Here is a 57671-nt window from a genome sequence, read left to right as displayed (position 1 = left end):
CTAAAGCAACACACCGAAAATAGTTTAGGTCAAATCGATTTGGTAGTTGGCGCCAAAGGGAGTCCGTTACAATTGGTCCTATCGGCCGTTTTACACATGGACAACCCCACAGGAAATATTTCCTATACAGAGGCACTCCGTATGGCTAAAAACCCGATGATAAAAACCGCGGTACCCATATCGTATGGCGATAATTATAAAGGCTATAAAATTGTTGGTACCCAACAAGAGTTTACCGCATTTTACAAGGCTAAAATCCATAATGGGATATGGCCAAAAAACCCCATGGAGGTGGTTTTAGGGGCTACAGTTGCTAAACGTTTAAAACTTCGAATTGGCGATAGCTTTTTAAGTTCCCATGGTTTAATTGATAACGCCATTGATGTGCACAATACCCCATTAATTGTAGTAGGTACCTTAGCCCCTACGAACAAAGTTATTGACCGTTTAATACTCACGAATTTAGAGAGTGTATGGGAGGTTCACGACCATGAGAGTGGACATCATCACGAAGTTGAAGAAAACCATGAAAAAGAAGAAGATAAATCTCGAGAACACGATCATGAAGATGAAGAAAAAGGAGACCATGACCATAACGAGGCCGTTCACGAAAAGCACCATGACCAGCATCAAAACCACAAAGAAATCACGGCATTATTAATTAATTTTAGAAATCCAGTGGCACTTTTAAATCTTCCGCGTAGCATTAACAAAAACACGAACATGCAAGCCGCCCTTCCAAATTATGAAATTGAACGTTTACAGCAGTTTACTGGACTCGGACTTAAAACTTTATCTTGGATAGCCTACGGTATTTTAACGATATCCAGCCTGATTATTTTTATCAACCTCTATAAAATGGTTAAAGAACGTGCATTCGATTTAGCTTTATTACGAACCTATGGAGCCCAGCCCTTAGAACTTATAAAAATTGTAAGCTATGAAGCATTTTTTGTGGGAATTATAGCCTCGATATTCGGTTTGGCCTTATCACAAATAGGACTTTATGTTATGGTTGAAATGCTATCGACCAATTACCAACAGGCCTTACAAACACCTTTACCTATAAATAACTATTTACAAACGCTATTATTAGTTTTCCTAGCCATTATTGTTGCTATTATGTTGGCAATTTATCCCATAATAAAAATGAATATTTCCAACATTTTAAGTCGAAGTACCCCTTAATTAAAACTTAAATTTTTATGAGGTCATTCTAACTAAATTCTACAACCCATGATTCTAAAATTAAAAATGTCAAAATATAAGTTATTTCTAATTCCCTTAATACTTTTTAGTATAATGGCTAGCGGTCAACATAACATCACTTGGGACACTTTAGCTCAAGTTAACTTTAGTGAAAAATTTTTTCCTGCATATGGTGAAAAATTTTTATACCCTGAGTTTTTAGCACCCATAAAATCTTTAGAAGGAAAACAAGTAACTATAACAGGCTATTTTTTAAACATCAATCCCGATGAAAACCAATACATTTTATCTAAAGGCCCCATGTCTTCCTGCTTTTTTTGTGGCGTGGGTGGTCCAGAAACTGCTGTAGAACTTCAATTTTCTGAAAAACCAAATTTTAAAACTGATGATATTGTTCAGGTTACAGGCAGGCTAAAACTTAACGCCGACGATGTAGAACACTTTAATTATATTCTAACCCAATGCAAAGCACAACGTGTTAATTGACTAAAATTTTGAATGCGATGAACAGAAGACATTTCTTTAAAAAAGGAACACTTGCTACTTTAGGAGCAACTTTAGCTTATCCTTTTGGAGCTACAGCAACAGCAGTCAAAAACCAGACCATTGGTTTAAACAAAAAGGCAAAAAACATCATTATTGTGGTTAGTGATGGTATGAGTATTGGTACCTTAAATATGGCCGATTTATATTTATCGAGAAAAACGGGAATAGGGTCGCATTGGTTACAGCTTTACAAAGACAATAAAGTAACACGAGGCTTAATGGATATGGCATCGGCGAGCTCTATAGTAACCGACTCTGCCGCTGCAAGTTCGTCATGGGGAGGCGGTGTTCGCATACACAATGGCGCTTTAAATATGAGTAAAAACGGAGAAGCTCACCTCCCTATTTGGCAAAAATTTAAAAAAAGTGGTAAAAAAGCGGGTTGCGTTACTACAGTTCCTATAACACATGCCACGCCCGCAGGTTTTTGTGTCAATTCGACATCTAGAAACGCTCAGGAAGACATTGCAGAAAAATATTTAGAACATCAATTTGACGTGATGATGGGTGGTGGCAACAACTACTTTTCAGCAGATAAACGAAAGGATAAAACAGACCTTTATAAGCGTTATGCCTCAAAAGGTTATACCGTGGTTAAAAACCGAGAAGATATGCTTTCGGCTTCAAACCAAAAATCTATTTTAGGGGTTTTTGATGATAACGGACTGCCCTACGCTCTCGACAGACGTAACAATAATGATTTAAAAAAAAATATTCCTAGTCTTGCTGAGATGACACAAAAAGCTATTGATGTTATGAAAATACATCCTCAGGGTTTTGTCTTACAAGTGGAAGCTGGTAAAGTGGATTGGGCTGCCCATGCCAACGACATTTCAGGCTTAATTTACGATCAAGTGGCACATGATGAAGCCATTAAAACTGCTATTGATTTTGCCGAAAAGGACGGCGAAACACTTGTTATCATTACCACAGACCATGGTAACGCGAATCCTGGGATCATTTATGGAAATGAAGCTAATTCCAATTTTGATTCTATACAAAACTACAAACATACAAACGAATGGATTTTAAATGGCATTGGTAAAGAATCGTCTCTAAAACAAATTAAAGACCGCATACATTACGCCAATAATATTACCCTAAGCAATTCCGAATGCCAGCAACTATTAAATTATTACAATGATTTAGACATTGAAAATGGCCTTTATAACCCAAGACATTTACCTTATAAAATTTTAGCCGACATGCAACAAAAACACAATTCGGTAGGCTGGATAAGCATGCAGCATTCAGCCGATTATGTAGAAATAGCCATGTATGGCCCTGGAAGTGATTTATTAAAACCCTTTATTAAAAACACCGATTTACATTATATGATGCTTGAAGCTGCCGAGGTGGAAAACAAATTTTAATTAACCTCACTTAAAACACATTAATTATGAAAAACTATGAAGTCATTATCATTGGCGGTAGTTATGCTGGACTTTCAGCGGCACTCGCTTTGGGGAGGTCTTTGCGCGAAGTTTTGATTATCGATGCAAGACAACCTTGCAACCAACAAACCCCGCATTCGCAAAACTTTTTAACGCAAGATGGAGAAACCCCACAAGCGATTTCAGAAAAAGCCAAAGCCCAAGTTTCACTATATAAAACCATTACATTTCTAGATGATTTTGCACTATCTGGAACAAAAACAGCTACAGAATTTGAGATAAGCACCAAAAGCAAAGGCATTTTTTCTGCTAAAAAAATAATCTTAGCCACGGGTGTTAAGGACATTATGCCTAACATAAAAGGCTTTTCAGAATGCTGGGGTATATCGGTAATTCATTGTCCGTATTGCCACGGCTACGAACATAAAGGAGTAAAAACAGCCATTTTAACTAACCAAGCACATGCTTTGCATTTAGCGCCTCTAGTAAAAAATTTAAATCCAGATTTAATAATTCTAACCCAAGGGGCTTATCAATTCAATAATGAAGAAATAACCAAACTAGAGGCCAACAATATTTCTATCATCAACAAGGAAATTACAGAGATTATTCACGAAAACGGTTATTTAAATGCAGTGCTATTTAATGATGGCACAAAAGAAAATTTTGAAGCCATTTATGCTTCTGTTCCATTTGAACAACATGGCGACATCTCCAAACAATTGGGCTGTGCGTTTACAGAACAAGGTCATATAGAAACCAATATGTTTCAGCAAACTGCCATTGAAGGTATTTATGCTTGTGGCGACAATTCGAGTCCTATGCGCTCGGTAGCCTATGCTGTGTCTACAGGAAATATTGCTGGTGCCATGATAAACAAAGAACTGTGCGACCAGGATTTTTAATACGTTTATTTACACTTCGGACAAACACCAACAGTTAAAAACTGCATTTCATGCACCTCATAGTTTTCTAGTACAGGAACTTCTAGTTTTACTGGCAAACATTCCACCTGATTGCAAACTTTACATTGAAAGTGTAAATGGTTATGAAGGGTATGGTTTTGCTTGCAACCGGAACTACATAAAGCATAGTGTGCCTTTCCATCGGTGTCGGTAACAAAATGTACTTTCCCGGCCGCAACAAAACGCTCCAACATGCGATATACTGTGGTTTTGTTTACAGATACATCAATTTGTTGAAGAATTTCATCGGCAGATAATGCCGTACTTGCTGCTTCTAATAATGATAATACGGCTTCCTGGGCTTGTGTTTTTCTAATAACTGTCATCTTTTTCAATAAAACATGACAAAAATACTAAAAACTAACCCCAATTTTAAGGACTTTTAAATTAATCCTAAAAACAATATTTTTATTAAAGCAACTTTACTGCATTAACAAGAATAATTATATATTTACCCAAATTTAAATCGAATCGATCGCTACAAAAAATTGAGACTCACATTTAAAGATTATATAGCCACACTCATATTTATCTCTATTATAAGTATAAAAGCTTTTGGGTTTCATGCTTTATCTCACATTGAAGGACACGATTTCAATCATGAAGATCATCATACAGACTGTATAACTTGTCACTTAATCATAACTCATCAGTTAACCCTTATTCATACCTCTAGCGGATTAGAATTAAGCAAATTACTAGATGATTCTATTTTTGTAGAACAAGTAATTTCAAAACCATACTCCAATAGTTTTGTAAACAAGTCTATTAGCAATCAACCATTTTGCCGACCTCCCCCTTCACTCCCTTTATAAATACTTGCAATTCAATATTTTACCAATAAGAATTAAATCAGTTGAACAACTGTTTAATTTGTGTTATTTAGGTTTTAACTGTTTTTAAAACAGAACCTAAACCCGACATAACGCATCTCAAAATCTTAATAATTCACCTTACATAAATCACTCTACTCTAGACTATAACTCATAAATCAATATTCCTTCTTTTGAAGGAAAACTATGCAATACTTAAATTTTAATACTATGAAAAAAACAAAGAAAAATCATTACAAATTTTTGGCTATTATCACCTTTTTAGGACTCTTTTTAGCTTCTTGTAGTTCTGATGATGATGGCGGAAATACCTCAGGTCCAGAAATATTAGAATTTGAATACGGAGAAGGCAGCAGCCATAGCGATGATCCCGTGGCTTACAAAGGCAGTGATATTCATATTGAAACTGAAATTTTTGCTGAAGACGTTGTTGAAAGCATCACTGTTTTAATCCACTCGCACGAAGTAACGCCTGCAGATGGTGAAGTAGAATGGGACTTTGAACAAGTTTACACAGGCAGTAATTATCAAGCTAAAAATGTACATTTTCACGAACACATTGATGTGCCAGACAACATTCTTGCTGGCGAATACCACATCGAATTTATTGTTGTTGACCAAGAAGGAAACAGCACTGAAGCAGAAGGTCACTTAGAAATTTTAGATCCGATCACAATTAGTGATGTTTCTATTGACAACACCGTATTAAGATGAAACGAAATCCATGCTGAATTTATGATTGAAGCCGTCTTTAGGATTCACAATGTTACTGTCGATATTCATGCTCACGGATTAACATCAGGGGCTGGTGAAGTAGAATGGGATTATGAAATGGCTTTTGAAGATGGCTTACACGAAGAAACAGAAGCTGAATTTCACGGACATATAGACGTGCCTACTACGGCTCCTGCTGGAGAGTACCATGCTACATTTACTGTAGAAGATGAAAAAGGAAACACTTTTGAGTATGAAACTCATATAGATGTAACTGTTTCATAAAACACTTTCTCATTCTTCAAGTTAAACAAGGCGGTCAAAACATCTCATTATATGTCTTGATAAACTCAATATTTCAAAATCCGTGATAAACATCATTTTAAGTTCGTCTCGTTTTTTTTTTTTCACAATTAGCTCTCTTAGATTCTAAACTTTCAACTGAACATAAGCAAAAATCTTTTTTAAATGCAACAAAGTTGCATTTGTTAGGTTTTTATTTATATTTGCGGCTAACAAAAATTAATCTAACACATGAAAAACATTAAATTTCTACTCTTTTTAACTGCTATTCTATTATTAACTGCCTGTTCAAGTGATGACGAAGGCATGGATCATGACGACCATGATCATGAACACGAAAACATCAATCTTTTAATTTCTGATGCTCATTCTACAACCCTAAACTTTATTAATCCGTATAGTGAAGCCTTAGAAATATTCGAAGCCGCTTATCCAAAAGGAAGTATTTACGTTACTGAAACTGGACGTTACAGCGTCATTACCCACAGAGATAACAACTTTACAGAAACCTTTAACATTGGAGGTAAAATAGATCACGGCGACCACGACCACGATTTAGGTGAACCAGGGTTAGCCGCCATTAGTTTTGAAAGCGAAAAACCAACACATTTTAAATCGGAACAAGGCTACGTTGGCATTTATAATGACGGTGATGCCACATTGAGTATTTTTAACGAGAAAAGCATTTACAATGCTTCAACGGTAAATACAATTTCAACAGGTACTACTGCACACCACGGAGCCATGGTATTTTTCAAAAGTGGTAACATTGCCGTTACAAACCTTGGAGCTGGCACTGGTTTACCTGAGAAGGTTCACATTATAAATCAAGAAGGTGAAGTGATTTCAGATGCTTCACAAAGTTTAAGCACTTCAGGAATTCATGGAAGTGCTGGCAGCAACGAGACTGCTGTTTTTGGCTCTAACACGGGTATTCTTGTTGTTAAAGACAACGGTGACCAAAAAATTATTGATTATCCTTCAGATTTTGATACTAATGTGTGGTTTGGTAGTTTATTAGCAACAAGTGAATCTAATATTTTTGTTGGTTATACTTCTAGTAAAGGGGTTTACTTAATAGACATCACCAGTGAAGAAATAACCCCTGTACATGAAACCTCCGAATTATTTAAATGCATCGTTTCTAGAGACGGCGAGCAAGTAATTAGTTTAACTAAAGGCGGTGACTATAAAATTACAGAAGTTGCAACACAAGATGCTGCACATGAGGGGGTATTGGACTTCACAATGGATACAGAATCTACAGATCATGGTTCTGTGACAAGTAACATCGACTTTTATGAAGACTTTTTATATGTATCTATTCCGAGCACTAAAAATTTAGTTCAGTATCATGTAGAAGATAAGGAAGTTGAGAATGAATTTCAATTAGATATTACGCCATATCAATTTAAAGTTTTAGCCTACGAAATGGATCATTAAAACTCCTAATATTTTAATATAATAAGGCTGTCTGAATGCATAAATGTTCAGACAGCCTTATACTTTTTAACAGTTTAATAGTGTCATTAAACCCAAGTGTATTTAAAAGTATTTCTTCAAAAATGTCATAAAAAAACTTTAAAATATTTAACCTCAACTAGAACTAATATGACAACGAATATTTGACAAAAACCTAAAGCAAACTCCCTAATTAAATGAAGAGTTATAAAAATTCATTATTTTTATCTAATCAGAACTTTATAAAATTTTTTGAGCTCTTTTTCTTTCTAAAACACTAAAAAGTTAGCTTTATAAATCGAACATTATAAGTTCTACTAAATCGATTTCACATGACTAAAACATCATATTTATTTTTTACGGGAAAAGGAGGCGTTGGTAAAACATCACTAGCTTGTGCCACCGCTGTTGGTTTAGCCGATTCCGGCAAAAAGGTACTACTTGTAAGTACCGATCCTGCCTCCAATTTAAAAGATGTTTTAGAAAGCTCCGTAGAAGAACACATTAAGCCCATAAACGGAATCAACAACCTTTTTGCCATCAATATTAATCCCGAATTTGCAGCCGAAGCTTATAGAGACCGGGTTGCTAAACCTTTAGAAGGCAACGCAACACACTATGAAATAAACAAAATAAGAGAAGACTTATCTGGAGCTTGTACTACAGAAATTGCTTCTTTTGATGAATTTTCTCGTTTTGTATCTAATGAATCTGAAGGCGATTCTTTTGATGTTATTATTTTTGATACGGCGCCTACTGGCCACACATTAAGACTTCTTGAGTTACCAGCAGCATGGTCGAGTTTTACTGATGAAAATCCCGAAGGTGCTTCATGTTTGGGTCCAACATCGGCACTTCAAAGTGGTAAAGAAAGGTACCATTTGGTAGTCGATCGCCTTAGAAACCCAGAACTCACCACATTTTATATCGTTTCAAGAGCTGAAAAAGTTTCACTGAAAGAAGCTGCTAGAGCCAGTCAAGAACTAAAAGACCTTGGTATGAACAATCAGCAGTTATTTATTAATGGTATATACAAAGCCCTTGATCAACAAGATCCTCTTGCTATAAAAATGGAAACCATGGCAAACGAACAGCTTGCCAATATTCCAAATAACTTAAATACATTACCCACTAAGTCTTTTCCATTGCTTCCCTACAATGTATTAGGGATCCCCAAGTTACGTTCGTTGTTTAATACGGAATTGCAAAAGTCTATTTCAGAAAAAACAATTTCAAAAACAGATACGCCTGCTCAAATTTTAAAAGGCATGGATCAACTAGTAAACGACCTGTGTTTAAATGATAAAAATGGGCTTATCATGACCATGGGTAAAGGTGGTGTAGGAAAAACAATAGCGGCCTCGGCCATTGCTATTTTACTTGCTAAAAAAGGTTTTGAGGTTTTATTAACAACCACAGACCCGGCAGCACACATTCAAGATTTTATTGAACAACTGGGTGATATCCCCCCAACATTAAATATAGAACGCATAGACCCCAAAATAGAAACCAAACGCTATACAGAAAAGATATTAGCTCATAAAGGTGAAGGACAGTCTGAAGAAGCTAAAAAACTAATTTTAGAAGACTTAAAATCTCCTTGCACCGAAGAAGTTGCTGTTTTCCATGCTTTTTCTAAAGCAATAAGTATGTCGAGACGAAAGTTTGTAGTTATGGATACAGCACCTACTGGTCATACGCTGTTACTATTAGATACAGCAGGCAGCTATCATCGAGACATCATGAGAAATAACCTAAATGCTTCACGAATGCGAACCCCTTATATGGCCATACAAGATCCTAAATTGGCTAAAATAATTCTCACTTCCTTACCTGAAACCACTCCCATGCGAGAGGCGGTATCATTACAAAATGATCTAAAAAGAGCCGGAAACACGCCTTATGCTTGGCTTATAAATCAAAGTATTTCTATGCTTTCAGGTATTTCCGACCCTTTATTAAGAAGTAGAGCCACAATGAAATTGAAGTTATTCAAACTATAAAGAATGCATACGCTGAAAGAACTTATGGTATTCCTTACATAGCTGAAAAAAAGTTGTTACCAACGCTTCTAACTGATTATTACGAAACCTTAAAAACCTGATAATCAAAAACAAAAAACACACCTTTAATACTAACACTTTTCAACCGCCATATAGGTTGAAAAGTGCTTCAAAAACAAAAAAAACTGTTGTTTAATTTTGGTAGCTATCTTTTTGTTTTTTGCCTTTATATGGATTTCAAAAAAGACTGTTTCTTCTACCTTAGCACGGCTTTTAATCTCTAAAAATCCCGTGGGGAAATAAATGACAATATCCGAACCAGGATTATACGTTCTTAAATACAATTCATATTCGCCATCAAGCCAATTCAATAATTTCGAATATTGAGAAACCATTGGCAGGCTTTCGGTTTTCAAAAAATCAAATGGTATACTTTGCATGGCTATCATTTCTTTTCCCTCTACTAAAACTACTGACATATCACCTTATTAGAATATTTCAAAATAATATTTTCGATAGGACTTTTAACAATCACCCCTACTTCTACCCCTCTTGCTTTCAGAGCCTCTTTAATGTAATCCTGCCCATAGAAAGCAATAGAACCTACAAAGTGAATGGGAGCCTGTTTTAGCGTTTCTCGGTATCGTAACACATGATTTTCTACAAATGCATCCATTCCTTTTTTAAGTATATTTTGAATAAAAGGATGGTTTTCATGTTTGAACAAAAAAGGTGCGAAAGCTGCTAAATATTTATTAGGACGCGCCGATTTATACAAGCCTTTTATCACATTTTTTTCTTTCAATTTATAATCTGCCGAAAACGCCTGTCTCAAATCACTTGGCATAGTCTCGTAATAGTAAGCACGAAGTAATGCCTTACCAAAATAGTTTCCACTTCCTTCATCCATAAGTAAATACCCCATAGAAGGTGCTTTCATATGAATATTTTCACCATCAAAATAACAACAGTTCGAACCTGTTCCTAAAATACAAACTACCGCCGGCTCTTTTGTTGTGGCCATAATGGCTGCCATGGTATCTTCATTAGAATACGCGATGGCATTAGGAAAAAAATCGGATAAAATAGCATTCACTTTTTTCTGATTTCTTTTTGTACCACAACCAGCTCCAAAAAACTTAACATCGGTTACCACATGCTTAATATGATCGAGCTCTGCACTATTGGAAATGATTTTTTGGAATTGTTTTTTCGTCAAAATCGCCGGGTTTAACCCTTTGGTTTTAATGCGAACAGGTTTTGTATGATCATCGGAACATAAAATCCAATCGCATTTTGTAGAACCGCTATCTGCAATTAACACCATAACTTATAGATTTAAAAAGTTTGTCTCACAATAGTTTACAAGCTCATTTAATGACGGTGTTATAACAAGCTCCACATCTACAACAGGTTCTCTTAGTAAAATCAATGTGTTTTTAATGATTTGGATATTTTCTTTAGATATTTTTTTATTTCGGATAGCATCCTGCAACAATTGAGACACCAAGGATAGATTTTTGGATAAAGGTTCTAATGAACTTATTTTCGGGTTTTGCTGAAGCTGACTAAAAGCTTTATGATTTTCTGACCACTTTTTTAAATAGTTTAGCACCTCTTCAGACGTTCCTGAAGCTATAAAGTTTGCAGTGGCTGTTTTGAAATACCACGCGTCCATAGCATCAGCCAGACAGGCATCGGCAAATAAGTTAAAAGGTGAAAAGGTTTTATACTCAATACCATCCTTATTTCTAGCATAAATTTCTAATGGCTCGCAAATATTAGATAAGACTAACAAAGAAGAAATCTCCTGATTATTGGTCATGCCCCTCAAAATCACCGAACGGTTTCTTATGTGGCTTATTCCCAATTCCTCTAATTGATGGGATACGACTGCTAAACGTTTTCTCATATTATCAAGGTTATTTATGTTTTTATCAGACCAAAAGCGCTCAGCAATAGCAGCTGTTCTTGGCCAAATTCTAGAGTCTATAGTTAAAGGTGTTACCAGCTCACTCCACATGGTGGCTTCTCCTCCCAAAATGCGGTCGCATTCTTCGTCTGTTAAAACCACATCACCAATAGGTTCAATGCTGTAATGATATTCTACAGACTGCATTCTATCGATGTAAAATCCGTTAGACAAAACCGTTTGATATCCTTTTTTGGCTGCTTCAATCAAGGTACCTCCTTTAGGTAAGCCTTCATTTTCCCCACGCCATGAGTGAATCACTGCAGTGGTAGGCATATCGGGAGTCATAATTTCATCCCAACCCATAAGTTTTTTACCTTGTTTTTTTAATATTTTTTCAAGTTTCACATTGAAATAGGTTTGTAAATCGTGATTGGTTTTTAAGCCGTGTTTCTTTTTAAACTTTGCAATGTCTTTATTTTCATCCCAGTGTTTCCCTTCATTTTCATCGCCTCCAATATGGAAATATTCATCAGGAAATAATGGTGTTATTTCAGCAAATAAATTTTCTAAAAAGGTATATGTGATATCTTTTGTTGGATTTAGCGTCGGGTCGAAAACTCCTGAAAAACGTTCAATGCTATATTCGTAATCATCTTTACTCCCTAGTTCCGGATAAGCTGTTAAAAAAGCGGTAGCATGTCCAGGCACATCAATTTCTGGAATTACACGAATACCTAATTTATCTGCGTAAGCAACAACATCTTTAATTTGTTCGTGACTATAGTACAAACCATCGGAAGCCAATGTTGTTAATTTCGGATAGGTTTTAGATTCAATACGAATCCCCTGATCGTCGGTTAAATGCCAATGGAAAACGTTCATTTTCATAGAGGCCATAGCATCTAAATGACGTTTTAACACATCTACAGTTTCAAAATGTCGTGAAACATCAATCATTAATCCGCGCCAAACAAACCGAGGCGCATCTGTAATTTCTACGCCTGGAATAAAATATTCCGTGCTATTACAGTCTATTAATTGTAACAACGTTGCTAGTCCACGTATAGCTCCAACATCTGTTTTTGCTGAAATTTTAATGTTTGAATTCTGAACACTAAGTGTGTAGGATTCGTTATTTTTGATATCGAGTTTAGAAATTTCATCAAAGTGAATTTGAATCATTCCTTTATTGTTTTCTAATGGAAAGCCCTCCTCTAAGAAGGTACCTGTTCTAAGCGTTAAACGTCTTAAAAACTGAGTAGCAGCGTAGTATACACGCTCGGATTTGTTATTACTCACCGAAATAGTTAAACTACTGTCTATTAAAAACTTAGACTGAAGCTCTTTAATCGCCTTTGGCCAAGGCATTATATTGTATTTTTCAGCTAAAGGGTTTTGTGCAAAGCCCATAGTATTGGTTAATACAATAGCTAGTATAATTAGTAGATATTTTTTCATTCTTGATTGCTTTAAGCCTCAAAACAAAAATTATTAGGAAGTTTTTAGTTTGATTTAACCTTGATATACTTCTCTGTAATAATCCTATTTATTCCTGCTTCTTTAATGTGTTCTAGCCCTGTTTGAATTAGGGTATCTCCTTTAAAATGAACTTTAAAAGAAAATTTGTGGTCTTTAAAATGTTTAGCCGATGTATAGCTTAACACTTCCTGGTAGTCTTCGTCATTTAACAAATAAGTGCCTCCACCTCCATAGAAATTCTCGTCATTATTGAGGTCTTGATTTAAAAAAGCAAAATGCGAATCGTTAATTATTTTTATAAACTCGGTGTGACTTAAATCTTTCACCGTAGTTGAATCATTCTCAATAATTTCAGCATAAACCATTTTCCATGTTCCTGAAATATCGTTAGCAGACCGGTTCTTTTTACAATTGAAAAAAGTGAATGCCAAAATTATTAAGACTGATACCTTCATTTTTCTAGAAATGATATCGTTTAAAAGCTTCAATAGCCGCGTACTCCGACAAGCCTAAATCATTATATTTTTTAGCGGTTAGGCGGTTTCTATCTTCAGCCCTAACCCAAAATTCTCTAGAGTCGCCACCTTGAAACATTACCCCATCTTTTTGTGATTGGTGATAAAATATCGCATGACGTTTTCTTAACACTTGGTCTGGACTCATGGGTACAGCCATTTCAATTTGATAGGATTCCCACTCATGCCATGCGCCACGGTATAACCATACCCAGCAATCATCCATATAAGATTCCGTTTTTAATACTTTTAGTGATTCAAACAAAGCATCTAAACACACCTTATGCGTACCATGAGGATCGGCTAAATCGCCTGCTGCATAGATTTGATGTGGTTTTATGGTCGAAATGATATCACACATGATATCAATATCGTCCTGAGATATGTTGTTTTTCTTTATGGTCCCTGTTTCGTAAAAAGGTAAATCAAGAAAATGTACATTGGCATCATCTAAACCAAAATAGCGGGTAGCTCCTAAAGATTCGCTACGTCTAATTAAACCTTTTAATTTTCGCACTTCTACAGAATCGATATCGTGATCGGTTTTATTTTTTAGAAAGCTTATAATAGCTGCAGTTTCCTCACATTCTGGACAAAGTGATTGGGTAATTTCGGCAAATTTTAGAGCTTCTTCATCCGAAACCGCAATATTACCAGAGGTTTGATAAGCGACGTGAACCTCATGCCCCTGCTCTACGAGCCTATCAAAAGTACCACCCATGGATATCACATCATCATCGGGATGCGGACTAAAAATAATTACACGCTTTTTGGGAATGGTAGCACGCTCTGGTCTATTGGTATCGTCGGCATTGGGTTTTCCTCCTGGCCAACCTGTAATAGTATGCTGTAGTTTATTAAACATTTTTATGTTTAAATCGTAGGCGGTACCTTCTTCGGTAAGTAAACCAGACATACCATTATTGTTATAATCCTTATCGGTTAACTTTAAAAAAGGCTTTTCGGTTAACTCACTAAGCCAAACTACGGCCTTAAGTTTTAAATCGTCATTCCAAACACAGTTCGTTACTAACCAAGGGGTTTTAACCCTGGTTAATTCTGAGGCTGCCGCTTCATCAATAATAAAGCTTGTATTATCATGATTTTGCAAATAAGTTGCCGGCACTTCTGGTGTAATTTCACCCTCAATAGTTTCTTTAAGAATTTCTGCCTTATTACCTCCCCAGCCTAATAAAACAATACGTTTGGCACTTAAAACGGTACCAATACCCATGGTTATGGCTTTTCTTGGTACATTTTCAATACCCAGGAAAGCAGGTGCAGCATCCACACGTGTGATATGATCTAAAGTAATACTACGGGTGCTAGAGTTATAATGCGATCCTGGCTCATTAAAACCAATATGGCCTGTTCTACCAATACCTAACAACTGAAAATCTAATCCGCCAGCCGCTTTTATCTTCATCTCATAATCGATGCAATACTGGTATAAATCTTCCGAACTCACAGAGCCATCTGGAATGTTTATGTGTTCTTCTAAAATATCAATATGATTAAACAGATGCTCATGCATGAAATAAAAGTAACTCTGGATGTTACCTTTATCCATTGGTAAATATTCATCGAGATTGAAGGTGATTACATTTGCAAAGCTTAAACCTTCCTCTCTGTGCATGCGAACAAGTTCTTCATAAACCTTTATTGGTGAAGACCCTGTCGCTAAACCTAACACACATGGCTTGTTCTGTTTTTCCTTCTCTTTAATTAAAGCCGCGATCTCTTGAGCTACTAATATTGAAGCTTCGGTAGAGTCCTGGAAAATAACGTTGTGTATTTTCTCAAAGCGTGTTTCTTCAAACATACCTGCTTTAGTGTGGGCTATACTTTTTTGATTTGCAATTTTCACGATATACTTGTATTTCTTTTAAATAACTTTTATTAAAGCAAACGGAAAACCGAGATTCTCCGCTTGCTTACCATCAACAAACTAAACTAACTGTTTAATCAACCTAAACTTAAAAATTTGGTGCTCCGGTATCCCACCAAAGTCTTGTTCCTCCATTATCTGGACCTTTTAAATATCCTACAGCGATATCTACATTTGCTCCATTTACATCTTTTTCGGTTTGCACGAAATTAATACGACGTATTTGTATGTCTGTATCAATTGTACCACCGCTATTGTTTATGACTACAGGGAAAATTCTTGGATACCCTGTACGTCTAAATTCACTCCAAGCCTCTTGTCCGTCAGGGAACATAGCAATCCATTTTTGAGTGATAATTTGCTCTAATTGTTCTTCATTGGTTCCTGCTGCGTTATATGCAATTTTAACATCACTAGGATATGCATAATTATTTGCTGGGTTTTTAGCGTCTACATAATCGGCTGGCGTGCTCGTTGTATCGGCTAAGTAAGTATCTACATTTTTAGCATTAGCAAGATCAAACGCTGCTTTTACTCCTGCCTCATAGTTCGCTTTAGCATCGCCTGCTCCAGCCCATCCTCTTAAAGCGGCTTCGGCTTTTAAGAAATGAACCTCAGCTTGAGTCATCCATATTTTTGTTGGCTCTGCAATAAAAGAACCTAACATTGAATGCGCACCATATTCAGATTTCGCTTCAATTTTAATACCCTGACGAATGCCTTTATAGTTTCCTAAAGAAGCGTCTGCTGGAGGAGCAAAATAAGTTGAGATTCTAGGGTCGTTAAAACCTTTTAAGATAGATTCCATCTCTGCACTCATAGCAATATCTCCCCAACCGTTGCTAATTTCCATTAGTGGATGAGAAAAACCATTCATACCAACACGCATATCGCCGTTTTCTAAAAATCCTGCATTGCTTGCTAAGGATTTCTCGCCTTCTGTTTTTGCTAAAACGGGATCTACTTTAGACACTCTTATAGCTAAACGTAAACGTAATGCATTAGCAAAACCACGCCAGTTACGAATATTATCTCCTGCTGGTGATGCAAACTCTGACTTATCAAAAGGTACAAACTGTTCGTTTCCGTAAAAAACTTCTAAACCATCAATAGCTTCACCTAACTCATTAAAAAATGTTTTATAAGCAATTTCTTGAGAATCGTATTGTCCTGTAGTTTCATAATCTCCATATTTAGAGTAACGCAATGGGCCAAATATATCCGAAACTCTGTGCATACCCATTACTTTAACAATATTGGATAAGTATTTAAACATTACAGTATTCTTGTTATCCGATTCTGCGACATATATGTCTATTTTGTTCGCAAAAGGAATAATTCCATTTCCATCATTTCCATCGTAAGCATCGCTCCAAATAAAACCGTTCCAACCATCAACTAAACTATACGTTTGATTGTTAATATTACCTGCGAAAGGTGTTGGCGACGCCATATATCCTGAAAAGATATCGGCATTAAGGTTTTGTTGTAATTGGTAGTTCCAACCTGGATTTGTTCTAATAATATTATCGAACATTGTTGAAAACCCAGATCCTATATGATTGTATTGTTGTGTTAATTCTTCATCAGAATACCCATACCTATTGGTATTGATTTCTTCAAAATCTCCAGTACAGTTTGATAAACTTATGGCTGCTACAGCTGCCAAAGTGTATTTTAATATATTTTTCATGTTTCTTAGAAATTTATGTTAATGTTTAACCCGATACTTCTTGTAGACGGCTGGTTATAAATATCCACCCCTTGTAATCCCATACCTGTACTAGATGTAATATTTGGGTCGAATGGCGCCTTTTTGTAGAAAAAGAAAAGGTTATTTGCTATTAATGAGAAGTTAACATTTTCAATGGCACTATCTTGCATTTGTAATTTGTAACCTACTGATAATTCACGTAAACTTACGTTTGTGGCATCGTAAACATATTCACCTAACATACCTGCTCTTCCCCCAATGGCAGTGTAGTAATCTTGCGCTGTAATTTGTACATTCGCTCCATTTTGGTCGACAACATTTACCATTCCATTATTTGAATTTCTAGCATTTGCAGAATTCTGAGACACACCATATTGGTCGTTAATTGCCTCGGTTACACTCATAACCTGTCCTCCAAACTTACCATCTACAAGAAAGTTTAAATGGAAGTTTCCAAATTCGAAATCGTTATTCCATCCTAAAGTAAAATCTGGTTGTGCGTGAGCTACAGTTTCAAAATCGGTAGATTGTAAAGCGTAAGTTGAGCTGCCATCTGCCTCTACAGTTGTAGTTACCATAGGCACACCATTTTCATCTCTAACTAAAGAACGCGCTTTAATACTTCCAAAATCTTCACCTTCAATTAAAGAATACCCGTAACCGTTTACTCCTGGTGCTGTAATTATAGCTTCACCACCGTCTAAAGATTCGTGAACAGATACTACTTTGTTATCGTTTTGCGCATAGTTAAATGCGGTACTCCATGAGAATTTACCTGTAACTACAGGTTTCGCATTTAAAACAATCTCGTAACCTGCATTAGAAATCTCGCCTGCATTTACGATATTTTGAGAATATCCGTTTGCGTTAGATTCTGCAGTGATAAAGAAGATTTGATCGTATGTTTTAGAGTTATAATACGTAAAATCTAATCCTAAACGGCTTTGGAAGAAACGCCATTCTGTACCAATTTCAAATCCTTTTTGTCTTTCTGGCTTTAAGGTTTCACCTTCAATAGGCGCAAACGGTACTATAGAAATATTGGTATTAGTTTGATTAATATAGTTTAAAGGTGTTGTTGCTCCCACAGGAATATCTTTACCTACTTCAGCATAAGAACCTCTTACTTTTGCAAAAGAAACACCGTCTCCCATATTAAACATTTCAGTTAAAACAGCTGTTAAACCTACCGAAGGATAAAAGAATGAGTAACTATCGGTATTTGCTAAAGTTGAAGACCAGTCGGTACGACCTGTAACATCTAAAAATAACATGTCTTTAAATCCGAAGTTTGCAGAACCGAATACAGATTGTACTTCTCTATCTGAAACGCTTTGGCGAATGTTATTTGTGTTTTCAAAATTTTGAATAGCAAAAAGGTTAGGATAATTAAGTCCTTTTCCATCACGACCAGAATCTAAAAACGTTTGATCTCCAATTTTATACTTCGTTAAGCTGGTTCCTAAAAGCCCTGAGAATGTAAAATCTTCCGAGAAATCGGTATTATACGAAGCAATTAAATCGATATATTGTTGGGTGTTTTCTGTTTTCTCAAGAATATAACGTCCGTTTGATCCTGAGTTTGCAATATCAGTTCCTGCGTATTGCTTCTTTTCATATGTAAAGAATGATTTATCAAAACTCGCTCTAGATTGTAAAGCGAATGCATCGGTAATATTATATTTTAAAGATACGTTTGCTAACACACGTTGCGCTATATCTTTACTCGGGCTACGGTTAATTAGCCAATACGGATTTTGTTGAATATTTTCAGCAAAAGAAGTTGCGTATTGGTCCATTTGGTTCAATTCAGCATTAAAATACTCGTAGTTGTTTTTATAAGTATCTCTACTAATTCCCACTGGATTTAAATACACAGCCGTTAACGGGTTAGCATATAAACCATTTGTTGGACGGTTTCCAATACGTTGATCTGATAAGTTAACACTTGCAGAAACATCAATTTTATCTTGTAAAAACTTAGCCGTTTCTCTTAATGTAATATTGTTTTTTACAAGGGTATTCCCTGGAATAACACCATCGCCAACCGTATTGGCATAAGAGAAATAGGTTTGTGCTTTAGCATTACCTGCAGTTAAAGACAAGGCGTTAATTGAGGTATATCCCATTTGAAAAAAATCTCCAGCCTCATTATTTAAACCACTGGTTTTAGCCCCCCACGACATTGGATCGGTAACATTTCCGTTTTGAGCAACAGGTTGTCCTACAGATTTACTTTGGTATTCAGATTGTAATTTTGGTAATGAAACTACGTTATCCATCGTAAAACTAGAGTTGAAATTTACGGCCAATGCACCGTCTTTTCCTTTTTTAGTGGTGATTAAAATCACCCCGTTTGCACCTTGACTTCCGTAAAGCGCCGAAGCCGATGCTCCTTTTAAAACAGTCATACTCTCTACATCGTCTGGGTTAATTAACGACATCGCATCACCACCATCACGGTTACCCGTTTGGCTACCAAAAATATCGGTTCCTGGCTCGTTACCATTAGATCCGTTACCACTATTTAACATAGGAATCCCGTCAATAACATATAAAGGATCATTATTTGTTGTCGACGAGTTACCTCTTAATACCACTTTAGTCGCCCCTCCTAAACCAGAAGAACTCCTTGTAATAGTTAGACCAGCCGACTTACCTGATAAACTGTTAATAGGGTTGGTTTGTTTAACGCGGGTTAATTCGTCTCCTCCAACCTCTTGCGCAGAATACGTAAGGGCTTTTTTCTCCTTTTTAATACCTAAAGCAGTTACTACGACTTCGTTAAGTTGCTCGGCATCCTCTACGAGTTGTGCATTAATAACATCTTGCTGTGCCACTGTAATTTTAATTGTGGTCATTCCTAAATAAGAGAAATTTAACACGTCGCCTACGTTTGCCGTAATTGAATAGTGTCCATCAAAATCTGTCTGTGTACCATTAGTGGTTCCTTGAACTGTTACATTAACTCCTGGTAATGGAATCCCATCAGCTTTAGAAGTTACAGTTCCCTTAATTTCTTTCTCTTGTCCAAACGAGAATTGGACAATAAATACTAAGAAAGAAAACAAGAAAAGTTTTTGTAAGTTTTGTTTCATAATTTGATTGTTTTGTTTTTTAAAGTGAAGCCAAACTATCCAATATTAAATTTGTTTTAAAAAAATTTATATAAACGACATCATTTAACATACAGACAACATTGTGTAAACGATAAGTGAATATTGGCTTTCAAACTATCAGTCTTTTTATTGCTAATTAATAAATATATCACTAAAATTGTTGAATCTTAATAAGATTTTAATAACAAAATCGACATAAACATAATATTATTTCAACGCAAGCCAACAAACCATCTGTTAACATTCCAATCAAATACCATATTGTATTCTGGTTGAGCTACTTCCTTTTCAACTTTGTACGTTGGGGAAGTTATTTTAATGATTATTGGTATTCGCTAAAATCTAATTTGGTTGAGTTTCCTATTCATATTATTATAGTATATATCAACATCTATTATTTAATTCCTCGATTTATTCTTCGAAAAAAGTACTGGACTTACATCTTATATTTAGTAATATCACTTTTTATGGTGTATCTAGTTAGAACCGGTTTAAACTATGTATTAGTCACTAAAGACATTTGGCCAGAAGCAGAAACACCAGGAGAGTTTATGTCTTTAAACCATATTATTGCGGTTATCTTAGGAGAACTATATGTGATAGGATTTACAACCGCTATTAAAATCGTTATAGATTGGTCTATTGAAAAGCGTTTGAATGAAGATTTGGCCAAACTACAAATGAGTACCGAGCTGAAATACTTACGTACACAAATTCAGCCACATTTCTTTTTTAACACCTTAAACAATCTGTATGCCTTAACACTAAGTAAATCGGATAATGCACCAAACCTAGTTTTAAAGCTATCCGACATGATGCAATACATTCTTTATGAAGTAAATAGCTCAAAAGCTAGTTTATTAAAAGAGATTAATCATATAAACAATTTCATTGAAATAGAACGTATCCGTTTTAACGATCGTGTACATGCAGAAATGGATATTACGGGCGACATAGAAGACATTTGTGTACCACCTTTATTACTGCTTTCCTTTGTTGAAAATTGTTTTAAACATGGGATGAAACAAAACGATCAACTTAAAATTCATATGAGTTTTGAAGTATTAAACTCAGGCTATTTAGAAATCAATATCACTAATAATTTTAATCCGAATGCACTAAACAACGAAACCAGCGGCATTGGTAACCAAAATGCTAAACGACGACTCAACCTTCTTTTTTCTAATAATTATATACTAGATTCGACGGTAGAAGATAACATGTATAAACTGTATTTAAAAATACCTACCTAATGAAAATTAAATGCATTATTATTGATGACGAACCACTTGCTATTACAGTAATTGAAAGTCATTTAAAAAACTTTGATCATATAGAAGTTGTTGAAACTTTTAATAATCCCCTAAAGGCTTATCGTGTTTTAGAACAACAAAAAATTGATGTCATTTTTCTAGACATTAATATGCCACAAATGACAGGTTTCAGCTTTATAGAAAACCTAAGTTCTAAACCCCTAATCGTTATTACCACGGCGTATCGCGAGTATGCCATAAAAAGCTTTGAACTCAACATTCTAGACTACTTGGTAAAGCCTATTCCTTTTAATCGTTTTTTAAAAACCGTTAATAAAATTTACCAACAAGTTTACGTGAATAATATGGCCATAGATGCTAGTTTACAGCAAGAGCCACACATCTTCCTTAAGGTTAATAAAAAGCTTTTAAAAATAAACTTAAATGACATTTTATATATCGAAAGTCTTAAAGATTATATAAAAGTCATTACCAAACTAGGCGATTATGTGGTTCATAAATCATTATCGGCTATTACTGAAGAACTGCCTCACTCTAACTTCATGCGTATTCACAGATCGTATACGGTTTCTATCAATAAAATAAGTGCTTTGGAAGGAAACACGATAGAAATTTCAAACCGCAAAATCCCTATTGGACGCAATTATACCAAACAAGCTAAAGAGCGGATTTTCAACATAAACGACGATAAAGAAAACTAACATTAATAAGAATTTTAAAATTTAAACATGACTAATAACCAAACAACGACTTTACCTGCGTCAAGAAACACTTTTGTGCCTATTTTAATCATTGCAGGACTCTTTTTTATATTCGGATTTGTAACGTGGATCAATGGAGCGCTCATTCCATTTATGAAAACCATTAATGAGCTTACCGACGCTCAATCTTATTTAGTAGCCTCTGCATCTTATATTTCATTCGTGGTCATGGCCTTGCCTGCATCCTATATTATTAATAAAATTGGCTATAAAAAAGGCATGTCTTTAGGCCTTATCATTATGGCTGTTGGTGCTTTGGTTTTTATTCCAGCCGCCGAAGCAAGAACCTATTGGATGTTTTTAAGTGCTATTTTTATTCAAGGAGCTGGGATGACCTTACTGCAAACGGCTTCAAACCCATACATTACCATTTTAGGACCTATTGAAAGTGCCGCCAAACGTATCGCTATAATGGGGATTGCCAACAAAGTAGCTGGCGCTCTTGGTTCTGTAATTTTTGGTGCTATTTTACTTTCTGGAATTGATGAGATTAAAGAAAAGCTTACCGTTGTAAGCGATTCTGAAAAGGCCAACCTTCTAAACACTATGGCCGATAGCGTGGTTGCACCTTATATTGTCATGGCTATTGTATTAGTCGTGTTGGGGGGACTTATATTAAAAGCGCCGCTTCCTAACGTTGAGGCAGAACCTATAAAACCTTCAAATACCGAAGAAGTTGCTAAAACGAGTGTTTTTCAGTTTCCACATTTATGGTTAGGGGTTTTAGCCTTATTTCTTTATGTTGGTGTAGAAGTGATTGCGGGCGACACCATCATTTCTTATGGTATTTCACTAAATATTCCTGTAGAACAAGCTAAATTCTTTACATTGTTTACCCTTTTTGCTATGGTTGGGACGTATGCTGTTGGTGTCTTTTTAATCCCTAAATATATCAGTCAAGTTACCGCCTTAAAAGCCAGTGCCGTTTTAGGACTCCTGTTTTCACTTTGTATCATTTTCACCACAGGCATCACATCAGTACGTTTTGTTGCAGCACTAGGTATAGCGAATGCCTTAGTTTGGCCAGCCATTTGGCCTTTAGCGCTTAATGGTTTAGGGAAATTTACAGAAACAGCATCTGCCCTTTTAATTATGGCCATTTCGGGAGGTGCGATCATTCCACCACTATATGGGGCTTTGGTAGACTCTAAAAAGGAAACTTTAATATCTCTTGGAAATGATACAGTAGCGGCTACTGCCGAAGCGGCTTCTTATGGCTATTGGATTTTACTACCATGTTATGCTTTCATACTATATTACGCTTTCATAGGTCACAAATCTGGTCTAAAAAAATCTTAAAATCAAAAGATGGCAACTAGCAAACGTATAGCCTCTGTTGATATTTTAAGAGGTTTAACTATTGTGGCTATGATTCTGGTAAATACTCCTGGCGATTGGGGGCATGTTTATGCCCCTTTGCTTCATGCAGCGTGGCACGGACTTACCCCTACCGATCTCATTTTCCCATTTTTTTTATACATCGTTGGTGTTTCAATCTACTACGCCTATAAAAACAAAGCCAACTCAGTAACTACCTATAAAAAAATAGGTATAAGAAGTTTAAAACTTATTGGATTAGGCCTATTTTTAAATATATTCTCTCCTTTATTTCCTTTTGTTGAAGACATGGAAACCTTTAGAATACCAGGGGTGCTTCAACGTATTGGCATCGTATTTTTCATTGTATCGATTATTTATCTTAACTGCCATTGGAAACAAATTTTAGCCATTTGCTTAAGCATATTATTAGGGTATTATTTATTTCTAGGTTTTGTTCCTTTACCAAACGGCGCCTTACCGACTTTTGATCGCGCTGAAAACAACTGGGCAAACTACATCGACTTACAGCTTTTAGGAAACCATATGTGGCAACCCGACTACGACCCAGAAGGTATTTTAAGTACCATTCCAAGTATTGCATCCTGCCTTATTGGTATTTTAGTTGCCAAAGTTTTAGATGGTCTTTCTCCACTAAAACCATTGTTTGTAACAGCCTTTGCCTTACTGATTTCTGGTTATGGTTTTAGCTTGATATTCCCAATTAATAAAGCCATTTGGAGCAGCAGCTTTGTATTGGTTACTAGCGGATGGGGCACGCTAATTCTTGCGGTCATATACTATTTTAGAGACATAAAAGAATATCAGTTTGGTAGTATTTTCAAATATGTTGGCACCAATGCCATTACCATATATTTTCTATCAAGTTTCATTTCAAAATGCATGTACAGCATTGAAGTGAGCCAAAACCATAACATCCATTCATGGCTTTACCAAACCTTATTTTTCCCTGAGCTTATTAGTGCAAAACTCGCTTCGTTACTTTACGCCCTTGTTGTCGTTGCTTTTTATGAGCTTCTAGGGTATATTATGTTTCAGAAAAAGATATTTATAAAGGTTTAATTAGGGAACGTAAACCAGAACATAGAGTAATGACTTACAGACACTTCTCGACTGCGCTAGAAGACCATTTTCTTTTGAATTTCGAACAGGAAATTGAAATTAACGCTTCATCATTAGGGTGTTCGAGCGCAGTCGAGAACTTATATCCTCACTTTAAAAAACATGCTTCTCGACTCCGCTCGAAGGCCGTTACCATCTAAATTTAGGAGAAAAGTTGATATATTTATTATTTCGGTATTCGAGCAGAGACGAGAACATTTTCCACTATTTAAAAATAATGCTTTTAAATCGTAACGCTTTGTTTGAATGCTTGCTTCAATATTTTATCTTTGCAGCCTTTAATTTAGGATAGATATTTATGAAGATTTCATATAACTGGTTAAAACAATTTATAAAAACAGATTGGGCACCAGAACAAACTAGCGAATTACTTACAGATTTAGGACTTGAAGTGGAAGGTTTAGAGGCTTTTCAATCGGTTAAAGGCGGACTAGAAGGCGTTGTTGTTGGTGAGGTACTAACTTGCGAAAAACACCCTAACGCCGATAAGCTAAAAGTGACTTCGGTAAATGTTGGTGAAGATTCTCCCCTACAAATTGTTTGTGGCGCTCCTAATGTTGCGGCTGGACAAAAAGTTCCTGTAGCAACTATTGGAACCACGCTTTATACTGAAGAAGGTGAAGCTTGGACCATTAAAAAAGGAAAAATTAGAGGCGAAGCAAGTTTCGGGATGATTTGTGCTGAAGATGAACTTGGACTAGGAAAATCGCACGACGGTATTTTGGTTTTAGATGAATCGATTGCTGTTGGAACCCCTGTTGCTGAACTTTATGATGTTGAAAATGATCAGGTTTTTGAAATCGGATTAACACCTAACCGTGCTGATGCCATGAGCCACTACGGAACAGCGAGAGATTTAAAAGCTGGACTGGCTCAAAAAGACATCAATGTCGAATTAATTACGCCTTCGGTTAGTGCCTTTCGTGTTGACAATCGCATCCTAAAAATTGATGTTGATGTAAAAAACAAAGAGTTAGCGCCTCGCTATTGCGGATTAACCATTTCTGGACTTAAAGTAAAAGAGTCTCCAGCTTGGTTACAAAACCGTTTAAAAGCCATCGGACTTAGTCCTATAAATAACATTGTTGATGCTACAAATTATGTATTGCATGATTTAGGTCAGCCACTACACGCTTTTGATGCCAACAAAATTGCAGGTAATAAAATTGAGGTTAAAACTTTAGAAGCTGGAACAAAATTCGTTACTCTAGATGGTGTTGAACGTGAATTGCATGAAGACGATTTAATGATTTGTGATGCCGAAAAACCAATGTGTATCGCAGGTGTATTTGGTGGCGCGCATTCTGGAGTAACCGAAAACACAACAAGCATCTTTTTAGAAAGTGCCTACTTCAACCCAGTAAGTGTTCGTAAAACAGCGAAGCGTCATGCTTTAAATACTGATGCGTCCTTCAGATTTGAACGCGGTATCGATCCTAACATTACAGAATATGCCCTTAAAAGAGCGGCATTGTTAATCCAAGAAATTGCTGGAGGTGAAATTACTAGCGATATTGTGGATTTATATCCGAATAAAATCAACGATTTTGAAGTGCGTTTAAGTTTTGAAAACGCTAAAAAATTAATTGGTGAAGAAATTCCGAAGGAAGTCATTAAACGTATTCTTTCATCTTTAGAGATAAAAGTAAACAACGTTACCGAAACTGGCTTAGGTTTAACCGTTCCTGCTTACAGAAATGATGTGCAACGCGAAGCTGATATCATTGAGGAAATCCTTAGAGTTTACGGTTATAACAACGTAAAAACAACTACAAAGTTAAACGCTTCTATTGCCACTACCTCTCGTTTTGAAGATTACAAAATGCAAAATATTATTGGGAGTCAGTTAGCCTCTCAAGGATTTTATGAAATACTTTCAAACTCCTTAACTACACCTAATTACGTGAAGTTTAGCGAGCAGTTAAAGGATGAACATAACATTACTATGTTAAACCCTTTAAGTGGTGATTTATCAGTTTTAAGACAATCCCTATTATTTTCTGGATTAGAAGCTATTTCTTTTAATATCAACAGAAAACGCGCCGATTTAAAACTTTTTGAATTCGGAAAAACGTACCATGGTTACGGCGATGATAAACGTGAAGAATTTAAGCATTTATCACTTTTCATTACAGGAAATCAATCTGCTGAAAAATGGCACGATCAAAACAAAAAGAGTGACTTCTTTTTAATGAAAGGACTCGTTTTAAGCGCTTTAGAACGTTTAGGGATTTCAAGAATCCAAGAAACGCCAATTTCAAATGATTTATTTTCTGAAGGTTTAACCATAAGCTTAGGGAAAAACAAATTGATAGACTTCGGAATCGTTAAAAAACAAATTCTGAAACACTTCGATATTAATCAAGAAGTGCTTTACGCCGACTTTAACTGGGACAATATTTTAGACTTGGTTAAACACAACAACATTAAGTTTAAAGCCATTCCTAAATTCCAACCTGTAAGACGTGATTTCGCTTTATTATTGGATGATAATGTCACTTTTGAAGCTATCTATAAGCTTGCAAAACAAAGTGAAAAACAATTGCTTAAAGACGTTAATTTGTTTGATGTGTATCAAGGTAAAAACTTACCAGCTGGCAAAAAGAGTTACGCCGTTAGTTTCACCCTTTTAGATGAAAACAAAACGCTTAACGATAAGCAAATTGATAAAATCATGAAGAAGCTTCAGTCTACTTTTGAAAGTCAATTGGGTGCTGAATTGAGGTAGATTTAAAAAATGTTATATGGTGATGAGGTTAGAATGTGATAAAGATATATAGCTATATGACTAATATCTCTATGGAAACTTTATAACCTTATAGCTTTGTAATATTATAACTCCCTAAAATCATCAAAATTCCGTATCTTTAATAGATCACTAAAATTTAAACATTATGTCTGATTCAAATTTCACAAAAGTTTATACTGGCGATATCATTATTGTGCAACGTATCGTTTCCGAGTTGGAAAATGAAGGTATCAGTCCGATTGTAAAAGACCAAACAGAATCGGCTAGACTTGCTGGTTTTGGCGGTGGTAATTTTCCTGGTTTTCAAGAAATTTTCGTTAATAACGATGAACTTACAAAAACCCTCGAAATCGTAACTGATATTACAGCTAGTTTGGAGGAAGAATAACAAGATTAAACCTTTTTTTTTTGCTAACGAAAAAGTTTAACGAATAAAAAGATAAAACCCCATCAGTATTTTAAATCTGATGGGGTTTTCTATTTTAAAGGTCAAAATAAAACTGTGAATAATGATTATGTACCACGAATTTATCAGGTTGAGTTTTCCAAACCCACACAAAACATAGCCCGTATTGCGATATTTCTACAAACCCAATACTAATTTCCTATCTTTTTGCTCACCACGTTATTATCCGAGGTAGTTATCTTTGCAACAAACACTTGATTAGTTCTGTTATTCAAATTGATAGTACTCGTATTTGAATTTATATTTTTTTGCTCAACAACTAGTCTGCCTAACAAATCGAATACTTTAATCCCCTTAATTGGTGTTAGCGATGAATTTACATATATAATTTCATGGCTTTTATAAACGCTTATATTGTTATCATTCAACTTGGGATCATTCACACTTAATGTATTTTGGAACCTCAACGAAAATCTTGAATGATCGGCTCCTACTTCAGCATTAAAAGTATAAGCAGAGGTTTTTAAATTTGTTTCAGTACCCGTTTCGCTATCAAACAGATAAATATTTTGAGTACCCGAAAACAAACCATCTACTTGGTCTATGCTTATGGTATACATACCGCTTACATCGGTTTTAAATGCTAATGGAACAATATCAGCGCCATCAAAAGGCAAACTTCTACCCTGAATAGCAAACTCTTCATCTGCAATTAAAGAGTTTAGGGCTGTACTACTGTCATTAAAATATGCCCCATCAATTGCAGGATCAAATCCTTGTGTAGCTCCCGTCATATAAGCAATTAGCATTTGATTTATTGATGATGCCCCACTTGAGAGGTTTAACCAAATTCTGTTTTTTTCAACACCAGTTGGATTGGATTGAGTGGTGTTTTCTGTAGTACGCATTGCGTTGGTGAAATTTAATATTGAAGATGTAGATTTAACTAAAAATCCTTGACCCACAGAAATTATATTTTCATTAGCATTTAGATGACTATCTGGGAAAGTACAACCTGCGGTAGTACAGGTAGCGTACGAAACTGCATTTGCAGTTTCACTAGTTTTGTTCCAGAAATACAACGCCCCAGAAATGTTATTAATATTATCGGAAATAAAACTATCGATATTTATGGCAGACGGATAAGGGTTACCAACAGCATTATACCCATTACCATTGGTAGACATGGCAAACATAATATCACCGTTATTTGGTGTGCCGTTAAAAGTTCCTGTCCAAGATGCTGCTGTTCCTGGGTAACTTTCCCAATTATTTGGCATACCAATTAAATAACTTTTTGCAGTGTTGAAAGTCCATGTATTAGGCACTTCAGCATATAAATTGGTCGCTGTATTAAATTCTTGAAATCGATTTGATGCTGTTAACGGTGAAAAATCACCTAAGCTAAATGTTCCCGAAACGGGAGAAGACCATAAGAAATAATCTTGTTGAAATAATGGTACACTTTCACTTTCCACTTTTGTAACACCTGAGCCACTATTTGTGTTTGATGTACCGTTCTGAATTAAATTAGCATGGGTTTTTAAAGTTAATTCCCCATTATTTACAATAGCATCTTGTACGGTTAAATTAAATCCTGAATTTGTAGTTACCGACGCTCCAGAATTAATTTTCAAACTGTTAATAATAACATCTGAAGTAATTTCTGGTTGAAATGTTCCTGGGTTTATTTCAACATTAGAATTGAATGTAGGAACACCGCAAACCGACCAGTTATCACTATTGGTCCAAGACGTATCGACATTTCCTACCCAAGCGGCGAAGGTCCCACAAGAATTCACATTTATAATCCCTGTTCCAGAAAAATAAGTATCGTTGGTATGAGTTGCTGATGACGAGCTGCTTCCCCATGAACCTGAAACAACTCCAGAATCGGCTAGTGTTAGTGTATTAGATGCATGTGTAAGTCCTGAACCCAAGTCCATTTTACCTACAGTAATTAAGCAGTCATTAGTAATATCTATGGCATTTGCCAACGTTAATCCTAAACTATTATCGAGCTCTAAATTGTAAAAGGTTGTACTTCCTGTTATTAACTGATTAGAAGTTCCTTTAAACGAAACAGTACCAGTATTAGGCAAAAATACACCATTATTAGTCCAATCTCCTTCAATAGTAATAGTTTTCCCATTAGCATCTAAACTCCCTCCTGAAATGGTTAAGTCATTACTCACAATTAAATCATTGTTAACCAGTTGTACTATAGGTTCATTATAATCATTCACATATAAATTATAAATTGGAGCATTACTATCTATCCTAAACGTTTTCCCCGTGTCAGTTGTATGGTTTCCTAGTTGGAGAACACCACCACTAACAGAACTGGAATTAGACACATTAACATAATCGGCATAATTTGGAGATGGTTTTGTAATAATAATTGTACCTCCGTTAAAAGTAAACGAAGCATTAACACCCATTTCAAAAGGTGCTCTTGAAGTACTTGTATTCCCTACACTATTCACCGTTACAACACCCCCTGTTTGCGTATATTTAACGCTAGAATTATTGCTATTTGGACTTATCCTACCGGCTACATTTAGAATTCCGCCTTCAATAATTAGTTCCCCATTATTAAGATAATTAATCCTATTATTACTTCCCGTACCTATATTGGTAGTTCCTCCAGATATTTTCAATAATCCGGAATTAAGTGTCCAAGTAAAATTTCCAGTACTCACCGTACCTCCATTATTCCAAAAGCCTCTGCTTGAAGTTAATGCCACAGCCGTTGTAAAAGGTGTTATGGTAGAGGCACTAGAAAGCTTAAAAGTTCCAGAAGATAACACCAACGGATTTGAAGGCGCATCAAGTGTGATTAGGGAATTCACTTCTAGTATAACGTTTGGATTTCCTTTGGTGACTTTTAAAATATAAAAATTTGTTGTTGAGGCTCCCGTGATTTCTTGATAAGATGTGGTATTTACAAAATCTACGGTACCTATACCGCTAGTAAATGTTCCGTTATTCGTCCAATCTTTTGATACCGATAATGTATAACCAGTTGTTGCATCCATGGTTAAACTAGCACCAGAATCAATTGTTATAGCGCCACAAATAGCGCCCTCGGTAGCAATTTCAGGTTCGTTAGGTGCTGATGAAGGAATGACAACATCATCCACGCTAGTTGGAATGGTTCCAGAAGACCAATTCGTTTGATCAAACCAGTCTGAAGACGTTGCTCCAGTCCAAGTTAGCGTATTACAACTCATATACCCAGCTGCTTTTTGTATCGCTAATGTTCGTTGTCCCTCAGCAGTCCCTGTTACCGCACTAACAGCATAATACTCATTATCACTTACATTTTGTCCGGTTAGCACAGCACTACTTCCTGAAAAGCTAATATTAGCAGTAACTTCTTCCATAAATTCTGCTCCTAACCTATAGATTTTATAGGCTGTTGCTCCTGGCACTCCAGACCATTTTAAAGAAACCACATCATCGCAAACCTTGGTTATTCTAAAATTTTCGGGTGTTTCACCAATTTGATTAACACCACTAATAGATGATAACGCATCGCGTTCCACTTTAAATTTAATGGTATTAATACCACTTGAAACATCTGGAGCCAACCATTTGTATACCCTTTTAGAGGCATCATAAGCGCTTACTATTTCAATCCATGTGCCACTATTATTAAGCTCGTACGAAAGATTAAACGTATCTGAACTTCCATAACTATCCCATCTTATATAGTAAGTCTCTCCTGAAATGAATTTCTGATTCTCCAGAGGAAAAGCTATTTGAAGCTCCTCATACAAATATTCATAAACCACAAAATATTTTTGAGGTCCTAAAGGCACATCATTACCATTTACATTAACGGTCCAAGATCCTGATACAGGGTTGTCTAGTGTGACCTGTTCAATGGTATTTAAATTATCAATCCCACGAGTGGCTGGAGCGCTAATACTAGCAACGGAAGGACTACTATCTAAAACCCAAGGGTTGTAGGTTGTAGATGAAGGCGCTGTTAAAGATAAATTTAGGTTATTTACAAGTGCTGCATCGGCATTAACCGATGCTGCTACATCTGGCCAAACAATCATTACACGTACTTGTTTTACATTTTCGGGAATTGTTATGGTATGATTATTTGTAACACCATGCGCTACCGTACTGGTCATGTATTGATTCTTATCTAATATACTATAGGCTCTGCGTAAGTTTGGACGCCCATAACCATAAATATAATCGGGACCAGGATTACCTAAGTCATCAGCAGTATTCATCACAACAGCTCTTAACAAAGATGACTCTGGTTCGGCACCACCATTTTTATCTTTAAAAGCTTGCGCTAAAACAGCAAATTGACCAATAACTTTAGGTGATGAGAAGGATGTTCCATCAGCACCTTCATCAACTAATTGCGGTATAATACGACCGTCATACATTGGTCCACGACTACTAAAACTTTCAATAACATCTTCTGCAGAAATAGCGCCAACCGTAATCTGGTTTTTACTTTCTTTAAAGGAACCTGTGATATTGGCCCATTTAGGAAAAGCATAAGGCGAAATTCCAGTAGAACCTCCTGAATTCCCAGAGGAATAAGACACTATGTGATTGGGCAAACTAGCAATTCTAAGATCGTGCTCTCTAGCACGAGAATCATATCCACCTTGAGGTCCAGCCACTCCTATAGAATGATTGGTATATCGTAAATTATGTGAACTATAAAGGCTACTATGATCGGGCCAGCCCTCTAAACTCAGTAAAGTAGCTCCCCATGCATTATTTCGGTTGGAAGGATCGAGATTACCCGCACCACCCATATTTTGTAAACCGTTTATTTTATGATCATTAGCCCCACTTCCATCTGAAGTTCCTATCTCGGTAACTCTTCCTTTAAAATCTATATGATCACCAACAACTTCCCCTTCACCGTGGCCTATAACCACTCCTGCTCCATTATAATTTAATCCATTATAATCGGTATTTAAATAATTAACACGTGAAGATGTGTTTCTATAATCTAAAGATTCATTAACAAAATCCCTTTGTTTTACGCCAATAAACTGAACATATGGTAAACTTGTAATGGTTTCTAATTCTGACTCGACAAATATTACATCAATTTGATAAGAATAAGCTCTATGTGCTACAATTTGAACATCCCTAGATTGTAAATCGGAACGCACATCATTATAATTTAAACCTTTATAATAACTAATGACATATTCCTCTTTCGTATTAGAATTTTTTGCGGTTTTTGAAGCGTCCTTATAATAAAGGGCACCTTCTTTTTTATATTGTGTATCCACCGGCATTATAGAACGCACAACATCTTTGAGTTCACTTATTGGAAAACCTTTTTTGATGCTTGCATAATAGGTGTTTGCTGATAAATAATCAATTAACAGCATGCCTTGCTTTTCCCAAGATTGTCGCTGTTCGTTAGTTGGTATTTGATAAAACTGAACTAAACGAAAATGTTTATTATTAAACTCTGCTCCTTTTAATGGCTTAAAATCGGAAGTTTTAAATGCATTTACTTTATATGTGCCATGGGTTGTTTTTATGTCGTATTTATTTGAATCAATTTGGCCAAAAGTGATTTGACTAAAAACCAAAATGATTAACAACTGCCATTGTAAAGCCGATTTTTTAGTACTGTGTGTCATCATAAAAAGTATTATTTTGATTAATTAAGTAATATGCAACAAAATGCTAGGTGTCCTTTTCTGGACTAACTTGCCAAAAAAAATATCCTAATACGCCATAAAACATCGGGATTATATTAAAACCAAGCTTCAACAATATCTTGTTCGATGTGATGGTGATCTTTATGAATAAATTCATTTTTAAGCGCATCGTATTTATAGTCCTCACCCCAAACAGAGATATGCTCTGTAACTTCCTTTATAGCTTCACAAATAAATTCAACTTCAAAATTGGTCATAGTAGGATGAATTGACATACGTACCCAACCTGGGCGTTCAACTAAACAACCTTCTAATATTTTAACTTCTATGGATTTAGATCTAGATTTATCAACATTCAATAAATAATGCCCATAGGTTCCAGCACAAGAACATCCTCCTCGTGTTTGTATACCAAACCTATCGTTTAAAAGCTTTACGACTAAGTTGTAGTGTACGTTTTCAATATAAAATGAAAAAATCCCCAAACGGTCTGTATTATTGGGAGCTAGAATTTTTAAATTTTCAATCTTTTGTAAATTTTTAAATATTATGGCATTCAATTCGTGCTCTCGATCTAAAATATTTTGAACACCCATTTTCTCCTTTAACTGAATGGAAAGGGCGATTCTAATAGCTTGTAAAAAGCCTGGAGTTCCTCCATCTTCACGCGTCTCTATATCGTCTACAAAATCGTGATCTCCCCAAGGGTTGGTGTAACTAACCGTACCACCGCCTGGATTGTCTGGAACTAAATTTTTATATAGTTTTTTATTAAAAATTAAAACCCCTGTTGTTCCTGGACCACCTAAAAACTTATGAGGTGAAAATGTTATAGCATCTAAATACTCATCTTCTTCCTCTGGATGCATGTTTATATTAACATAAGGTGCAGAACAAGCAAAATCAACAAAACACAAACCATTATTTCTGTGCATTATTTTAGCTATAGCATGATAGGGTGTGCGAATACCAGTAACATTAGAGCATCCCGTAATTGCTGCAATTTTAATAGGAATTTCTCGGTATTCTTCTAACAACAATTCAAGGCTTTTAAGACAAGGTAGCCCCTTATCATCAGATGGAATTACCTTAACTCGTGCAATGGTTTCTAACCATGAGGTTTGGTTTGAATGGTGCTCCATATGAGAAACGAAAATTACAGGTCTTTTCTCCTCTGGAACTTCAATATGTGGTTTTAGATTTTCACTTATTTTAAGTCCTAAAATGCGCTGAAACTTATTAATAGCGCCGGTCATACCCGTACCTTCAGTTAATAACACATCATCATTCGAGGCATTAACATGCTTTTTAATAATGGACCTTGCTTCTAAATAAGCATGGGTCATCACACTTCCTGTAATCGAGGTTTCTGTATGGGTGTTAGCAACAAAAGGGCCAATATCATTTAATAGTTGTTCTTCTATGGGTCTAAATAATCTGCCACTTGCCGTCCAATCGGCATATATTATTTTTTTTTCGCCATAAGGCGAGGTAAACGTTTGGTCTAAACCAATGATATCTTTTCTAAACTCTGAGAAATAGGACTCTAAATCGGCTTCCGGTAACGTTGGTAACTTTTGTTTTAAGATATCACATAAAAATTCAACAATACTCATAATAATTACCCCTTTATTTTTAAATTAATCTTTTACTTCAGCAGACGTTTTTCACACCGCTTCTTTTACATAATCTCTAAGCTGACTTACTGGTACCACAATTTTTAAAAGCAGTTGTAAATCACCTTTGCGCTTTGCTCCGTCGGTATAATAAGCGCGTGTAGCACTAACCACACCAACGACTTCACCAGAATCATTCACAACTGGTCCGCCGCTAGCACCAATACCGAAATCTGCTGTAATAGAAATTCTAGGTTTACTAGATTTAGAATTCACAAATTTTCTAGAAATAATCCCTTTGGTCATAAAAAAAGTATTTTTAAAAGGGTGCCCCATCATATACACATCCTCACCAACAAGTTCTTGATTAGCTAAAGGCAGGGCGCTTAATTTCTTACCGTTAGTTTCTACTTTAAGAATGGCTAAATCATTAGCCTTACTAGCAGACAACACCTCGGTTACCACATAAACATTTCCATCATAATCTATAGCGAATAAGCCATCATACTCAATGGTGTCTTTAGGTGAGATAACATGATAATTCGTGACTACGATACCATCTTCATGAATTACAAATCCAGATGCAGCACTTAAATGTGTATTAGGGCATTGATCGCATAAATAAGATGAGCCAATGTATAATGTACTTTTTTGTAAATGGTAGTACATGTCATGACCTGTCTTTTTCTCTGACGTTGTATGAGCTATCTCGACACCTGAGTTTGCCTCAAAATTTTCATCCCTATCCTCCTTCAGTTTATTAAAAGGTGTATGTTTTTTTGCCGCTACAATGGCATCAATCTTTAAACTCGCCGCTTTTACAAACTCTGAACTATTTTCAGCTTCGTCTTCTTGTATTTCGACCACAACATTTTCGTTAGGTTCGGGAACATGTTTAGTAGAGTTACAACCGTTAAACAGGGCTACTAATGTGAGATATATGATATAATTGAATTTCATTTTATATTTATTTTATATGATTTATAGAAATCTAGTTCTTAAATGTTAGAAATTACTAACCCCTTTCTCTAACCAAGCCTTATATTCTGGAACGTCTGGTAAATAGCCTACAGGTTCTACTAATTGTTCTTCGTTATGATCGATGATAACATAAAAGGGTTGTGAGTTCGACTTGTATTTTATAGTTTGCATCTCACTCCATTTTTGTCCGATGTACTTTAGTTGTTTTCCTGGTCTTAATTTAGACTCTCTAACTTCTTCGGGTTTTAATTCACGCTTATCATCTACATATAATGAAATTAGAACCACATCATTTTTAAGAATATCTAAAACACTAGGATCTGGCCATACATTTTGTTCCATCTTTCGGCAGTTCACACAGGCCCAACCCGTAAAATCTAACATCACCGGTTTGCCTACTTTTTTGGCATAAGCTAAGCCTGTATCATAATCGTCGAAAGCTAAAATATTGTGTGGTGGTATTAAATGACCCCCTTCAGGAACTTCTTCATGATGCCCGCCAGGAACATTTGAAGAACCTAATTGCGTATAGCCAACACCATAAGGCGACTCGCTATAATGCTGTGGTGGAGGAAAAGCACTAATTAAATTTAGAGGTGCTCCCCAAAGCCCTGGAATCATATAAATGGTAAAGGATAAAATAATAAGCCCTAAAGACAATCGACCTACAGAAATGTGTGTAATTGGTGAATCGTGAGGCAGCTGTATTTTCCCAAAAAGGTAAAAAGCTAAAGCACCAAAAACTGCAATCCAAATGGCAATAAACACTTCACGCTCTAACCAGTGTAATTGTAGTACCAAATCGGCGTTTGATAAAAATTTGAAGGCTAAAGCCAATTCTAAGAATCCTAATACCACTTTCACGGTGTTTAACCAGCCGCCCGATTTTGGTAAAGAATTTAACCAACCCGGAAAGGCTGCAAAAAGAGCAAATGGTAAGGCTATGGCTAATGAAAAACCTAGCATACCTACAATAGGACCAATCTGACTACCACCAGCAGCGGCTTGAACCAGCAAAGTTCCTACAATAGGACCTGTACAAGAAAATGACACAATAGCTAAGGCTAAAGCCATAAAAAAGATACCTATTAATCCGCCTCTATCGGCTTGACTATCCACTTTATTCGCCCATGAATTAGGCAGCATAATTTCGAAAGCACCTAAAAAAGATGCAGCAAAAACGAGTAATAGTAAGAAGAAAATAATATTAAACCATACATTGGTCGATAGGGCATTCAGGGCATCGGCTCCAAAAATTAGGCTCACTAGAATCCCTAAAAGCACATAAATTACAATGATACTTACACCATAAATAATAGCATTTTTAATGCCCGCTGCTTTGTTTTTACTTTGTTTCGTAAAGAAACTCACCGTCATAGGAATCATAGGAAACACACAAGGGGTTAACAAGGCAGCAAAGCCTGAAAAAAAAGCAATAAAAAAGATGGACCAAAGCCCTTTGCTTGTTGCTTCTTTTTTAGTTTTTTCTATGTTTTTTTCTAAAGCTTGTGCTTGATCAACATCTGAATTTGTATTTGTTGCCACGGCCTTTTCATCACCAAGTTTAAAATCTAAATCAACCTCGGTTGGCGGCAAACAACGAGTATCATCGCAAACCATAAACTCAACCATTCCTTTGATTGTTGAAGTGGCTTGTGAAACTTTTATATTTTGAATAAACTTCACTTTCCCTTCAAAATATTTAATTTCCATTTCAAAAATCGGATCTTGAATGGTATGTCCTTCACCTTCAATAGTATTTCCGTTTAATTGGAAATTTTCTTCAGAATTATCGTAAATAAATGTTGTTGGAATAGGACCGCCTTCGGGTACCGTTTGTGAATACAAGTGCCAACCAGCATCGATTTGTGCTGTAGAAATTAAATTGTACTCGGTATCAGATATTTTTTCAACCGAAGTTGTCCACTTCACAGGATCTAAAACTTGGCTATTAATAATACCAAAGGTTAAAAAGGTGAGCGCTATTAATAAATTTTTCATTAAATAGATGTTTAATTGATTGCTTTAGTTAAAGAACTACTTGATAGAATTTTCCGTTATTAAAACCTTCAAGAACTATATCTTGATATATTTTTATGAATATGTTAACCCATGTTTTCAGAAATTAAAAAGGGCTACTTTTTCAAATAACCCTTTTAACCTTTCTAAACTTTGATCTTGACTAACTCAAATGTTTATATATGAAAGAATAGAGTAACTACGTAAAATTACTTTATACTATAAACTAACCACCAACACATGGTTTACGACATGGATACTATATATCGAGTGCATTAAAAACTTCGATTAATTTCGGGTCTGATGGTCTTGGTGCATTGGCATCAACAATATTTCCATCTGGACCTATTAAAATGAAACGTGGTATTCCCTTTATTTGATACGATTTGATAAATTCACTTTTCCAATCATGATCTGCAATTAACTGAACTCCTGAAAGTTCTTTGCGTTCAACCATTTTTCTCCAAGAACCGCGTGCCTTTTCTACATCAATAGAAATACTCACAAATGCTATTTTTTTACCGTGGTATTGTTTTTCAACTTTTTTTAGCGAAGGAATTTCACCGATGCAAGGCGCGCACCATGTTGCCCAAACATCGATATATACATACTTGCCATTAAAGTCACTTAAAGATGTTGTTCCTCCAGCATGATTTTCATAATCTGTAAAGATTGGTGATGGCTGACCTGCAGATAAGAGCTTTAAATTTTCATAATTCTCTTTTAAGGACTCTTTATGCTTTGGCTCTGTAGATACCGTAAGGAAGGTATTATAGTATTCATCTAATTTATCGGTATAACGAATATCGGTACTAGCTGCTGCGAACAACAAATTATTCTTTATTTTTTCAACAGGAATGGCTCCGAACACTTTTAATTTCGTAAAGTATTTATCTGTACCATCTCGCATGGCTTGTTCTTCAGCTTTTCGATTAAAATGTGCCGAAACTAAATTACGGTAAGATCCACCTCGATTATATGCAGCTTCGTTTAAATAATTTACAGTATCTAATGGTTTGAAATAATCTTCTGAAACCTTAAAATCTGGTTGTTTAGTAAACATACGATGTAAGCTCGGGTATTTCGCTAAGGTTAAAAGGTGATAATACCTTAACTCTTCACGCTCAGATTTTTCAAAGGCTTTTGGTAAATTTGGAAAGCTGTCTAAGTAGCTCGTGTAGCTTTCAGAAAGTTCGGCCTCTTTTGTTAAAAAATCCTTTTCGTCTAAAGAGTAAAACGCTGTGTTGTTCCCTCTTACGCGTTTAATACGTTCAATTTTAGTCATTAGATATTTTGATCCATCGGTATCGGTTCCTGTTAACTTGGCTGATTTTTTAAAATGTTTTAAATCTGCTGTTAGGTTATATTCTGATCCGTTAGTAAAATAAAAATCTAATCTATTTCTAGAGTCAAATAACACGTAATGGCCTTCACCTTGAGTTAGGGTGTCTGAAAAAGTACCATCTTCATTTAGTTCAATAGTGATAGTGCCTTCATCGCCTCCTAGCATTAGTTTTTTTGAAGGGACATTTTCTATTTTCCCAGAGAAGACTATATAGTCCTTAGTTTGTTTGTTTTCTGCGCAAGACGTTAAGCATAACGCAACAAGCAATATGGCAATTTGTACTTTCATTGTTTATGTTTTTATAAAGCATTAGTTTACTTATTGAGATATATAAATGAGAATTTATTTATACATTTCAACATTAATTATAAGCTAGAGCACTATGCCCTTTTTATTTTTTATTTATGATATTTTATTATTGAAGTCGAATGCCATCTAAACAAAATGAAGCAGGATAAATCATTTCTCCTTGATCGTTAACATGAGATGAGGTTACTTTAAACAACACCTTATCTACTGTACCCAAAGCAGTTAAATCTACTTTTTTCCAATCGTTTAAAACAAAATTATAATCAGGATATTCAGGATCTACATCTGGCATTAAGCCTAAATAAAACTCTACATTTCCAGTGGTACTTCCATTTAACGAGCCTTCAATAATTAATTTTAAATAGCCTGTGTTGAAATCTGCATAAGCCTCATTGTATGCCTCTTTATAGGCGGCTTCTGCTTCGTCTTCTGTTCCACCAGCATCTAAAACAGCTTGTTTAGCAACTTCTCCTGCTGCCTCACCCACTTTACGCTTGGCAACTTCTTTATGATTTCTTAATGATAGTGCCTCCTGATTATTAGGTGCAGGTAAACTAAAAGCACTAAAAAGATCTGTACTTGTATTATCTATTTTAGGGTTTTGAACAGCTCGACCAGTAAACAAATAAGCCCTTGTATCGGGGTCTATGGTTCCCGAATAAATAGATCCATAACTAGCTAAAAGGTAATTATAAGAGGTATTTGCTACTAAAACATGTTCTACAACTCCAGGCTGTGCCAAAGTAAAAAAGGCATTATCTCCTGTTGCATTCCCTACTAGATAATTTTCTGTTCTGTTCACCCTATTAGTAAAGACACTAAAAGCTGTTGAATCTATAGCTTCTTGCGTTTCTTCTGGAGTAAGTCCTACTGCAGGAGCAAAGTCTCTACTTAAACTCCAAGGATAAGATCGAAAGTTTTTATTAGACAAAGCAAACCCACTAAACTGTCCGCCAGCGGGATTAGATACATTTACAGTGATGACTCCCGACTCCGAGTTACCAACTTGAAATGGAGCGTCATAAATTTCATACGTAAAACGATCTAATTCTATTTCATTAAAAGTAATATCATTTGGATAAGGAATTTTAACCTCTAATTCATCGTCACAAGCATGAAATAAAGTGATACATGCTAAAGCCGTTATATATTTTGAAATTATCTTCATAAACTAAAATTTAAATTATTGTAATCCAGTATTTTGCTCAATTAACTTATTGTATTGCATCTCTACATTAGGAATAGGATAGCATAAATGATTTTCATCAATGGGCTCCCCTCTAATCGATTCAATCCAAAGTTTTCCTGCACCATCCTTAAACCTTAGGGCGGCAAAATATTCGCTACCATTTTCGATAAAGGTTTCTAAAAAGTACTCTTTAAAAATAGCATCCATCAAGTCTTGTTGCGTTGTAGGATTTAAACTATCCAAAATAGGATTTGTTCGTTTAGAGCGCATTTCATTAATAGGAGCTATAGCTTCGGCAATTGAAGCACCTGATCTTGCTAATAACTCTGATTTTAGGATATATAATTCTGGATATCTAAAGAAATAAGTATTGTATTTAAGATCTTGTGGACTAGCCAACTCTCCAGCATATCTACCAAGTCTTGCTACCTTGGTAAATGCAAATCTTGGTTGTGTATCCCATTCTATAGGTGCTCTTGCTTCACCTGTAATGATATCCCAGCGAGGATCGAATTGAAACCAATGGAAACCATACTCTAATCCGGCATCTAAATCGCCATTTACTGGCAATTTATTAGCATAACTCATAATCATATTGAAAGCATACGTATAACTAATGTTATAGTATCTACTTGCATTGTCGGATATGTAACTTGAGAATAAATTTTCTTCAGAATCCCAAGAATCTTGATAAACTTTAGCTAAATCACCTTGCATAGAAAAACCAGGAAGGCTTGTATTTAACACGTCATCTACCAAAGTAAGGGCTTCCTCTAAATTGGTTGTGCCGTCATTATACGCATTTCTGTAAAGTATTATTTTGGCCTTTAAAACTTTCGCAAATTCTTTAGATACATATCTATTACTTGTAAAACTCTCTAAATATTGAATAGCGAAATCAAGATCTTCAAAGATTTTCTCATAACTATCGCCTACATTTAGCCTACCAATTTCAATTTCATCTAAAGTAATCGCCTTTTCACGAAAAATGATTCCATTCGGGTTTGAGTCATCACTTGTCCACCAATGGCCATAATTCCAAAAAACGAAAATATTTGCAAAGGCTCTTAAACATCTGGCCTCGGCTAAAAACTCATTTTTTTCACCAAGATCAATTTGATCGGCGGTCATGTTTTCAATATTACTAATGGCAAAATTGGCCGCATTTAACGTTTTATAATATTCTAACCAGCGGTTTGGAATATTAACTGTTGTTTCGTTAGACTGGGAGTATTCCATATAGTAATCTCCACTAGACCATCTTACAAATCCAGCTTTAGCAGCAAAAGACACAAAAACTTTCCCTGAAAAGTTATCGGTATTCACAATAGATTCATAGATTCCATTTACAGCAGCACGAGCATCTTGAGCATTGGTTATGGCATTTTTTTCATTTAAAGAATAACTAGGTGTTAATTCTAAACTGTCTTCACAAGAAGTTACTGTGAAACCTAGAGCAATTAACGTTATATAAAATATATTTTTCATGTGTTGTCCGTTTTTATTGAATATTAAATCTAACTCCAAGACTGTAAATTTGTGCTGAAGGATACCTACTAGAATCAATTGACATTCCTGAACCAAGAGACGTACTAGACCAATTCCCTTGCGGATCAAACCCTGGATATTTAGTAATTGTAAATAAATTTGTTCCCTGAAGTGTTATTTCTATTCCGGTTAATGCTGAACTTGTAAATACAGAACTCGGCAACCTATAACTAACATTTAATGCATTTAAACGTATAAACGACGCATCGTGTAAATAGAAATCGGAAAACTTATTATTAGACCCAACGCCTCCAGGAGCCATTCTTGGGTAAAGTGCATCGTATGGACTATTTAAGATGGTACTTTGTCCTGCTATTAAATTACTTTGGTTTTCGTTTCTAGTATTAGCCACATCGGTATAAGGCATGTTCCAGAACCTTTTGTGTCCATACGCATAGGAAAATGTGGTATTAAAATTAAAGTTTTTATATTGATAGGTTAATCCAAAACCACCAAAACCTTTAGGTGTCGAGGTTCCAATGTTAACACGGTCGTCGTCGGTTATTTGGCCATCTCCATTTTGATCTATAAAAATAAGATCTCCAGCCGTTTCCGTAGAGCTGTTTAGGTACGTTGGTTGTCCAGTAGAAGTCACATTATCTACAAGCCCATAGGTATCTTCTGCATTTACATAGAAACGCCCTGCGGTTTCTAATCCGTACCACTGGCCTATCTCGCCTCCTTCAACTAATCGAATATATGGAGTCCTGGTATTTGGAAAATATAATTCTTCAAGTGAGCCATTAATTTTTGTAACCTTGGTTACATTTTTCGAGAAATTAAAATCGAAGGCTAAACGATGCTTAGCCGTTTGAATAATATTGTATGTAATATCAAACTCGAATCCTTTATTACTTATAGATGCCACGTTTGAGGTGACATCTTTAAATGATGAACTCCAAGCAATTGGTTTATCATAAATTAAATCTTTACTAGATTTTTCATAAATACCAATAGACCCAGAAAGACGATGATCAAAAAACCCAAAGTCTAATCCTAAATCAAACATTTCGGTTTGTTCCCATCCTAGATCTGGGTTTCCAATTGTAGCTGGCGCTAATCCAGGACTATCGTTATAAATAATTGAATTAATTCTAGTAATCCAGTCGAAATCTCCAAGGTTTTGAGACCCTGTTACCCCTAAAGATGCTCTTAATTTTAAATAAGAAACATATTTTTTCGCTTGTGTAGATTTAATGAAGTTCTCCTCTGAAATTAACCAAGCTAGTGCTCCTGATGGAAAGATTCCAAAACGATTATCTTCTCCAAAACGTGACGAACCATCGCGACGTACTGTTCCGGAGATAATGTAGCGATCAGCGAACTTATAATGTACACGAGCAAATTGAGAGATTAAGGCATTTTGTGAAGTAGTCTCATCTACATCGGTTATATCGGCAGCCGATCCAAAATTATTAAGAACCTCATCATCCGGAAAATCTTCGCCTTTTATGTAATAATATCTTTTCTTACTGCCCTCTCCAGAGTAACCAGCTAAAAGGGTGATATCATGTTTATCCCCTATTAATTTGTTATAAGACAAGGTTGCCTCCATGACATCAAAAGTAGTTTTACTACTAGACCAAGTCCTGTTATTAAATTCGTTATTATCACTACTACCCAAACGATTATACCTTAAGGACTCTGCATCTGAGTAATTAATGGTATAGGCACCTCTTAAATTTAAGTCTTTTATAATTTCATAATTTACATAAGACGTTGTATTCAATACAAGCCCTGTTGAAGTATTGGTATTAAGTAGTGTTGTATACGGATTTTCAGTATATATATCGGCAGTAAAAATAGAACCATCTGGGTTATACGGAGGTAAATCTGGTCGAGTCCCTTTTAAACTTCCTAACATCCCGTCCTTATCATCTGCGGTACGGGTACTAGCGTTTAAGTTTAAACCGAAAGTGAATTTATCACTTATTTTAGTGTCGAAATTAAGTCGACCACCGTAGATCTCACTTTTACCAGATTTAATAATCCCGTCTCTGTCATTGTAGTTAAAGGACACAAAATAAGTCGTTGCTTCCGATCCACCTCGAACTGAAAAATTGTGTTGTACAGCTAAGGGATTTTGTGTCATTTCATCTTGCCAATTGGTATTAGAATCATAAAACGCATTAGCTAATACCGTTAAATCTGAAGCATCAAATTCACTAGTATTTAAATTTAATAAGGCATCTTTATCTAGAAATATTTCTGTATAACTATTAAATCCTCCATTGCTAAGCACTGATTCTTTACTTGCTGCAATAGTAAATTCCTTGTAGGCATCGGTTTCAAATAACTGATAATCATTAAAATCCATTGCTGTAAGCCCCACTCTAGATGATATTTCCAACATTGGCTTACTCTGGTGTTTTCCTCTTTTAGTCGTTACCATAATAACACCATTGGCTGCTCTAGACCCATATACAGCAGTTGCTGATGCATCTTTTAAAATATCGACACTTTCTATATCATCAAGATTTAAGTTATTTAAGGCATTGGTTACATTCCCTGAAGTGGTTGAAGTATACTGCGGAACACCATCAATAACCCATAATGGTTGGTTATCTCCCGATAGCGATGATTGCCCTCTAATAATAACACTAATAGGAGAAGTTGGTGAAGCAGACTGTACTTGCACACTAACCCCGGCAGCTTTACCTTGTAGCATACTTTCAATAGTAGCTTCCATTGGGGCATTTTCAATGTCGGTAGCAGTTATTCTAGAAATTGAACCGGTAGCATCTTTTACTTTAGAAGTCCCGTAACCAATTACAACAACCTCTTCTAAATTATCAAGGTTAGGAATCATTTTTACCTCAATATAGGTTTTATTAAAAATAGACTCCTCTACATCTTTAAACCCCATGTAACTAAAAACTAAAGTAGAACTTTCATTAACATTGCTCACCTTGATGGAAAATTTACCATCAAAATCGGTAACAACTCCATTTCTAGTTCCTTTTAGCACAACCCCTACTCCAGGCAATGGCATCCCTAAATCATCTGACACATAACCTGTTATTATTTGCTGTAATATGCTGGGCGCCGTTGTGACTTTATTGGTTTGAGTATCTCTACTTTTAATAACAATTGTATTTTGTTCTGCAAACTCATAAACAAACCTTCCTTTAGACAAACTCATATCTAAGAGTTCATTGGCAGGAAATATCCCTTTTTTCAATGCAATTTTTGGATAATTTTCAAATAAATCTGCACGATATATAAAAGCGTAATCAGTTTGATCTTTAATTAGCTTAAATACTTCGTCAACAGAAACAACTTGGTTATCTTTAATTTCAATTTTAGCATTTTGAGAGAATCCATTTTTAGTAGTTAAACTAAATACAGTCATTGAAAAAAGAAAAATAAATGTTTTCATGATGAGTGATAAAAACCTTCCCTTAAAAAAGAGAAGTAGGTTGGTGTTTTTTTTCATAAATTTACATGTTGGTTTATTAATCAATTGTTAGGGATAGCACTGGCGGTGAGATGTTTAGTATTATCCCTTTTTTTATTCTATTATAATACGCTTATTTTCAATTCGATAATTCATATTATTGGTGTTTTTTATAATTTTTAGAATATATTCTATAGATTGTTGTTTGTTTAAAACTCCGGTGAAAGCAATACTTTCCATATCTTCATTAACAAATACAAAGTCAACATCATACCATCTTGAAAGCACTTTCATGATATCCTTTAAAGGTTTATTTGTAAAACTAAATGCGCCTTTACGCCAAGAAATAACTTCTGCTACATCTACTGTAGAAATTTCAAAATCATTTTTACTTTGAGAGAGTCTTGATTGTTCTCCTGGCTGTAAAATATTCTGATTTATATCATTAGTAACCGACACACTTCCTTCAACCAGAGTGGTAAGTATTTCAGTTTCATCTTTATATGCTTTAACATTAAAACTTGTACCTAACACCGTTAAGCTCTGTTCGTTTGTTTTTACTGTAAATGCATCGCCGTTATGCTTTGTACTTTTTGTAACTTCAAAATAAGCTTCGCCATAAACCAGCTCGACTTCTCTTGACTGTCCTTTTATAAAATTAACCGGGTATTTTATTTGGGAATCTGAATTTAGCCAAACTCCGGTCCCATCGGATAGTTTAATTTTATACTGACCTCCTCTAGGCACAGTTAAAAAATTAAATTCTAATTTTTGATTATTGGCCTCTACAACATCATAGGTAATTTCCTTTCCACTACCACTAATGCCTTGATTATGGTAAACGTTAGTGCTATCTAGGAACACAGTAGAACCATCTGACAGCGTAAGAACCGCTTTATCTGTTCCTATTTCAATTTTAGTATCAGCTACTATCGTTTCCTCATTATCCGTATCAATACTATTAAAAACAAAAGTTAAACCAAGAATTAAAGCTATAGTTGCAGCCGCGGCATACTGCCAATAATAGGTTTTCTTTGGCATGTTTAATTTCGATTTTAAAACTTGCCAATCTGCCTTTTTATCTATTTTATTTTTTAACTGTAACCGAGATTCAATTTCTGATTTATTGGTTAATCTTTTTAAAATATCTTCTTTTTCTTCAGAAGTGAATAAATCTGAAGATTCCAACGATTCTACCTTTTCATCTTTTAAAAGTGATGCAGCAATCTGCTTAGATAATATTATAATTTTATTAAAATTGATCATTCGGTGTTACTGGTGTTTATAATGAAGACGACAAAACTCTTTGATGGGGTTAAGAAAAAATTAACTTTTTAAACTTAAATTTAAAGTTTTAACAATCTTAACTTAATAAGATGCCGAAAAAATGTTTATTAATAAGAAGAATCAAAAACAAAAGCTATAAAAACAAAATAGTTTTTTAACAATGGTCTTAAACGTTTGTATGCTATTTTTTTCTGTGCTTTAACGGTATTCACAGAAATGCCTAATTGGTCAGCAATTTCAACATTTGTAAATTCTTTTATACTTAATCTTATAATTTGAGCACATTTATTAGGAAGTGTATTAATAGCTTCTTCAATTCGGGTTGAAGCCTCTTCAATAACCACTTCTTTTAGATAAAATGATTCTTTATTTAGGTTGTCTATTTCTACAACCGTCATATGATCCGTAGCCTTAAACCGTCTACTTTTTAAAAAATCTAAAGCCTTATTTTTTACAGAAGTATATAAATATGATTTTATAGCCAGCTCATTTTTAAATTCAATTTTATCTTCCCAAACTTTAATAAAAACATCTTGTACGAGGTCCTTTGCTATATCGATATCATTAACATAACTTTTTGCAAAAACACACAACGACGTGTATAAAGAATCGAATACGTTTTTATAGGCTTTTATAGAGAGTGTATGTGTATCTTTAGTGTGGGGCAATTAGCAATTTATTTATATAGGATTTCAAATCTAACCAAAAATTAATAAAGTAAAAGTTGGCGAATGGCTTTTTATGATTTAACCAAAAAATGAATATCAAAATAATGCATTAAACCAACATAACTATTAAAATTTATTAATTTACAAACAATAGATTAAAAATCATAACTATTTAATTATCTAACGAATAAACTGAATACCTTTCATTTTGAGTTAGCCCTTAATTTATATAGGAATCACAAAAAACCCACAATAACTGTAAGCTTAAATGTTTAGAATGCCTTTTCAAAAAAGCTTTTTAAGAATCAATAGTTTCTAAATAGAGGTCTTCTAATGCTTTTAAAGTAATATCTTCACTTCTAAAAGATTCTACCAAATGGCCTTCTTTCATAATCCCGATATGTGTAGCAATTTGTTTTGCTCGGAAGATATCATGAGTTGCCATAAGAGTTGCCACACCTTTTGCTTTTAGGGTTAAAAGCAGGTTTGAAAATTCGTTGCTAGCCCTTGGATCTAGTCCAGATGTGGGTTCATCTAAAAGCAAAACTTTAGCCTGTTTAGCCAAGGCAATAGCAATCCCTACTTTTTGTCGCATCCCTTTCGAGTAGGCCGAAACACGTTTTAAATGAGCATTTGATTGTAAACCTGCTTCTGACAAAAAATTAATAAGCTCGGCCTTAGTGTATTTTTTATTTGCTAACCCCACAAAATACTCTAAATTTTCTAAGCCTGTTAACGTAGGATAAAGCATCAAGTTTTCTGGAATATAGGACAAGTATTTTTTAGTTTCCATGTTCTTTTTACCTACATCTAATCCATTTATACTCACAAGGCCTTTTGTGGGTTCTATAAAACCTAAAAACAAATTAATGGTGGTTGATTTACCTGCACCATTGGCTCCCAACAAACAATATATATCGCCTGCTTCAACCTTAATATTCAAATTATTAAGAGCACAAAAGTTGTTATATTCTTTTCTTAAATTAATTGCTTCTAACATATCTAATTATTTTTTGGTTTTGGGAAATGATTATAATCCTCTACGGTTAGTTTTTGATGATTTTTGTACTTGATATAAAAATATTGGGTCCATTCTTTTTGAAAATTTACAGCTTTCTTCTGAAAATCCAAATAATGCTGTGTATCTGTTCCAGCAATTTTGTTCATGGTATTTTGAAGTAAAATAGCCGGAGAAAGCCAGCTTAAACTATTAGCTAATGCCCGTTGTTTAGTAGATTGATTTTCAAACTTACTTTCAAACGCGTTCATAAATTTTCTTTTCTCATCTAAAAGAATAAAGTTCTTATCCCAATACGCTCTAACCCTATTAGTTGTTTCACCTTTATTTTCTTTTTCTGAAGGATTTTCTTCATAATACTTTTGTAAAACAGCCTCTTCTTTCTTTTCAAAATCCTTTTCAATATCTCTTTTGGCTGTGACATATTCCACCCTAGATGGCGAAGGATAAATACTACTTGATACAATATTTACGATGCTAGGTATAATCATAACAAAAAGCAACCATGTTCCTAAAAGGAAAATAATGTTTTGAGAAGACGATTTGTTAAGCAGGTTTATAAAAAATGCCAAGGCAAACCAAAACAGGGTATATAAAGCAATACCTAGAAGTACACTTAAATAAGCATCATTTAAGATATTAACCCCTACAAGAATTAAAGATACCGAAAGTAATACACTTATTAGTAACACGATAAAAACATAGCGAAATACTATTTTTTTTAACAACCATAACTTGATGTTAATTGGCATGGACAACAATAACCTTAATGTGCCTTGTTCTTTTTCCGAAGACAGAATATTGTAGCTAAATGCAATTATTAAAAGCGGTAATATAAAAACAAATACAAAGGCTAAATCGAAACCTCCAGTGGCAATATTTAATGGATTTTCAAAATTATCGTTATCCTTACCTGCATTGGTAGATGATATATTAATTTTAGTATAATAAGGAAAAATATCGCTTTGTCCGTTACTAATAACAGCGAGAGGCGCTGGCTTGGATGTTAAATAAATACCTCCATAATAATTTCCCATACCCACAGGGTTCGATGGGTCTTCAAAAAATCTAGCAGGAGCCTTTTGCTCTCCGTTTTCTATAGATTTCAAGGTGTTTTTATGATTGGTATAGAATGTTTGCTCTTTTTCTTTAACCAAGGTAATCCCCTTTAATTGTTTATCAACTCTAGATTTTCCGTTAAATGATGCAAATACAATAAACAGAAACAGAAAGCATACTAGAATTAATACTAAAGGATTTCTAACTATATTTTTAAGTTCTAGTTTAATCATTTCAATTTATTTTTATAAACAGATAACAATACCAAAAGCCCGCTGAACACCCACCATAATATTAAATACAATAGGTTACTCTTGCTTTTTTCCATGGTTTGAGCTAATGTTAAAGGATGGTAATCAAACTTTAGGTTTTCCTTAAAAAAGTCGGAGTCCACCGCTCCTCTTGGACCACTATTTAAACTGCTAATTAGTGCATTCCTATACTCTTCAGCTTGATAAGTGAAATTATAATGCGATTGCAAATCGCTTTTGGCAAATTGCATAGATAACATGCGCATTAAAATTGTTGGAGAGATAAACGCATTAAGTTGATGTACTTTAAGTTGATCTAGATATACATTATTTAATTGCGTCATAGCATTTTTATAAACCGCGGTTTCATGTTTTTCACCTTCTTGCATAAGCAACTGACGATAACTAACAGGAAGTGAATCTATACTCTTTACTTGGTACGTTTTTAAAAGACTATCTTTAAAAGCTATGGCTTTTTCAGAGGTCGGATCGTGACCATTTATACCATTGTCTAGTGCCTTTTTTATGTTTTCTTGATAAGCAATGGCTGAAGGTGTTTTATGGGTTTTCTTAGAAATATCGGCAGTTAATTTTGGCATAAGAAGTGCCGAAATCATCCAAAAACTTAGTAGAATAATTAAAGAAAAGTTACTGTTTTTAGCCCATACTGATGCAGCGATAGACAGATGAATAAAAACACCATAATAAAGCAACAAACTAAATACAATAAGTATATAGCGTAAAAGGTCTCCATTTTCGTAATTTGAAAATAGAATAAAACAAAAACCAAGTATAATAACAGGGACTAACAATAAAAGTATGGCAAACCACATGCCTAAAGCTTTGCCTAAAACCAGTTGTCGTTTCGATGCGCCTTGGCTAAGTATAAGTTGCAACGTGCCACTTTCTTTTTCGGTAGTATAACTATTGAAGCCTAATAAAATAATAAGTAAGGGCATTAGATATATAAAAACATAGGCCGGGCTTAAATCGGCAAATCTAGCCAAATCATTCTGATCTGTAATTTGCTTATACGATGCCGAATTTTGCCGATGGGCTTCTAAAAAAACAGAAACACCCAGGTATTTATTAAGTCCGTTATCTATTAATGAAAGTACAGGAATAGGCTTAAATGCAAAAGTACCGTAGTGACCAGCAGAATGAGCACTTTTTTTACCTTGGTTTTCCCATTGTACTCTCGCTAATGCTTCGGCAGCTTGATGCTCTTTTTGAATTTTTATATTCGTATTCCAACTAATTATCATTGAGAATACAAGTAGTATTAATAATATTATACTGGTTAAACGAAATCTATTATTTCGTAAAAGTTCCTTTACTTCTTTTTTTGCTATTAATAGAATCATAGGAGAATTTGAAGAATATTTTTTTATACTATATGCTAAACTTAATACTTGTTAATAATTGAAACAACCATTACCAAGAAACCATTTTCATTGTTTCAGCACTAAAACCAAGTATTTCATAAGTTTACAATTTACACATTTTAAACCTAGCCAAGCTTAATTGGCTTAATACTTGCTTTTTTACTTCCCTGTCAAGAATAAGTTCTCGATTTAAAGGATTTGTAAAATAAATTCGCTTGATATTTATTATAAATAATAAAAGCAGAAAAGAACAAAAACAAAGTTTCGTTCTTTTCTGCCATTTGTATTACTATGGTTAACAAACAGTAGAACCGCTTATTTTTTTACAAATTTAATAGCATTTCCAGTTTCCAGTTTTAATACATAAATTCCACTTACTAAATTAGTAATTGTAATTTTTTGATTAGCAGAGATAGTTCCAGAACCAACTACAGCTCCTAAAACATCAAATATTTTATAGTTTTCAGTAGTTTTTAAACCTGAAACTTCAACAAAATCTGATGATGGACTAGGAAATAATTTCAGGTCGTTAGATGCATACACATCATCAACTGTTAAAGTCGCTCCGTCAAGAAATGTAAATAAATGTCTTCCGTCATTGGTACCACTTGTTCTAGTAAAAGTTAGTGTGGTAACAGGGCCAGAAAATTCTATAATTCCTTTACCTACGCCAGCGACTAAGGTTTTGGAATCGGCTGCTGTTAAGTCATATTCTGATCTAATAACAAAATCGTGATTGAATACTGTGGTTGAAAACACCCAGTCTTTTACGTAAAATTTTAAATTTGGTATAGCCTGTGCAAAAGTAACAGTACAAGTGTAGCTTCCAACAGGCTTATATCTAATTCCTGGTGTATTCCATGCTCCTTCATGTGCAGAATAGGCTTCCCCTGTAAAACCTCCATAGGCGTAATTTTCTGCCCCATTTTCTGCAGCCATATCTACGGTAAAACTCACTCCTCCCAATGTACCTGTTGTGGCTGATGTAAAAATTGCAAAATTAGAATCTTGAGCATAAGTTAAACCAGTTGTTGCTAATCCAATAATTGCCAATAAAAAGTTTTTGTAAATTTTTTTCATGTGTGTAAAGATTTAATTGTTAAAGGTTTTAATTTACGTTTTGATAATTTGTAGTGTAAATCAGGATTTTATATTTAGTGATACGTAAGCGCCGCTATTAATCTAATATGACCATGATTTCACTAAATTCTATCAAGAATTTTAACTACTGTTTTTTACTAAGACGATAAAACTCTTTAGTAGGGTTAAAAAAAAGTTAATTTTTTTTTATCAATATGTCTTTTATTTAACAATAACGTGTTAAAAAATATTATGAATCCAATAATTCCTTTAATAGAATCCTATGTTATAATGAGTTACGTTGTGTTTTCTTAATTTAACACAAGGTTGATACAACAACACGAATCGGCTAGACTGGCTAGTTTTGGCGGTGGTAATTTCCCTGGTTTTCAAGAAATTTTCGTTAATAACGATGAACTTACAAAAACCCTCGAAATCGTAACTGATATTACAGCTAGTTTGGAGGAAGAATAACAAGATTAAACCTTTTTTCTATCGACCATAGTTTAACGAATAAAAAGATAAAACCCCATCAGTATTTAAAATCTGATGGGGTTTTTGGTTTTAGGTTGTTTGCTTTAGGCTTTAGGCAATGTTACAACATTAATCATGAAACGAAAGCCCTAACTTTTAACTTTCAAACTGCTTCAAAGTTGTTGTAATGATCTTAACGCAATCTAACAACTCCTCCTTAGTCATCACTAAAGGTGGTGCAAATCGGATAATATTCCCATGGGTTGGTTTAGCTAGTAAGCCATTTTCTTTAAGCGCCACACAAATATTCCAAGCGGTATCACTGTCTTCGTCATCATTAATAACAATGGCATTAAGCAAGCCTTTACCACGAACCAAGTTCACGATACCACTTGTTTCAATATAAGCGTTTAATTCACTTCTAAACAAGACTCCTAACTCTAAAGCTTTATCGGCCAATTGCTCATCTTCAACAACTTCTAGAGCAGCCATCGCAACAGCTGCTGCAACTGGATTCCCTCCAAAAGTACTACCGTGATTTCCTGGCTTTATAACGTTCATCACCGGGTCATTGGCTAAAACTGCCGAAACCGGATACACACCACCACTAATCGCTTTTCCTAAAATTAAAATATCTGGTTTCACATTTTCATGATTTACCGCTAATAGTTTTCCTGTACGAGCGATTCCTGTTTGCACTTCATCAGCAATAAAAAGCACATTATATTTCTCACATAAAGCCTTCGCTTTGGTTAAATAACCTTCGTCAGGCACATAAACTCCGGCTTCACCTTGTATCGGTTCAACCAAAAACCCTGCTACATTAGGGTTGTTTTTTAAGTTCTCTTCTAAGGCATCAAGATTATTGTATTCAATTTTTATAAATCCTTTTGTGTATGGCCCGAAATTTTTACGTGCCACAGGATCGTTAGAAAATGAAATAATTGTGGTGGTTCTACCGTGAAAATTGTTTTCACAAACTATTATTTCGGCTTCATTTTCATCAATAGATTTTACTTCATAAGCCCATTTTCTACATATTTTCAAAGCCGTTTCAACTGCTTCGGCTCCTGTATTCATTGGTAAAAGCTTATCGAATTTGAAATATTCACATGCAAATTTTTCAAATTTTCCGAGCATATCATTATAAAATGCACGCGATGTTAAGGTTAGGGTTTGCGCTTGATTTACCATAGCACCCACAATTTTTGGATGGCAATGCCCTTGGTTTACTGCCGAGTATGCCGATAAGAAATCGTAATACTTTTTTCCTTCAACATCCCATACAAACACACCTTCTCCCCTGTTTAATACTACAGGTAGTGGATGGTAATTGTGTGCACCATACTTGTTTTCTAATGTAATCGCTTCTTGCGAACTTAATTGGTTTAAAACAGCCATTTTAAATAAATTTAAATGTTTGTATCTAATCTAATAGATACTTAAAATAACCATTCCTTCTGTACCTTTATCCTTCCGAAAAGTCTCGAAAATTCAGCGTGGGAGAGAAATCATCCCTAGAGCCCGCAAATTACAAATAAAACAACACCTCAAAAAATGTTTTAGACAATCTTACAACTTCAAATTCTGAAATCATTAAAAAAGAAAATAACAATTTTTAACTTCTCTCAATAAAGTATAAAGGAGTTCATTATTTTTGCAGCATGGCAAGAAAAAAAACAAGAAAACAAGTTTTTGAAAACGTAGAAGTAATTGATGCTGGAGCAAAAGGTAAAACTATTGCAAAAGCTCCAGATGGCAAGGTAATATTCCTTCCAAATGCTGTTCCTGGCGATGTTGTTGATGTGCAAACATTTAAGAAACGTAAAGCCTACTACGAAGGAAAAGCAACGGCTTTTCATAAACTTTCAGATAAGCGTACTGAGCCCAAATGCGAGCATTTTGGAACTTGTGGTGGTTGCAAATGGCAAGACATGGCCTATGAGCACCAACTTTTTTATAAACAAAAAGAGGTTACCAACAATTTAACGCGAATCGGACATATAGAACTTCCAGAGGTTACCCCTATTTTAGGTTCTACTAACCAATATTTCTACAGAAATAAAATGGAGTTTTCTTTTAGCGATAGCCGATGGTTAACGCTTGAAGAAGTACAATCGGACGAAGATTTAGGCGATAGAAATGCCCTTGGATTTCATATTCCTGGCATGTGGGATAAAATTTTAGACCTTAATAAATGTCACCTTCAAGCAGACCCTTCTAATGCTATTAGAAATGCGGTTAAAGCTTTTGGAATCGAAAATAATCTTGAGTTTTTTAACACCAGAAACCAAACCGGCTTTCTACGTACCATGATGATTAGAACGTCTTCTACGGGCGATATCATGGTCATGGTTCAATTCTTCAAAGAAGACAAAGAAAAGCGTGAACTACTTTTAGATTTTATTGCTGAAAAATTCCCAGAAGTAACCTCGTTACAATACGTTATAAACGGCAAGGCTAACGATACTATTTACGATCAAGAAGTGATTTGCTATAAAGGGCAAGACCATATTTTTGAAGAAATGGAAGGCTTAAAGTTTAAAATTAATGCCAAGTCCTTTTATCAAACGAATTCCGATCAGGCTTACGAACTTTATAAAATCACTAGAGATTTTGCTGGATTATCAGGAAACGAATTGGTGTACGATTTATATACTGGAACAGGAACTATTGCTCAGTTTGTTGCTAAAAAAGCAAAAAAAGTAGTTGGTGTAGAAGCCGTTCCCGATGCTATAACAGCTGCCAAAGAAAATGCACAATTAAATGGTATTGATAACGTTGAGTTTTTTGTAGGTGACATGAAAAATGTATTTAATAGCACCTTTATTAAAACCCATGGTGAGCCAGATGTGATTATTACCGATCCGCCTCGAGATGGTATGCATAAAGATGTGGTGCAACAAATACTCAATATAGCGCCTAAAAAAGTAGTTTATGTGAGCTGTAATAGTGCCACACAAGCCCGTGATTTAGAACTTATGGATGCCCAATACAAAGTGGTAAAAACACAAGCTGTTGATATGTTTCCGCAAACTTTTCATGTTGAAAATGTTGTACTTTTAGAGCGTCGATAATTTAAAATTCTATGACAATGACCTCTTTTTAAAGGCTTATCATAGTTATTAATAAACAATAATGAAATACATTAAACTTCTTATTGCCCCAGTGCTATTATTAATTGGTGTTTTAATTGCCATAGCTTGTGAACCCGACGACATTTGTCCGGAAGGCATGGCAACCACACCACGACTTATCATCGATTTTCATGATGCTTCAAACCCAGACACCAAAAAAAATGTGTTTGATTTAATAGCCTTCGGAGTTGGTAACGACAATGTTTTATCTGATTATTACTTTACAGATACCGATGAAGTCTTTTTACCACTAAAAACAGATGTAAACACCACCCAGTACACACTAATAAGTGACGCCACTGTAAACGATAATGGAACACCAGACGATGATACGGATGATTATATTGAGGGTAATCCAGATACCATAACCATCAATTATAGTCGTGAAGAAGTTTATGTATCTCGTGCCTGTGGATATAAAACCATTTACAAAAACGTTACCTTAACTATTGAACCCGATGCTGATAACTGGATGCTTTCTAGACAGCCTATGAACGAGAACCAATCTGTAGAAAATGAAGATGAAACCCATTTTATTATATCGCATTAATCTTATTGCTTTCTTTTTGGTTGCCTCGATGAGTATTCAAGCTCAAAACGACACCATTACAGAAATATCTGAAACCATAAAAACGGTAGACTCGACTAAATTTAAAAAGTCTAAGTCTGCAGCAAAAACGAATAGCACCCCAAAAGATTCCGTAAAAATTAAATTGAAATATGGACTACGTGTTGGTGGGGATATCGGGAAGCTTATAAGATCTTCTTTTGATGAAGACTATAAAGGTTTTGAAATTAATGCCGATTTTAGAGTTTCAAAACACCTTTACGCTGCCGCGGAATTAGGTACTGAAGAAAAAAACACCATTACCGACTATATGGATATCACTTCTACCGGAAGTTACCTAAAAGTTGGTGTAGATTATAACATGTACGATAACTGGTTAAACATGGACAACATGATTTATTTTGGTTTTCGCATTGGAGGAAGCACTTTTAGTCAAGACCTAAATGGAGCAACAATTTATACTACTAATCAATATTGGGCTCCGCAATATACGCTTACCGAAAAACAAGAGTTTAGTGGGCTAACGGCTTTTTGGGGCGAACTTCAACTCGGATTAAAAGCAGAGGTGTTAACCAATCTGTATATGGGATTAAACGTTCAAGTTCGATTACTTGCCGCAGAAAAAGTTCCTGATAATTTTGAAAACGTCTATATTCCTGGTTTCGGAAAAACTTACGACAGTAGTGCTATAGGTGCTGGTTATAGCTACACGATATCATACCGAATTCCTTTGTTTAGTAAGTACAAGTAAGGGTTTGGGAGTGAAAAGTTTAAAGTTTAAAGTTAGAACTAACGTTTAAAAATTAACGATGCTCCCTTGTATATTGGCCGCCAATGTCACTCTAGCTTGTCGCAGTATTATCAAATTGCTTTTGGAACTTTGCAACTCATCACCATAACACCCCTATAATCCCCTCAAGGGGATATCCATAGGTTTTTCAATTCATTCTCGGTATGAAAATTATA

42 protein-coding genes (1 of these 42 only partly in view) are annotated in these 57671 nt (G+C 35.0%); 19 read left to right on the top strand and 23 right to left on the bottom strand.

Annotated features, from left to right (window positions below):
- The 4 genes from A6I66_RS08760 to A6I66_RS08745 all read left to right on the top strand — a co-directional run.
- Positions 1 to 1188: the 3' portion of an ABC transporter permease gene (locus tag A6I66_RS08760; protein ID WP_067147884.1), read on the top strand. 123 nt of this gene lie to the left of the window's left edge; 1188 of the gene's 1311 nt are visible here — the last part of the coding sequence; the start codon falls outside the window, past its left edge; its stop codon occupies positions 1186 to 1188.
- 114 nt (positions 1189 to 1302) lie between these two features.
- Positions 1303 to 1695: a hypothetical protein gene (locus A6I66_RS08755; protein WP_245683449.1), complete on the top strand. Its 393-nt coding sequence runs from the start codon at positions 1303 to 1305 to the stop codon at positions 1693 to 1695.
- Positions 1696 to 1712: 17 nt separating this feature from the next.
- Positions 1713 to 3128: an alkaline phosphatase gene (locus tag A6I66_RS08750; RefSeq protein WP_067147881.1), complete on the top strand. Its 1416-nt coding sequence runs from the start codon at positions 1713 to 1715 to the stop codon at positions 3126 to 3128.
- 26 nt (positions 3129 to 3154) lie between these two features.
- Positions 3155 to 4054, top strand: a complete 900-nt coding sequence (locus tag A6I66_RS08745) for an NAD(P)/FAD-dependent oxidoreductase (protein WP_067147878.1) — start codon at positions 3155 to 3157, stop codon at positions 4052 to 4054.
- A 5-nt stretch (positions 4055 to 4059) separates the two neighbouring features.
- On the opposite strand, the gene A6I66_RS08740 is transcribed toward A6I66_RS08745, so the two are convergent.
- Positions 4060 to 4440: a Fur family transcriptional regulator gene (locus A6I66_RS08740; RefSeq protein WP_067147873.1), complete on the bottom strand. Its 381-nt coding sequence runs from the start codon at positions 4438 to 4440 to the stop codon at positions 4060 to 4062.
- Between the two features lie 162 nt (positions 4441 to 4602).
- Here A6I66_RS08740 and A6I66_RS16645 point away from each other — a divergent pair, with 162 nt between their 5' ends.
- The 5 genes from A6I66_RS16645 to arsA all read left to right on the top strand — a co-directional run bounded on the left by A6I66_RS16645 (position 4603) and on the right by arsA (position 9428).
- The gene (locus tag A6I66_RS16645) at positions 4603 to 4929 is read left to right on the top strand and encodes a hypothetical protein (RefSeq protein ID WP_157614156.1); all 327 of its coding nucleotides are present in this window, start codon (positions 4603 to 4605) and stop codon (positions 4927 to 4929) included.
- Between the two features lie 228 nt (positions 4930 to 5157).
- On the top strand, positions 5158 to 5661 hold the full coding sequence (locus A6I66_RS16920; RefSeq protein WP_245683448.1) for a DUF4625 domain-containing protein: 504 nt from the start codon (positions 5158 to 5160) through the stop codon (positions 5659 to 5661).
- A 6-nt stretch (positions 5662 to 5667) separates the two neighbouring features.
- On the top strand, positions 5668 to 5946 hold the full coding sequence (locus tag A6I66_RS16915; protein WP_262509415.1) for a DUF4625 domain-containing protein: 279 nt from the start codon (positions 5668 to 5670) through the stop codon (positions 5944 to 5946).
- A gap of 249 nt (positions 5947 to 6195) precedes the next feature.
- Complete coding sequence (locus tag A6I66_RS08730; protein ID WP_067147870.1) at positions 6196 to 7407, top strand: hypothetical protein; 1212 nt, start codon at positions 6196 to 6198, stop codon at positions 7405 to 7407.
- 350 nt (positions 7408 to 7757) lie between these two features.
- Positions 7758 to 9428 carry an arsenical pump-driving ATPase gene (gene arsA, locus A6I66_RS08725; protein WP_084399586.1) on the top strand — a complete coding sequence of 557 codons (1671 nt, stop codon included), beginning with the start codon at positions 7758 to 7760 and terminating at the stop codon, positions 9426 to 9428.
- 131 nt (positions 9429 to 9559) lie between these two features.
- Here arsA and A6I66_RS08720 read toward each other — a convergent pair whose 3' ends face one another.
- From A6I66_RS08720 to A6I66_RS08690, 7 genes are all read right to left on the bottom strand, one after another.
- The gene (locus A6I66_RS08720; RefSeq protein ID WP_067147867.1) at positions 9560 to 9907 is read right to left on the bottom strand and encodes a hypothetical protein; all 348 of its coding nucleotides are present in this window, start codon (positions 9905 to 9907) and stop codon (positions 9560 to 9562) included.
- Complete coding sequence (locus A6I66_RS08715; protein ID WP_067147864.1) at positions 9898 to 10755, bottom strand: N-acetylglucosamine kinase; 858 nt, start codon at positions 10753 to 10755, stop codon at positions 9898 to 9900. Before A6I66_RS08715 ends, A6I66_RS08720 begins: the two co-directional genes overlap by 10 nt.
- Positions 10756 to 10758: 3 nt before the next feature.
- Entirely contained in the window at positions 10759 to 12801 is a 2043-nt protein-coding gene (locus A6I66_RS08710; RefSeq protein ID WP_084399584.1) for a beta-N-acetylhexosaminidase, read from the bottom strand.
- 44 nt (positions 12802 to 12845) lie between these two features.
- Positions 12846 to 13277, bottom strand: a complete 432-nt coding sequence (locus tag A6I66_RS08705) for a hypothetical protein (protein WP_067148104.1) — start codon at positions 13275 to 13277, stop codon at positions 12846 to 12848.
- Positions 13278 to 13281: 4 nt separating this feature from the next.
- Positions 13282 to 15159 (bottom strand): glucosamine-6-phosphate deaminase, encoded by a 1878-nt coding sequence (nagB, locus tag A6I66_RS08700; RefSeq protein WP_067148107.1) that lies wholly within the window; start codon positions 15157 to 15159, stop codon positions 13282 to 13284.
- 154 nt (positions 15160 to 15313) lie between these two features.
- A complete protein-coding gene (locus A6I66_RS08695) occupies positions 15314 to 16918 on the bottom strand; it encodes a SusD/RagB family nutrient-binding outer membrane lipoprotein (protein WP_067147861.1) in 1605 nt (534 codons plus the stop codon).
- Between the two features lie 5 nt (positions 16919 to 16923).
- Positions 16924 to 20037, bottom strand: a complete 3114-nt coding sequence (locus A6I66_RS08690) for a SusC/RagA family TonB-linked outer membrane protein (RefSeq protein ID WP_067147858.1) — start codon at positions 20035 to 20037, stop codon at positions 16924 to 16926.
- Between the two features lie 293 nt (positions 20038 to 20330).
- On the opposite strand from A6I66_RS08690, the gene A6I66_RS08685 reads away from it, so the two are divergent.
- The 6 genes from A6I66_RS08685 to A6I66_RS08660 all read left to right on the top strand — a co-directional run bounded on the left by A6I66_RS08685 (position 20331) and on the right by A6I66_RS08660 (position 27690).
- Positions 20331 to 21311 (top strand): sensor histidine kinase, encoded by a 981-nt coding sequence (locus tag A6I66_RS08685; RefSeq protein WP_084399581.1) that lies wholly within the window; start codon positions 20331 to 20333, stop codon positions 21309 to 21311.
- Positions 21311 to 22033, top strand: coding sequence for a LytR/AlgR family response regulator transcription factor (locus A6I66_RS08680; RefSeq protein ID WP_067147851.1), 723 nt, complete (start codon positions 21311 to 21313; stop codon positions 22031 to 22033). Before A6I66_RS08685 ends, A6I66_RS08680 begins: the two co-directional genes overlap by 1 nt.
- Positions 22034 to 22060: 27 nt before the next feature.
- Positions 22061 to 23392: a sugar MFS transporter gene (locus A6I66_RS08675; RefSeq protein ID WP_067147849.1), complete on the top strand. Its 1332-nt coding sequence runs from the start codon at positions 22061 to 22063 to the stop codon at positions 23390 to 23392.
- 9 nt (positions 23393 to 23401) lie between these two features.
- A complete protein-coding gene (locus tag A6I66_RS08670; RefSeq protein WP_067147846.1) occupies positions 23402 to 24493 on the top strand; it encodes an acyltransferase family protein in 1092 nt (363 codons plus the stop codon).
- Positions 24494 to 24851: 358 nt separating this feature from the next.
- Positions 24852 to 27281 carry a phenylalanine--tRNA ligase subunit beta gene (gene pheT, locus A6I66_RS08665; protein ID WP_067147843.1) on the top strand — a complete coding sequence of 810 codons (2430 nt, stop codon included), beginning with the start codon at positions 24852 to 24854 and terminating at the stop codon, positions 27279 to 27281.
- A gap of 166 nt (positions 27282 to 27447) precedes the next feature.
- Positions 27448 to 27690: a putative signal transducing protein gene (locus tag A6I66_RS08660; protein WP_067147840.1), complete on the top strand. Its 243-nt coding sequence runs from the start codon at positions 27448 to 27450 to the stop codon at positions 27688 to 27690.
- A 209-nt stretch (positions 27691 to 27899) separates the two neighbouring features.
- Here A6I66_RS08660 and A6I66_RS08655 read toward each other — a convergent pair whose 3' ends face one another.
- From A6I66_RS08655 to A6I66_RS08590, 14 genes are all read right to left on the bottom strand, one after another.
- Positions 27900 to 33356, bottom strand: coding sequence for a T9SS sorting signal type C domain-containing protein (locus A6I66_RS08655; RefSeq protein WP_067147837.1), 5457 nt, complete (start codon positions 33354 to 33356; stop codon positions 27900 to 27902).
- Positions 33357 to 33469: 113 nt separating this feature from the next.
- Positions 33470 to 34990, bottom strand: coding sequence for an aminotransferase class V-fold PLP-dependent enzyme (locus A6I66_RS08650; RefSeq protein ID WP_084399579.1), 1521 nt, complete (start codon positions 34988 to 34990; stop codon positions 33470 to 33472).
- A gap of 51 nt (positions 34991 to 35041) precedes the next feature.
- Complete coding sequence (locus A6I66_RS08645) at positions 35042 to 35950, bottom strand: S1 family peptidase (protein WP_067147834.1); 909 nt, start codon at positions 35948 to 35950, stop codon at positions 35042 to 35044.
- Positions 35951 to 35995: 45 nt separating this feature from the next.
- A complete protein-coding gene (locus tag A6I66_RS08640; RefSeq protein ID WP_067147831.1) occupies positions 35996 to 37972 on the bottom strand; it encodes a protein-disulfide reductase DsbD family protein in 1977 nt (658 codons plus the stop codon).
- 277 nt (positions 37973 to 38249) lie between these two features.
- Positions 38250 to 39623: a TlpA family protein disulfide reductase gene (locus A6I66_RS08635; RefSeq protein ID WP_067147828.1), complete on the bottom strand. Its 1374-nt coding sequence runs from the start codon at positions 39621 to 39623 to the stop codon at positions 38250 to 38252.
- A 127-nt stretch (positions 39624 to 39750) separates the two neighbouring features.
- On the bottom strand, positions 39751 to 40812 hold the full coding sequence (locus tag A6I66_RS08630; protein ID WP_067147825.1) for a DUF4465 domain-containing protein: 1062 nt from the start codon (positions 40810 to 40812) through the stop codon (positions 39751 to 39753).
- A 15-nt stretch (positions 40813 to 40827) separates the two neighbouring features.
- On the bottom strand, positions 40828 to 42321 hold the full coding sequence (locus A6I66_RS08625; protein ID WP_157614154.1) for a RagB/SusD family nutrient uptake outer membrane protein: 1494 nt from the start codon (positions 42319 to 42321) through the stop codon (positions 40828 to 40830).
- Between the two features lie 13 nt (positions 42322 to 42334).
- Positions 42335 to 45760: a SusC/RagA family TonB-linked outer membrane protein gene (locus tag A6I66_RS08620; RefSeq protein ID WP_211267543.1), complete on the bottom strand. Its 3426-nt coding sequence runs from the start codon at positions 45758 to 45760 to the stop codon at positions 42335 to 42337.
- A 132-nt stretch (positions 45761 to 45892) separates the two neighbouring features.
- Positions 45893 to 47044 carry a FecR family protein gene (locus A6I66_RS08615; protein WP_067147818.1) on the bottom strand — a complete coding sequence of 384 codons (1152 nt, stop codon included), beginning with the start codon at positions 47042 to 47044 and terminating at the stop codon, positions 45893 to 45895.
- A gap of 128 nt (positions 47045 to 47172) precedes the next feature.
- Positions 47173 to 47733 (bottom strand): RNA polymerase sigma-70 factor, encoded by a 561-nt coding sequence (locus A6I66_RS08610; RefSeq protein ID WP_084399578.1) that lies wholly within the window; start codon positions 47731 to 47733, stop codon positions 47173 to 47175.
- A gap of 298 nt (positions 47734 to 48031) precedes the next feature.
- Positions 48032 to 48733 carry an ABC transporter ATP-binding protein gene (locus A6I66_RS08605; RefSeq protein WP_067147815.1) on the bottom strand — a complete coding sequence of 234 codons (702 nt, stop codon included), beginning with the start codon at positions 48731 to 48733 and terminating at the stop codon, positions 48032 to 48034.
- A 2-nt stretch (positions 48734 to 48735) separates the two neighbouring features.
- Positions 48736 to 50043: a DUF3526 domain-containing protein gene (locus A6I66_RS08600; RefSeq protein WP_067147812.1), complete on the bottom strand. Its 1308-nt coding sequence runs from the start codon at positions 50041 to 50043 to the stop codon at positions 48736 to 48738.
- A complete protein-coding gene (locus A6I66_RS08595; RefSeq protein WP_084399576.1) occupies positions 50040 to 51425 on the bottom strand; it encodes an ABC transporter permease subunit in 1386 nt (461 codons plus the stop codon). The genes A6I66_RS08600 and A6I66_RS08595 overlap by 4 nt, the downstream gene beginning before the upstream one ends.
- A gap of 336 nt (positions 51426 to 51761) precedes the next feature.
- Positions 51762 to 52526 carry a T9SS type A sorting domain-containing protein gene (locus tag A6I66_RS08590; RefSeq protein WP_067147806.1) on the bottom strand — a complete coding sequence of 255 codons (765 nt, stop codon included), beginning with the start codon at positions 52524 to 52526 and terminating at the stop codon, positions 51762 to 51764.
- 327 nt (positions 52527 to 52853) lie between these two features.
- On the opposite strand from A6I66_RS08590, the gene A6I66_RS16640 reads away from it, so the two are divergent.
- The gene (locus tag A6I66_RS16640; protein ID WP_157614152.1) at positions 52854 to 53000 is read left to right on the top strand and encodes a hypothetical protein; all 147 of its coding nucleotides are present in this window, start codon (positions 52854 to 52856) and stop codon (positions 52998 to 53000) included.
- A 156-nt stretch (positions 53001 to 53156) separates the two neighbouring features.
- On the opposite strand, the gene rocD is transcribed toward A6I66_RS16640, so the two are convergent.
- Complete coding sequence (gene rocD, locus A6I66_RS08585; RefSeq protein WP_067147803.1) at positions 53157 to 54401, bottom strand: ornithine--oxo-acid transaminase; 1245 nt, start codon at positions 54399 to 54401, stop codon at positions 53157 to 53159.
- 263 nt (positions 54402 to 54664) lie between these two features.
- Between rocD and rlmD the strand changes: the two genes are divergently transcribed.
- The 3 genes from rlmD to A6I66_RS08570 all read left to right on the top strand — a co-directional run bounded on the left by rlmD (position 54665) and on the right by A6I66_RS08570 (position 57456).
- On the top strand, positions 54665 to 56077 hold the full coding sequence (rlmD, locus tag A6I66_RS08580; protein ID WP_067147800.1) for a 23S rRNA (uracil(1939)-C(5))-methyltransferase RlmD: 1413 nt from the start codon (positions 54665 to 54667) through the stop codon (positions 56075 to 56077).
- Between the two features lie 61 nt (positions 56078 to 56138).
- Positions 56139 to 56687 carry a DUF6452 family protein gene (locus A6I66_RS08575; protein ID WP_067147797.1) on the top strand — a complete coding sequence of 183 codons (549 nt, stop codon included), beginning with the start codon at positions 56139 to 56141 and terminating at the stop codon, positions 56685 to 56687.
- Entirely contained in the window at positions 56659 to 57456 is a 798-nt protein-coding gene (locus tag A6I66_RS08570; protein WP_067147794.1) for a DUF6048 family protein, read from the top strand. Before A6I66_RS08575 ends, A6I66_RS08570 begins: the two co-directional genes overlap by 29 nt.
- Positions 57457 to 57671: the final 215 nt, after the last annotated feature.

Source organism: Pseudotamlana agarivorans (genome assembly GCF_001642835.1).
Taxonomy (GTDB): Bacteria; Bacteroidota; Bacteroidia; order Flavobacteriales; family Flavobacteriaceae; genus Pseudotamlana; species Pseudotamlana agarivorans.
This window is presented reverse-complemented; position numbering and strand designations above follow the sequence as displayed.

What these genes read in the sequence shown, in the direction of transcription:
- A6I66_RS08755 (WP_245683449.1), top strand. Translation starts at nt 1,303, where the DNA reads ATGGCTAGCGGTCAACATAACATCACTTGGGACACTTTAGCTCAAGTT.
- A6I66_RS08750 (WP_067147881.1), top strand. Translation starts at nt 1,713, where the DNA reads ATGAACAGAAGACATTTCTTTAAAAAAGGAACACTTGCTACTTTAGGA.
- A6I66_RS08745 (WP_067147878.1), top strand. Translation starts at nt 3,155, where the DNA reads ATGAAAAACTATGAAGTCATTATCATTGGCGGTAGTTATGCTGGACTT.
- A6I66_RS08740 (WP_067147873.1), bottom strand. Translation starts at nt 4,440, where the DNA reads ATGACAGTTATTAGAAAAACACAAGCCCAGGAAGCCGTATTATCATTA.
- A6I66_RS16920 (WP_245683448.1), top strand. Translation starts at nt 5,158, where the DNA reads ATGAAAAAAACAAAGAAAAATCATTACAAATTTTTGGCTATTATCACC.
- A6I66_RS08730 (WP_067147870.1), top strand. Translation starts at nt 6,196, where the DNA reads ATGAAAAACATTAAATTTCTACTCTTTTTAACTGCTATTCTATTATTA.
- arsA (WP_084399586.1), top strand. Translation starts at nt 7,758, where the DNA reads ATGACTAAAACATCATATTTATTTTTTACGGGAAAAGGAGGCGTTGGT.
- A6I66_RS08720 (WP_067147867.1), bottom strand. Translation starts at nt 9,907, where the DNA reads ATGTCAGTAGTTTTAGTAGAGGGAAAAGAAATGATAGCCATGCAAAGT.
- A6I66_RS08715 (WP_067147864.1), bottom strand. Translation starts at nt 10,755, where the DNA reads ATGGTGTTAATTGCAGATAGCGGTTCTACAAAATGCGATTGGATTTTA.
- A6I66_RS08710 (WP_084399584.1), bottom strand. Translation starts at nt 12,801, where the DNA reads ATGAAAAAATATCTACTAATTATACTAGCTATTGTATTAACCAATACT.
- A6I66_RS08705 (WP_067148104.1), bottom strand. Translation starts at nt 13,277, where the DNA reads ATGAAGGTATCAGTCTTAATAATTTTGGCATTCACTTTTTTCAATTGT.
- nagB (WP_067148107.1), bottom strand. Translation starts at nt 15,159, where the DNA reads ATGTTTGAAGAAACACGCTTTGAGAAAATACACAACGTTATTTTCCAG.
- A6I66_RS08695 (WP_067147861.1), bottom strand. Translation starts at nt 16,918, where the DNA reads ATGAAAAATATATTAAAATACACTTTGGCAGCTGTAGCAGCCATAAGT.
- A6I66_RS08690 (WP_067147858.1), bottom strand. Translation starts at nt 20,037, where the DNA reads ATGAAACAAAACTTACAAAAACTTTTCTTGTTTTCTTTCTTAGTATTT.
- A6I66_RS08680 (WP_067147851.1), top strand. Translation starts at nt 21,311, where the DNA reads ATGAAAATTAAATGCATTATTATTGATGACGAACCACTTGCTATTACA.
- A6I66_RS08675 (WP_067147849.1), top strand. Translation starts at nt 22,061, where the DNA reads ATGACTAATAACCAAACAACGACTTTACCTGCGTCAAGAAACACTTTT.
- A6I66_RS08670 (WP_067147846.1), top strand. Translation starts at nt 23,402, where the DNA reads ATGGCAACTAGCAAACGTATAGCCTCTGTTGATATTTTAAGAGGTTTA.
- pheT (WP_067147843.1), top strand. Translation starts at nt 24,852, where the DNA reads ATGAAGATTTCATATAACTGGTTAAAACAATTTATAAAAACAGATTGG.
- A6I66_RS08660 (WP_067147840.1), top strand. Translation starts at nt 27,448, where the DNA reads ATGTCTGATTCAAATTTCACAAAAGTTTATACTGGCGATATCATTATT.
- A6I66_RS08655 (WP_067147837.1), bottom strand. Translation starts at nt 33,356, where the DNA reads ATGATGACACACAGTACTAAAAAATCGGCTTTACAATGGCAGTTGTTA.
- A6I66_RS08650 (WP_084399579.1), bottom strand. Translation starts at nt 34,990, where the DNA reads ATGAGTATTGTTGAATTTTTATGTGATATCTTAAAACAAAAGTTACCA.
- A6I66_RS08645 (WP_067147834.1), bottom strand. Translation starts at nt 35,950, where the DNA reads ATGAAATTCAATTATATCATATATCTCACATTAGTAGCCCTGTTTAAC.
- A6I66_RS08640 (WP_067147831.1), bottom strand. Translation starts at nt 37,972, where the DNA reads ATGAAAAATTTATTAATAGCGCTCACCTTTTTAACCTTTGGTATTATT.
- A6I66_RS08635 (WP_067147828.1), bottom strand. Translation starts at nt 39,623, where the DNA reads ATGAAAGTACAAATTGCCATATTGCTTGTTGCGTTATGCTTAACGTCT.
- A6I66_RS08630 (WP_067147825.1), bottom strand. Translation starts at nt 40,812, where the DNA reads ATGAAGATAATTTCAAAATATATAACGGCTTTAGCATGTATCACTTTA.
- A6I66_RS08625 (WP_157614154.1), bottom strand. Translation starts at nt 42,321, where the DNA reads ATGAAAAATATATTTTATATAACGTTAATTGCTCTAGGTTTCACAGTA.
- A6I66_RS08620 (WP_211267543.1), bottom strand. Translation starts at nt 45,760, where the DNA reads ATGAAAACATTTATTTTTCTTTTTTCAATGACTGTATTTAGTTTAACT.
- A6I66_RS08615 (WP_067147818.1), bottom strand. Translation starts at nt 47,044, where the DNA reads ATGATCAATTTTAATAAAATTATAATATTATCTAAGCAGATTGCTGCA.
- A6I66_RS08605 (WP_067147815.1), bottom strand. Translation starts at nt 48,733, where the DNA reads ATGTTAGAAGCAATTAATTTAAGAAAAGAATATAACAACTTTTGTGCT.
- A6I66_RS08600 (WP_067147812.1), bottom strand. Translation starts at nt 50,043, where the DNA reads ATGATTAAACTAGAACTTAAAAATATAGTTAGAAATCCTTTAGTATTA.
- A6I66_RS08595 (WP_084399576.1), bottom strand. Translation starts at nt 51,425, where the DNA reads ATGATTCTATTAATAGCAAAAAAAGAAGTAAAGGAACTTTTACGAAAT.
- A6I66_RS08590 (WP_067147806.1), bottom strand. Translation starts at nt 52,526, where the DNA reads ATGAAAAAAATTTACAAAAACTTTTTATTGGCAATTATTGGATTAGCA.
- rocD (WP_067147803.1), bottom strand. Translation starts at nt 54,401, where the DNA reads ATGGCTGTTTTAAACCAATTAAGTTCGCAAGAAGCGATTACATTAGAA.
- rlmD (WP_067147800.1), top strand. Translation starts at nt 54,665, where the DNA reads ATGGCAAGAAAAAAAACAAGAAAACAAGTTTTTGAAAACGTAGAAGTA.
- A6I66_RS08575 (WP_067147797.1), top strand. Translation starts at nt 56,139, where the DNA reads ATGAAATACATTAAACTTCTTATTGCCCCAGTGCTATTATTAATTGGT.
- A6I66_RS08570 (WP_067147794.1), top strand. Translation starts at nt 56,659, where the DNA reads ATGAAACCCATTTTATTATATCGCATTAATCTTATTGCTTTCTTTTTG.